The following is a 56,278-nucleotide window of genomic DNA, read 5'->3' as shown; positions in this document are numbered from 1 at the left end:
CGCCCACAGCGCGTCGTCGGTGGTGTGGTCGGCGCCGGTGCACAGGACCAGGTCGTCGGGGCGCAGGTCGCGGGCGGCGAGGAAGGCCACCGAGGTGGAGTCGAAGCCGCCGGACAGGTCGGCGCTGACCAGCCCGCCGCCCCGGGTGCGCAGCGCGACGGCGGCGGCGAGTTCGGTGCGGACCGCGCGGGCGCCGGGCGCCAGCGGCACCACCGGTTCCGGCGGCCGGTGCCAGCGCACCTGGCGGGGGCGGGGATCGCGGTGGGCGAGCGTGAGGTACCGGCCGGGCCGCACCGCGTGCACGCCGGTCCACATCGGACTGTCGGTCAGCGGGTACGGGGTGGGGAACATCAGCCGGGTCGCCAGCGCCCGGGGGTCGACGTCGGCGCCGGTCAGCCGGGCGAGGGTGGCGGCGCGGTCGGCGGCCACGACCACGCCATCGACCGTCGTGTAATAGATCCGCCGAACGCCGTAGGCGGTTCCCTGTATTCGCAGTCGCCCGTCGATCGAGGCAATGGTGTGGAAACTGCCGCGCCAGTCGGGAAGAACGTGATCCAGATGTTCGACAGACCGCAGTCGGGTCAGGGTGGATTCGAGGCCGCGGTCGGTGACGTCGGAAAGTCCGATGAGTGTCAGGGCGTTCTGACCAGCGGAAGCCGTGCGCAGATCGTCCCAGTGGCCGGCGATCCAGGGCCGGCCGGACGGATGGCGGATCGTTTTCCAGTCCGTTGTGTCCCACTGCGCGAACAGTCTTTCGGCCTCAGCCGAATCAGGGAGGACAACGAATTCCGGCGCATTCATCCGAGCCCCCTTTCGCCGATGTTCACCCACCATAGGAGTCGGGTTCGGGGGCGTTCCACACTCATTCGAGATGTTGAAGCGGCGTTGACACCTCAGGCGCGCGCGGCAGGGTGCGCGGGACCGCCCGCGCCGACGAGTCCTCGCCGGGGGCTAGGCCTCGTCCTGGAGGACCCGGTTGGCCACCGCGAAGGCGCGGTTGGCCGCCGGAACCCCGGCGTAGACCCCGGTGTGCAACAGCACCTCGGCGATCTCCGCCGGGCTCAGGCCGTTGCGCAGCGCGGCCTTCACGTGCATCGCCAGTGCCTCGGGGGCGTGCAGGGCGACCAGCGCCGCCAGCGTGATCGCGCTGCGGGTGCGCCGGTCCAGCCCCGGCCGCGTCCACACCGCACCCCAGGCCGCGTCGGTGATGTGGTCCTGGAACGGCCGGGTGAACTCGGTCGTGGCGGCCACCGCGCGGTCGACGTGCTCGTCGCCGAGGACCGCGCGCCGCACGGCCGGCCCGAGCAGCGGCCGCAGGTGGTCGATGATCAGCCCGGTGAACTCTCCGGGGGCCTGGACGTTGCCCAGGTGCGCCACACCGTCGACCACCGCCAGCCGCGCGCCGGGCACCGCCGTGGTGATCGCCAGGCCGTGCTCGGGCGGCGTCGCCTGGTCACGCGAGGCCGAGACCACCAGCGTCGGCGCGGTGATCGAGCGCAGGTCCCCGGCGAGGTCCATCGTCTCGATGGCCGCGCAGCACGACGCGTAACCGCTCGCGGACGTCGAGGTCACCATCGCCCGCAGCCGCGCGGTCAACGCCTCGTCCGCCGGCTCCACCAGCCACCGGCCGACGATCGCGTCGGCCAGCGCGTCCATCCCCGACTCGCGGGCGGTGGCCGCGCGCCGGGCCCACCTCGACGGCGGGCCGAGCGCGGCCGACGTGCAGCACAGCACCAGCCGCTCCACCCGCGCCGGCTCGTGGATCGCCAGCCACAGGCCGACCATCCCGCCCAGCGACAGCCCCACGATCGACGCGCGGTCGACCGCCAGTCGGTCCAGCAGCGCGACCAGGTCACCGCCCAGGTCGGCCAGCGAGTACGGGCCGGGCGGCGCCGGTGAGCGGCCGTGACCCCGGGTGTCGACCCGCACGACCCGAAAACCCGCCGCCACCAACGGTTCCAGCTGCGGGTCCCACATCGTCAGGTCGCTGCCCAGCGACCCGGACAGCACCACGACCGGGCCGCCCACCGGCCCGTGCACCTCGTGGTGGAGCTCAGTCGCCATACAGGTCGTACTCGTGGATGCCGGGCTTCGCGCCGACCCGGATGAACGACTCGGTGCCGAACGCCACCCGGAACACCTCGTCGGGCATGGCGAGGAAGAACGACTCCTCGCTGATCTGGCTGGCGTGCGCGCGCATCGCTGCCCGCTTCTGGTCGGTCCACTTCGTCACGTCGACCTCGGTGGTGATGATCGCCTCCGGCGAGCCGAAGCTCTCGTCGAACTCCGGCGGCTCCTGGCCGTCCTCGCCCGTGGCGAAGATCTTCCGCGAGCGGTTGGCCGCGTCCCGGTTCATCGTCGCCTGGTAGACCTTCGGCGTGCCGGCGAGTTCGGCGGCCCGCAGCCCGACGCGGTGTACCTGGATGTGGTCGGGGTGGCCGTAGCCGCCGTGGTCGTCGTACACGGTCAGGATCTCGGCGTTCTCCTCGCGCAGGATCGCCGCCAGCCGCTGCGCGGCCTCCTCGACGTCGGCGGTCCAGAAGGTGCCGGCGACGTCGTTGGTCGGCTCGCCCATCATCCCGGAGTCGGTGTAGCCCAGGAACTCCACGCGGGTCGCGCCGAGGATCTCGGCCGCGTCGTTGGTCTCCCTGACCCGCCGCTCCCACAGCTGCTCACCCTCGTCGAGGAAGCCGTCCTCGACCTCGCCCAGCTCGCCCCGGGTCGCCACCACCAGCACGACCCGGTGCCCCTCCTCGAAGGCCTTGCGCATCACGCCGCCGCAGTTGATGGCCTCGTCGTCGGGGTGGGCATGGAAGGTCACCATCGTTGCCATGAACGTAGAACCTACGCTTTCGTTTCCGTTTCCTCGGCAGGACTTCCGGTGTCGCGGGGCAGGGTTTCCGGTGCCGGCAGCCACACCAGCGCCGCCACCACACACAGCGCGCCGGTCACCGCGAAGGCCATCGTGTAGGAGATCTGGTCGGCCAGCAGGCCGGCGATGATCGGGCCGAGCACCGCGCCGATGTCCGAGGACATCTGGAACGTCGCCAGCACCGGACCGCCGCGCCCCTTGGACCCGATCACGTCGGCGACCGTCGCCTGTTGTGGCGGGGCGAGCAGCCCGGCGCCCAGCCCGGCGACCACCGTGGCGATCATGAACGTGAGCACCGAGTCGGTCCAGCCGACCCACACCGTGCCGCCGCCGGCCACCAGCAGGCCGACCATCACCACCGGTTTGCGCCCGATCGTGTCCGCCAGCCGCCCGGCGACCAGCAGCATCACCACGTTGCCTGCCGCGAACACCGCCAGCGCCGTGCCGGCGAACGCGTCGTCCTGGCGCAGCACCTCGGTCACGAACAGCGGCACCAGCGACACCCGCACGCCGAACACCGCCCACCCGTTGGCGAAGCCGGAGCCCAGCGCGGCCAGGTAGGCGCGGTGGCGCAGCGCGTCCCGCACGGTGACCGCCGCCGTCGTGTCGTCGCTGACCCGCGCCGCGAGCGTCGAGTTCCGCAGGAACCACCAGACGATGAACACCGCCACGAACAGCGAGCCGGCGTAGACCAGGAACGGGGTGCGCAGCGAGATCGTCAGCAGCCCGCCGCCCAGCAGCGGGCCGGTCACGTTGCCCAGCAGGAACCCGGTGCCCCACAGGCCCGACGCCCGGCCGCGCAGCGGCGCCGGGGTCAGCCGGATCAGCAGCGCGACGGCCGACACGGTGAACATCGTCGAGCCGATGCCGCCGACCGACCGGAACACCAGCAGCTGCCAGTACTCGGTGGCGAAGGCACAGGCCCCGGTGGTCACCGCGACGATCGAGATGCCGCTCAGGTAGACCTTCTGCTCGCCGAGCAGGGACACCAGCCGGCCGCTGGCCGGGGCGAACACCAGCCGGAACACCGCGAACGCGCTGACCACGATCGACGCGGCGGTCACGCTCACGTCGAAGCTGCGGGCGAAGGTCGGCAGTGCCGGGGCGACCAGTCCGAACCCGGCGGCGATCACGAAGTTCGCCGCGACCAGCACCCAGACCTCGCTGGGCAACCGGGCTGTCTCTGGTGCCGTCACCGTCTCTGCCGATGCGGCGCCCACGCGCGACCACCTGCCCCACCTCGTCGTCCAACCCGGTCTGCCTGGCCATAACCCCACCGGGTGGCCAGGCATTCCGGGTCAGACTCACATGGTGCGATCAGGGTTCGGTCGGGCCGTGCTGAGCTCGGCTGGTGGGCAGCTCAGCTGGTGGACAGGTCTCGCCTGCGGAAACCGGCCAGCCCGGCCACCATCAGTACGGCGGCGATCGCGGTCAGTACGACCAGCGGGGTGAGCGTCAGGTCACCGCCGGGCAGCCGCGGGGTGTGGCTGAACGGGGAGAGGTCCATCAGCCCCGCCGGCAGGTTCAGGATCTCGCCGAACTGGCCGAGCAGCAGGAACACCACCAGCGCCGCCCACCCGGCCAGCACCAGCCCCGGCGCCAGCCCGAACACCGCCACGGTGATCCCGACCAGCACCCACACCGCCGGCAGCTGCACCAGCGCGGCCACCAGCACCCGGCCGATCTGGCCGAAGTCGTCGACCGCCGCGCCGTGCGCGAACCCGGCGAACAGGCCGAGTACCGCCGCCAGCAGCGCGCTGCCGACCAGCGCGACCGTGAGGTGGCTGGCCGCCCAGCGCAGCCGGCCGACCCCGGTCGCCAGCAGCGGCTCGGCCCGCCCGCCGGTCTCCTCGGCCCGCAGCCGCAGCGTCGCCGAGATGCCGTAGGCGGCCACGATCACGCCGATGATCGCCATCTCCGCCGACAGGAACGCGTCGGTCAGGCCGCGTTGGCCGCCCAGCTTGGTGATCATGTCGCGGAACTGGTCGTTGTCGGCGATCTCCCCGATCTGCGAGGCGATACTGCCCACGATCAGCCCGCCCAGCGCCATGCCGACCAGCCAGCCGGTCAGCGAGCCCCGGTGCAGCCGCAGCGCCAGGGCCAGCGGCGAGGACAGCCTCCGCGCCGCCCGCTCCGGGCCGGGCCGCTGGGCCAGCAGCCCGGCGCCGTGGTCGCGCCGGGCGACCAGCGCGTAGGCCGCGACGGCCACCAGCACGGCGAAGACCAGCAGGTAGGTCAGCACCCACCAGCGGTCCCCGGCGAAGGGCCGCACCTGCTGGGCCCAGCCGATCGGCGAGAGCCACGACAGCCACGTCGAGGTGTCCACCCCGGACGCGTCACCGGCCGCGCGCAGCAGGTAGGCGGCGGCCAGCACCGCCGCGCCGATCCCGTTGGCCGTGCGGGCGCTCTCGGTGACCTGCGCGGCCAGCGCGCCGACGGCGGCGAACGCGATGCCAGCGCCGGCCCAGGCCAGGCCGAAGGCCAGCGCCCCGGCGGCCGGCAGCCCCGACCCGATCAGCGCCAGCGCCGTGAGCAGCGCCAGCGCCAGGCTGGTGGCCACCGACAGCAGCAGCGCGGCGCTCAGCGTCGCGTACCGGCCGACGACCGCCGAGCCGATCAGCTCCAGCCGTCCGCTCTCCTCCTCGGCGCGGGTGTGCCGCACCACCATGAAGATCGACACCAGTGCGACCAGCGCCGCGCCGAACGCGCCGAGCTTGATCAGCGACACCGCGCCAAGCGAGGTCGGGTCGAACACCCGGCCGTAGAGCGCCAGCGTCGCCGGGGCGTCGTTGATCGCCGTGGCGGCCCGCACCCGGGACTCGACCGTCGGGAACAGCTCGGCCGACGCCGAGGCCGACCCGGCGGCCATCACCACGAACAGCAGCACCCACAGGGTGGCGACGATCCGGTCGCGGCGCAGCGCCAGCCGCACCAAGGCGCCGGTGCCGGCGAAGCCGTCACGCTGGGCGGTCACGGCCGCCCTGGCCTGCGCGGGAACGGCGGTGGTGGTCATGACCGGACACCCGCCGCGTGCCGGCCGTTCCCGGCGAGGTCACCCTCGTAGTGGCGCAGGAACAGCTCCTCCAGCGTCGGCGGCTGGCTGGTCAGGCTGCGCACGCCGACCCTGGTCAGCTCGCGCAGCACCGCGTCGAGCTGCTGGGTGTCGACGTCGAACCGGGCCTGGTTGCCGTCGATCTTCAGGTCGTGCACGCCGGGGTGCTCGGCGAGCCCGGTCGGCGGCCCGGCCAGCTCGGCGGCGATGGACGTGCGGGTCAGGTGCCGCAGTTCGGCGAGCGTGCCGGTCTCCACGGTGCGGCCGAGACGGATGATGCTCACCCGCTCACACAGGGTCTCCACCTCGGCCAGGATGTGGCTGGAGAGCAGGACCGTGCGGCCGCGCTCGCGCTCCTCGGTGACGCACTCCTGGAACACCGACTCCATCAGCGGGTCCAGCCCGGAGGTCGGCTCGTCGAGCACCAGCAGTTCCACGTCCGAGGACAGCGCCGCGACCAGGGCGACCTTCTGCCGGTTGCCCTTGGAGTAGGTGCGGCCCTTCTTCGTCGGGTCGAGGTCGAAGCGCTCCAGCAGCTCGTCGCGGCGGGTCTGGTTCAGGCCGCCGCGCAGCCGGCCGAGCAGGTCGATGACCTCGCCGCCGGACAGGTTCGGCCACAGCGAGACGTCGCCGGGCACGTAGGCCAGCCGGCGGTGCAGGGAGGTGGCGTCGGCCCACGGGTCGCCGCCGAGCAGCCGGACCTCGCCGGCGTCGGCGCGCAGCAGGCCCAGCAGGACCCGGATGGTCGTCGACTTGCCGGAGCCGTTGGGGCCGAGGAAGCCGTGCACCTCCCCGGTTCGCACCGTCAGGTCGAGACCGTCGAGCGCACGTGTCTGGCCGAAGGTCTTGACCAGGCCGGACACGGAGATTGCCGTTGTCATGGGTCCGACGCTAGACCTGTTTTCACAAATTTGTGAAGTTAAGAAAGCGTATAAACTGACTGGGTTCACACCATCCAGGAAGGAGGATCACACCGTGGCCGACACCCAGAACGCCGAGAGCGAGAACGCGGAGGCCGCGGCCCGGTTCGCCGAGCGCTTCGCCCTGCTGCTCGTCGAGGCCGGGGTACCCAGGATGCCGGCGCGCGTGTTCGGCGCACTGCTGCTCGACGAGGACGGCCGGAGCACGGCCAGCGACCTCGCCACCCAACTGCGGGTCAGCCCCGCCGCCATCTCCGGCGCCGTGCGCTACCTCCAGCAGGTCGGCCTGATCCACCGCGCCCGCCAGCCCGGCGAACGCCGCGACCACTACGAGGTCACCGACGACCTCTGGTACGAGGCCTACGCCAACCGCGACAAACAACTCGAACAGTGGGCGATGCTCATGGGCGACGGCGTCGCGGTCGTCGGCGAGAACAGCCGCGCCGGCGCCCGCCTGGCCGAGAGCCGCCGGTTCTTCGAGTTCCTGCGCGGCGAGATCCACGGCATGATGGAACGGTGGCGCGGCTACCAGCGCGAGCACCGGTAGCTTGGCCAGGTGTCCGACACCCCGAACGCACTCGCCGACGAACTGCTCACCGTCACCCTCACCAGGGAACCCCTGTGGGCGACCATCCTCGGCATCCCCGGCCATGACACCGACCTCGCCGACCGCTCGGCAGCCGCCGACGACACGGTCCGCGCCCGCTGCCTCGACCTCGCCGCCAGGGCCGAGGCCATCGACCCGGCGCCCCTGACCGCCGACGAGGAGGTCACCAGGGCCGTCGTCGCCCACCAGGCGCGCTCCACCGTCGACGAACTCGACGGCCGGGGTGTCGAGTACGCCATCTCCGACCTGTTCGTCAGCCCCGTCGCCGAACTGCTGCACATCCTGCCGATGGTCGTCCTGGGCACCGGCGAGCAGGTCGAGTCCTACCTGGAACGCCTGCGCGCGGTCCCCGCCTACCTGGACACCGTCGCGCGACGCCACCGCGAGGGTGTGGCCGCCGGCCGCGTCCCGGTCGCCCGGCTGGTCCGCTCCGCCGTCGCCCACCTCGACCGCCACCTGGCCGACACCGACACCGACCCGCTGGCCCGCCAGCCGCTCACCGGCGACGCCGCCGACCGCCGCGCCGCCCTGCTCGCCGACGTCGTCCGCCCCGCCCTCGCCGGCTACCGCCACGTCCTGGACACCGAGATCGCCCCGCACGGCCGCGACGACCAGCACCCCGGCCTGTGCTGGCTGCCCGACGGCGACGCCATGTACGCCGGCCTCGCCCGCCACCACACCACCACCGACCGCGACCCCGACGAGCTGCACCGCACCGGCCTGGAACTGATCGAGGCGCTCACCGAGGAGTACGCCGAGACCGGCGCCCGGGTCTTCGGCACCCGCGACCGGGCCGAGATCTTCGCCCGGATGAGCGGCGACCCGGCCATGCGCTGGCGCGACGGCGACGAACTGCTCGACGCCGCCCGCGACGCCGTCGTCCGCGCCGAGGCGGCCCTGCCCGGCTACTTCGGCCGCCTGCCGGCCACCCGCTGCGCCATCGAACCGATCCCCGCCGCCGACGCCCCCGGCGCCCCGGCCGCCTACTACGTGATGCCCTCGCTGGACGGCAGCCGCGCCGGCACCTACTTCGCCAACACCGACCGCGCCACCGAACGCGACCGGTTCGCCGCCGAGGTCGTCGCCTTCCACGAGGCCGTCCCCGGCCACCACCTGCAGATCGCGCTCGCCCAGGAACTGACCCACCTGCCGCTGCTGCGCCGCGTGGCCACCCCCAACGCCTACGCCGAGGGCTGGGGCCTCTACACCGAACGGCTCGCCGACGAGATGGGCCTGTACTCCTCCGACGTCATGCGGCTGGGCATGCTGGCCATGGACTCGATGCGCGCCGGGCGGCTGGTCGTGGACACCGGCCTGCACGCCAAGGGCTGGTCCCGCGAACGCGCCGTGACGTTCCTGCGGGACAACACCCCGATGTCGGACCTGGAGATCGGCAACGAGACCGACCGGTACACCGTCTACGCCGGCCAGGCACTGTCCTACATGGTCGGCCGGCTGGAGCTGCAGTCGATGCGCGCCCAGGCGCAGGCCCGGCCGGACTTCGACCTGAAAGCCTTCCACGACACCGTGCTCGGCAGCGGCCCGCTGCCGCTGACCGTGCTGCGCACGGTCGTCAGCCGACCCTGACCGAACCCAGTACCTCCTGGGCGACCGTCGTCGGCAGGGACTTCGGTTCCGCCGGCCCGCCGGCGACGTCGCTCACCACCACCAGCATCGCCACCCCCGCCGGTTTGCCGTCCTCCTCCAGCAACACGCCCACGATCGCGATCTCGCCCTCGGTCGCGTCACACGCCGGCGTGGACACCCGCGGGGTGACCTTCGCGGCCAGCCGCGCCGCCCGGCGCCCGTCGATCTCGAACTCCTCCGGCTCGGGCACCGAGACCTTCGCGGTGTCGCCGAAGGCCTGCGCGGCGAACGCCTTGGCGAAGTCCGTGACCGTCTTGTCCAGGTCGAGATCCTTGCCGTCCTTGGCCTGCACGTCGCCGCTGGTGGCGTAGGTGCGGACGTAGGTGCCGCTCTCGCACTGGTAGGACCCGTAGTCGGCGGTGCCGGTGAAGTCGACGCCCAGACCGCTCGGCCGGGTCGAGGACACCACCTTCCAGTCCGGCGGCACGTCGTAGACCAGCCCGGAGTCGGCGCTGTTGTCGACGGTCTGCCACCCGTCCCGGTTGCCCGGTCGCGTCGTGGGTTGGGTCGTGGGCCGGGTCGTCGGTTCGGTCGAGGGCGTCGAGGTCGGCGCCGGGGGAGCCGACGAGGTCGGCTGGGCCACCGGCGTCCCCGACTCCCGGTTGAGCAACACGATCGTCACCACCGCGCCGACGATCACCGCGATCGCCAGCACACCGAAGATCATCGGCAGCCGTGAGGACCGCGGCGGCGGAGGAGGAGGCGGTGGGTACCCGGGCGGTTCGGGCGCCACGTGGTAAGGGTCCTGGCCGTAGGGCTCGGCGCCCCAGCCACCCTGGTTCCCGCTCTCGCCGTGCCAACCGGTCACCCCCGGGACGATAGTCCGACCCGACAGGGAGTTCACAGCGTATGCGCTAATGACCCCCGGTGACCGGAGCCGATCTCGTCGGCGGATACGCTGCGGCTCCACCAGATCTACTAGGAGAGCTCTATGGCCAGCAGGTTCAGGGCCGCCCGCGCCGGAGTCGCGGCGCTCGGTGCGGCAGTGACCTTGATGACGACCGCGGCCCTGCCGGCCGCCGCCGAGCCGGTCACCGGCTTCCCCGACGGTGCGGTCGACGGTTACCACGTCAACATGGGCAGCGGAAAGCTCAAGGAGATCCTGGCCAAGCTGATTGGTTTTAGGCTTTCCGACGGCAGCAAGCTCGACATGTACTGCGTCGAGATCCGCACCAACCTCGACCACAAGCGGGAAATGCAGGAGCAGCCGTGGGACTCCTACCCGGCCGCCGACTCGCCCTTCCACGCCAACCGTGACCGGATCAACTGGATCCTGCACAACAGCTACCCGGTCGTCGAGCGCCAGGCGCTGGCCAAGACCCTGACCGACAAGGGTGTCGACCTGCACGCCGGCCTCAACCGCGAGGAGGCCATCACCGGCACCCAGGCCGCGATCTGGCACCTGAGCGACGGTGTCGACCTCAACCGCAAGAACCCGCTGCCGGTCGTCGGCAAGGCGTTCGACGCGGACGTGCTGGCGCTCTACGACTACCTGATCGGCGAGGACAACGTCGGCATCGGTGACCAGCCGACCCCGGCGCTGGAGATCAGCCCCAAGGAGCTGACCGGCAAGGCCGGCGAGCGCATCGGCCCGTTCACGGTGACCACCACCGGCACCATCGACTCCCTGAAGTCCGAACTGCCCGAGGGCGTGCGGATCACCGACGCCGAAGGCCGTGACCTGGACGCCCGCACCCTGGAGAGCGGCAGCGAGCTGTACCTGGACGTCCCGGCGGACGCCCCCGACGGCGAGACCACGTTCGAGGTGACCGCCAAGGCCACCGTGGACACCGGTCGCCTGTTCGTCGGCCTCGGCTACGAGGAGAAGAAGACCCAGTCGCTGATCGTGGCCAAGGCGTCCAACAGCGAGATCACCGTCAAGGCCAGCGCCAACTGGACCGCCGCGCCGCCGGTCGAGACCTCCACGACCCCGCCGCCCACCACCGAGACCTCCACCAGCACCCCGCCGGAGACGACCACCAGCGAGTCCACCCCGGTCCCGCAGCCCAAGGCCAACGAGAGCGACCTGGCACAGACCGGTGCGTCCGTCTTCGCCCCGGTGATGATCGGCCTGGTGCTGGTCGGTGCCGGTGCGGGTGCGCTGCTGTTCCTGCGTCGACGCCGTCGCGCCTGAGCGGTTTCCCCGTAAGGTTGAGGATCACGCGGCCCGTCCGTGACCGTGGGAAGGGCAGGACGACACGTGACCTCGCGCAAGCCGCTCATGATGACCTGGCAGGGAGTGGCCGCGCCGTACCTGGAGTCCGTCCGCCTACTGGTCTCCGACGGCCGGCTGCGGGCGACCGGCAGGATCGTCGCGGCCACCAGCCAGGATCCGTTCCACGCGTCGTTCGAACTGACCGTCGCGCGGGGCGGGGAGGTCGGCAAGGGCCTGCTCCGCACGACCACCGCTGACGAGGAACGCCAGGTGTCGGTGGGCCGGACGCAGGACGGTGTGTGGTTGGTCGACCATGGCCACGGCACCGAACGCAACGAGTTCGACGGTGCGAAGGACGTGGACGTGACCGGGGCGGTCACGTTCACGTCCTTGCCCATTCGGCGGTTAGGGCTGCACCGGGAGGCCGGGGAGTACGAGCTTCCGGTGTTGCAGGTTTCCATGCCGGATCTGTCGGTCCGGTTGGTACGGCAGACCTACCGGACGGTGTCGGTGTCCTCGTCCGGCGCTGTGATCAACTATTCCGTTCCGGGTTTCAGCGCTGATCTCACCGTGGACCCGGACGGTCTGGTGATCGACTACCCGGGGATCGCCTCCCGCGTTCCGCGCTAGCTCCCGCGGCCGTTCCCGAGTCATCCGGAGTTGTCCACAGGCACCCCGGTCGTCACCGAGAACTGTCGGTCATCCTTGCTAGACTGGAAAACGGGGGGATCCCCGTGGGCTGACCTGCGAAAACATTGATTTCCGGTCGGCTCCCGGGTTCGCGGGGGGTCCTGTCCCGCCAACCCGGCGGGCGCGGGCTGATGGCCGAGGACCCAGCTACCCAGTCGCCCGTCGCAGTCGTCATCACCGCGCTCAGCCTTGGACAGGAAGCCGCTCGTGCGCCGGCCCCGGCTGGCTCCGGCCCGGGCGACCGGCGGGAACGTTCGCCCGCTCGTGCCCATCCGCCGTCGCGAACCGGTCGCCGCGCTGACCCGGTGCGGCGCGGTCGCGTTCAGTCGTCCGGCAGGCAGGCGACGGCCACATCGCCCTCGAGTCGGATCACTCGGCCGCCGCCGGCTCCCAGTGCCCGTAGTTCGTCCATCGCTTCCTCGCCCGTGACCCCGATCCGCAGCTCGTCGCAGCCGCGCACCCTGGCTTCCCGCAACGCCACCAGCGCGCCGCGGGCGTCGTGCCCGCCGCGCACGGTCGCCGCCAGACCTCCGGTGGAGGCCAGCGCGCCCCGGGCCGCCCCCAACCGTCCGAGCGCGTCGTCGACGGCGTCCAGCAGCGCGGTCCGGTTTCCCTCGCACATGGCCAGCACCAACTCCGGCCGGGTGCCGGCCACCCGGGTTCCGTCGGTGAACGAACCGGCTGCCAGCGACAACGCCAACGGACCCCCGTCCGCCCCGGTCGAGGCCAACACGGCGGCGAGGATGTGCGGCAGGTGCGAGATGCGGGCGACCGCCGCGTCGTGTTCCCCGGCGGAGGCCGGCACGACGTGCGCCCCGCAGTCCAACGCGAGGCTCGCCGCCGCGAGCCAGGCGTCAAGCGGGGTGTCGTCCTCGGAGGCCACCACCCAGGGCGCGCCGTCGAACAGTTCGGCGTCTCCGCCGGCCCAACCGGATTCCGACCGGCCGGACATCGGATGTCCGCCGGCGTACCGCACGCCGGGCGCGAACCGCGCGACGGCATCGACCACCGGCTCCTTCACGCTCACCACGTCCGTGAGCAGGCACGACGGCGCGACGGCCCCGACGACCCGCAGCACGTCGGGCACTGCCGGCAGCGGCACGGCCACCACGACGAGCGCGTCCTCGGCGACGGCTTTGGCGAGCGCGTCCTCGGTCGAGGCGACGGTGAACCCGTCGGCGACGGCGGCCGAGGCGTCGGTCTCGGACGTGGTGGCGCCCCAGGCCTGCCGCCCGGAGCGGGCGGCCGCCCGCAGGACCGAGCCGCCGATGAGACCGAGTCCGATCACGCATACCGCTCGCATGGGCTCCATCATGGTCCACGACTCTGGAGAGCCGCTGTTCAGCGCAGGGTGTCCAGGGCGAACGCCGCGTACATGGCGACTCCGTGCGCGAACGCGGACTCGTCGAAGTGCACGCGGTTGGAGTGGTTGGGCGGCGCGGAGTCGGGTTCGGAGCCGGGCGGGCAGGCGCCGAGGAACGCGAGCGTCGCCGGCACTTTCTGGGCGACGTAGGAGAAGTCCTCGGAGGCCATCAGCGGGTCGGGCATGACGGTGGCGTGCCGCTGGCCGAGGACGGACGCGGCGAGGTCGAGGACCCGGCCGGCGACGGCGTCGTCGTTGACGGTCGGCGGGTAGCCGGTGACGAGTTCGAAGTCGGTGGTGGCGCCGTGCGCCGCGCCGATGTGCCGGCACACGGCTGGGATCTGTTCGAGTACCTCGGCGCGTGCGGTTTCGGACAGGGTCCGCACGGTGCCTTCGAGTTCGGCGGTCTCGGGGATGACGTTGGACGTGGTGCCGGCGGTGATCCGTCCGACGGTCAGCACGGCCGGGTCGAACACGGAGAACCGCCGGGTGACCATGGTTTGCAGTGCTCCGACCATCGCCGCGGCGGCGGGGACGGGGTCGATGGCGTGGAAGGGCATGGCGCCGTGCCCGCCGCGTCCGGTGACGGTGACCGTCCAGGCGTCGGCGCTGGCCATGATGGGCCCGGGTTTGGCGGTGATCACCCCGGAGGTGGCGGTGGCGGTGATGTGCAGGGCCAGGGCGCGTTCGACCGGTCGCCCGCCGGCGTCCAGGACGCCTTCGTCGATCATGTGCCGGGCGCCGTGGTGGCCTTCCTCGCCGGGCTGGAACATGAAGATGACCCGCCCGGACAGGGCGTCGCGCCGCGAGCTGAGCAGCCGCGCGGCGGAGGCCAGCATGGCGGTGTGCGTGTCGTGGCCGCAGGCGTGCATGTGCCCTGGTTCCTCGGAGGCGAAGGCGAGGCCGCTGTCCTCGGTGAGCGGCAGCGCGTCCATGTCGCCGCGCAGCAGGACGCTGGGCCCGGGGTTGGCACCGTTGAGCACGGCGATCACCGAGTCGCAGGATTCGCCGGTGGTGACGTGCAGGTCGAGGCCGTCGAGGGCGTGCAGGACCGCCGCCTGCGAGCGGGGTAGCCGCAGGCCCACCTCCGGGTGCTTGTGCAGCTGGCGGCGCAGGGCGACCGTGCGCGGTTGCAGCGCGCGGGCGGCCTCGACCAACCCGGTGAACCGGGGGTCACGCGCCAGGGTGGGGATCTCGGCGGTAGTCATGTGTCGATGGTCTCACCGGCGGGGCGGGGGCGCGGGCCTCATTACCGCTGCCGGTGACCGTCTGGCAACCCTCTTCTTTCGGCCGGTGGACATCAGGAATACCGTGTGCACATGTCCGACAAGGATGCGGTGCCCGGTTTCGCGGTGGCGGTGGTACGCGAGGACGGCCGCTGGCGATGCACCGCCCTGCCCGAGTCGGCGCTGGCCGAGCTGGACCTGGCGATCACCGAGCTGCGCAAGGTCCGCAGCACGGGCGCGGTGTTCGGCCTGCTGGGGGTGGACGACCAGTTCTTCCTGATCCTGCGCCCCAGCCCGGCTGGCCTGTCGCTGCTGGTGTCCGACGCGGCGGCGGCCCTGGACTACGACATCGCCGCCGACGCCCTGGACCTGCTCCGCGTCGAACCCCCCACCGAGGACGACGACGAGGACGTGTGGCCGGAAGGCGCCCTGGACATCCTCGCCGACATCGGCCTGCCGGCGGCGGAACTCCAGGTCATCGTCGGCGAGGTCGACCTGTACCCCGACGAGCAGCTGCACATGATCGCCCAGCGCTGTGGGTTCGCCGACGAGTTCAGCAAGCTCCTGGACACCATCCCCCAGTGACCCCCGCGAACGAGATTCACGTCCGCCGAGCCCTGGACGTGGCCCGCGAGGCCCTGGCCACCGACGACATCCCCATCGGCGCGGTGGTCCTGTCCCCGCAGGGCCACGAGTTGGCCGCCGCCCCCAACGCCCGGGAAGCCCTCGGCGACCCGACGGCGCACGCCGAGATCCTCGCCCTCCGCCAAGCCGCCCGGACCCACGGAGACGGCTGGCGCCTCACCGACTGCACCCTGGTGGTGACGGTCGAGCCGTGCACGATGTGCGCCGGCGCCGCCGTCCTGGCCAGGGTCTCCCGCGTCGTCTTCGGCGCCTGGCAACCGAAAACCGGCGCCGCCGGCTCCCTCTGGGACGTCCTGCGCGACCGCCGCCTCCCCCACCGACCGGAGGTGGTGGGCGGCGTCCTGGCCGACGAGTGCACGGCGTTGCTGGAGCGCTTTTTCGCCAACCACCGCTGACGCCGCGCCGATCGGGTTTCCCCTGCCCCGCCTCTCCTGGCGTGGTGACGACCCGGACCGACCAGCGCGACATGTCATGGCGAGAAGCGGGCAGAGCGGCGGGCAAAGCCCTGCTGGACAGCGTGCGCGAATGGACGGCGGTCCTCGGCGGCCTGGGCGCCGGACTCCTGATCAACCGGGTCCGGCTGGCCGGCGGTGTGCCCCGCCACGTCCGCAGCCACCCCAGCGAGCAGGGCTCTGGCAGGGCGGGGTGGGCACGGTTCTCAGGATCGTGTGCGTGGTATTGGCCCTGGCCGCGTAGACCGCGGCGTTTTTGCGGCGTGCGCGACCGCGACCTCGGCGGCTGGGCGGCAGCGGTGATCGCCCTCGTGCTCGGCATCGCCACGTTCGTCGCGTTCGGCCTGGCCGCTGGAACCTGACGCCCAACGCGCACTGATCCGGACTCCTTGTACGGTGCGGCGATGGATCTGCACGACGCCGCCGACTACGGGAACGCGGAGGCGGTCGCCGCCCTCGCGGCCACCGCGCCCGACGTCGACGAGTTGGCTGAGGGCCGAACCCCGCTCTGGCGCGCGGTTTTCGCCGGCAAACCGGACAACGCGCGAGCCTTGGTGGCCGCCGGCGCCGACCCGCACCGGCCGATGATGTCCGGCTGGTCGCCCGCCCGGTTGGCCGCCGCCGGCCCCACACCTGACCTGTTCGGCCCGCCGGCCACGCTGTCCGACCACGAGTCCGCACTGCTCACCGAGTCCACACGACTCAGGTCCGTCCTGGGCGAGACGTACCTCCTCGGCCTCGGCCTGGCGTGCGTGGCCGGCATCGACGTCGCCGAAACCACCCGCCGTCTCCACGCCACCCCCTGCACCCGCGACGACAACGACCTCGCCGTCGTGGGCGCCTCCGACGTGCCGGGCGGCACGGTCCTCACCCAGCCCATGGGCTACCGCCCCCAACAACAGGACGTGCACGAACGGCTTTCGCCGGGCACCTTCTGCTACGCCCTCTACGAGAACCCCAAAAGCGGCACCCAGGGCTCCCTGTCCCGCAACGGCGTACTGGTCGCCGCGGACCTGTTCCCCGCCGGCGAGGCGATGGAGAACGAGCCGTCCGACCAGGTCCTGCTCGCCTACACCTGCCGCCACGACGCGATCGCCTACGCCTGCGCCCTCACCGGCCTGCGCCTCCCCGACGCCCGCCCCATCACCGGCCCACCAGACGTCTGGCTACGCCTGCCGAACTAGCTGACGGGACGACGTCCTCATCTCGCCCGGACCGCGTCGGCGCGGTCCGGAAACCTAGCCGGTCCCTTCCCAGTAGATCGATTCGGCCGTATCCCAGGTCATGGACACGGAAACGATGATCTCGGCCGGCTCCGCCGCCGGAAGCCCCAACGCGACTCGCCAACTCCCGGTCTTTCCCGGCAGAATGTCCGGCGGATCGGTGGGGCCGCCGCTGGTGCCGTAGTCGACGACTTCTTCACCGGTCTGTCCGTCCGCGGTCACACCGACAGTCCATTCGTAGGCGGAGAACACCTCGGACGTGGTGTTGGAAGCGGTGACCGTGACAATGATCGCCCGTTGGCTGTCGGGGCTCATCGCCGCGGTATCGCTTGGCAGGTAGGGCTCAGGCGCGGACACGGTGACGGTTCCGCGTTGGTTCTGGTACGCCTCGCCGAAGGCGAGGGAGAGGTCGGTCTCTGGCTGACCGGTCGCGTCATTGGACAAGTCCGCTGGCGATTCCTCCAAATCTACCGGCGATTCTTCCAGTTCAGTGCTCGGGGCACTACAGGCCGTGCCCAGGAGGGTCATCGCGGCAACTCCGGCCGCGAGCGTGTGAACTATGTGATTCATTTCCGAACTTCCAACCCGTGAGGCCATCGACAACCGTTGGCCAGCCATCAGCATCCCCTGGAGAACCTGTTACCAGGGGCTGCGAGGACGTCACCGGACTGTGCGGGAACGTCCTTTATGGAGCCACGTTCTCATGATGCGCCTGGTCGTCCTGCGCCGCTCGGCCAGGAAACTCGTCAGCCGAACGTGGGTCAGACACTCACTGCAGTTCACGCAGCAGAGCCAGGGCTTCGGCGCGGCACGGCTCGCTCCACCTGGCGAGCGTCCGGGCTGCCTTGGCCCGAATGTGCCATGGAACGGTTGAATCATGCGCGACGTCCCTTGCTACGACCGCCGCTCGGTCCCGGTAATCAGCCCGGGTTTGGAACATGGCCATCGCGGCCCGCAGTCTGACTCCCGCTGGTTGTGAGCGATTCTCGGCCAACTCGCCGAGTGCCCGCGCGGCCTCGGTCGGCTCGAGTGCCCCCCAGGTCTTCAGCGCTTGGACCAGAGCGAGAGGTGTCGCCACCTCCCGGAGCGCACGCAGGATGTCGAGGAGCTCTGGCCGCAGGTCAGGTCGGACGTTGGCGAGCACGTCCGCCGCATTGTTGCGGACGATCAGCGGCAACGTCTCGTCAGTAGCGATCGCCCGCAGTGCGGCCACAGCACGCTCACGGCCACGTTCACCGAACCGGGCAAGATCGCGAGCGGCTCGCCAGCGCATTGGGGGCAGACCACACGGATCGGTGGCCAGTGCCTCCAACACGGGGACGCCGGCCTCCCGGTCCGCCCGGGAATGATCACGGAGGAGAGTGGCGGCCGACCAGCGGGTTGCTGGCCGCACACTCTCGTCGTCGCGGAGCTGTCGGATCCGCCGAAGGCCATCTCGCCCACGCAGCGCGTAGTGGATGGTCAACTCGGTTTCGTCTGCCGACCGAGGGTCGGCCGCACGCTCGCGTAGCTGCTCGACCACGTCGGGTGCCGGGTCTGAACTGAGTGTCCAGATCTCCCAGGCGGCTTCCATGCGCTCGCGCTGGGAGCGCCCGTTGTCCAGGCGGTCACGTTCCAGGCCGTTCAACACCTGACGACGCCAGGTCCGCCCCAGGGCGGCCAGTGCGGTTCTGGCTTTCGGCGCGGCGCACTGGCCTCTGTTTTGTTCGTCGAGCAGCGCGGCAACGACCGGAGCGTTCGTCGGCGACAGGGTCGCGAGCGCGGCCGACGCCGCTACCTTCTCGACGGGCAAGGTGTCGGGGGCGTCGATGATGTCCTTGAGTACCGCTGCCGCCTCGCCAGCGAGCGCACCGTCCTGCCACTGGTTCAGTGCCCCGACCCGTTCCTGTGGGGTGGCGGTACGGTCGGCGAGCATTGACCGCTCAGCATCGAGTCGGGTGCGCCCGGTCAGGTGCGGGATCAGTTCGCTCCGGGCACGGGTGCTCATGGTGGGGTCGCGGATCGCGGCGAGTGCCATACGGCTCAGCTCGTCGCGGCGATGCGGGGTGGCGAGAGCGAACCATCCGATGGCGTGCTGGTGATCATCTGCGGTGAACTCCTGGCTTGTCGCGAACCGGCGTAGCGCCGCGACAGCTTCGTCTCCGGCGGACGGGTCAAGCTGGACAAGTTGGTAGGCGGCCTCGCTGCGGTCACGCGCTGGTTGGCATTCGTTGCGCAGAACGTCGCGGTGAAAGGCAACCGCCTTCCACCGTTCACCGGGGTCGAATTCCGCGAGTCGCATCACCGCATCAGTCCGCCAGTAGAATTCGAGGCATTCGTCGCTTGCTTGTACGCGCAGCTCGTCGAGTGCCTCGTCGCGTAGGTCGGGGCGCAGCACGGCCAAGATCGCTGCGGCCCCTTCGCGCACCCTCCGTTCGGCGTCATCGTCTCCCAGCAGTCGTCGCAGCTCCGGGACGACGTCGGCGCCGAGAAGGGCAGCAGCCCGTACCTGCGACTCCCATCGCCAGGGGGCCTTGTCCTCGTTTCGCAGCACCGCGTGGAGCACCTCGGGCAGTTCGTCTGGCACGGCGCGAGCCAGGACGAGCGCTGCCTCCCCTCGGTCCACGGCGCTCGCCGTCCCGTCCGCGACGATCTCGCGCAGAGCGGTGACGACTTCGGGATCTGCCCGGTGGTCCAGCCGGTCCATCGTCGTGCTGATGTGGCAGACGGTGATGTCGGTGGTGTCCGGGGCGCGTACCAGCTCGCGGAGCGTCTCGGCGAGCAGGGTGCGCGGCGCTTTGCCTAAGCGTCCGAAGGTCCACGCCCAGCCGGCCACCTTCGCCGCCGGAAACGCACGGGAACTCAGCAGGCGGATCAAGCCGTCTATGGCGACGGGGTGGTGCCGACGGCCGAGGAGCACAAGGGTGCGGACGGCGCCAAACCTGGTCTCGCCGCTTCGCGTGACGTCATCGAGCACAGCGGTGAGTATCCGCCCGGCGGACTCGTCGTCGAGGTCGCCTACTGACAGGTTCCAGCTGGTCCGGTGGGACTCCCAGGGCGCCACTCCCTCGGGGCCGGACAGGGACAGTACCGCGGCCACCGCACGTTCGCGGTAGCTGGTTCCGAGGGCGCGAAGAGTTCGCCAGGCCTTGAGGCGATCAGTCGGATCCGGTTGGTGGTGGGCGATCTGCAGTATGTGCTCGGCCACCTCGCTGTGGAACTCCGGACCCAGCCGGACCAGTTCGTTCGCCGCCTGACGCCGGACCTCCGGGCTTGCGCCGCGGTCGATGAGCGTCGCGCGGAGCGATGCGACGGCCCGTGTCCGGTGCGGCTCGTCCGCATTGGCGAGTTGCCCAAGCGCTGCCATGCGGTCGTAGTGGTCGGCCAGGGCCCAGTCGACCACCCGTTCGAACCCGGACACAGCGTCGTCCCGGTAGTCAGGTCCCAGGTCAGCCAGCGTCCGTGCGGCCCACAGGTGGTCGTTCGGTCTGGCCGCGCTGTCAGCGAAGACTGCCAGGAGCAGCGTCGCCGCTTCGTCACGTAGTCCGACACTGCCGAGGGCTTGGGCGATCCGCCATCGGTCGCCTGCGGCGAGGTCGATTTCGGTAGCCATCGACCGCAGGAGTTCGCCTGCCGTCACTCGATGGCGCGGGCCCAGCGTGGCGAGGGTCTCCGCGAGCCGGTGTCGGTCAAGGATGTGTCCGCGCCGGTCGGTGATCAACCGGGTCAGTGTGGAGACCGCGTGGGACAGGTGGTGCGGGCCAAGGGAGGCCAGGCCAGCCGCGACACGTCCCAGGTTCGCGTCAAAGTCCATACGGTTGTCAAGAATCGCCCGGAAGACTTCGGCGCAGCGGTCATGGAACTCCACGCCCATCTCAAGAAGGCCAGTCGCCAGCTCGACCCGGTCGTAGTCCGGCGTCCACGGGTCGTCGAGCTTGAGGTTCAGCGCCTCAGCGGCGTGCTGCCGCGCGCCAGCATCAAAAGTCGCGAGCACCACGGCGGCGCTGCGCTGGTCCCAGGCGCTGGCCGCGGGATCGGCGAGCACAGCGCGCAGACCGAGATCGGATGCCTTCCTCTCCCGGGCGCCGCACTCAGCCAACGCCTCCGCAGCCGCCAGCCGCTGTGCCACCGGTACCGACCGCTCTCCCATGGCGACCGCCCGTAGCAGGTCAGTCGCCTGCGCCGCGCCCGCGCCCCGCAGCCGTGTGGAGAGAGCCGATGCCGCCTCCACCCGGGAACCCCAGGGCACGTTCTCGTCGTCCATCAGCGTCGTCAGCCAGTCGACGATGCCGGGGTGATGGGCGGCCCGACTGGCCTGCCCCAGAATTTCGTGCCCGGGGTAATGCGTGGTCATCGCCCAGCCGCGAACGGTCTCCAAGAACGCATCGACGACCTCCGCGCTGGCTGGCACGTGCCACGCCAACAGGCGGGCCGCAAGCAGGTGCTGCTCGGAGCCGCCGGCATGCAGCCAGCGGACGAGCCGGTCGGCCTCTGTCGGGTGCAGTCGGTTGTGGTGGAGCAGCACCGCTCGGGCGTGCCTACCTCTCTCGTCGCTACGCGCGGTGTGCAGGAGACGGGAGAACTCAGCGCTTCCCGGCTCGAAGCACTCCGGCAGCAGACGGGCTTCCGCGGTCGCGGCAAGGTGTTCGGCGAAACTGTGGTGCAGGAATCCCAGGTCGTCGCCGCGGCGTGCGAGCGGGCCGATCTGGGTCAGAAAGGTAACCAACTCGTCGCGCCAGTCCCCGGCGAGCGCCGGGATGTGCCGCTGCGCCCACTCCCGCGCAGCGGCCACCAGCGAGGTGTCCAGATTGAGGCGGACTCCGCCCAGATGCTCGAGCAGTTGGTCGCGGACCGGGTCGAACTGGGACGAAGCAACCGCGTGCGCGGAGCGTAGGTACTTCAGGTAGGACTCGTACAGTTCGAACTGGTTGTCCGGCAGTGGACGGTCGCGGTGCTGCTCGTGAATGACCGCCGCGATCGTGGCCAGCAGCGGCACACGCACCAGCTCGTCGAGGTGGGCATCGCGGATCTGGCGGATGAATCGGTACCCATGGCTCGCGTCACCGAACCAGTTCTCAGCGAAACGCTGGAGTGCCTCCTCATCGAAAGGCTGAAGCTCGTACCGTGCTGTCCCAGCGCGTTGGAGCGGGGCCAGAGCCGCGCCCTCGATCGGCCGGGTGGTCAGCACGACGCGGCAGGGTGCGCTGTCGTCCGCGGACCATGCGGCCAACACGGTCACCAGTCGGTCCCGATCGGCGGTGTCCGCTACCTCGTCCAGGCCATCGACCAGCAGCAGCCAGCGGCAGCCGGCGACTCGTTCCCCGAGCACACGTTCATCGAGTGGGGAGCCGAGCAACGCGCCGTACTCGGCCCGGGCACCAGCCGCGACCGCCTCCGGGAACGGTACGTCCAGCCGGGACGCGAGTTCGCGTGCGGTCAGTCGGAGCGGCACGACAGGTTCGGCGACAGGTTCGGCAGCATTCGACGGAGCGAGCCACCGCTGCGCTACATCCGCGGCGAGTCGCAGTGACAGCGTCGACTTGCCCTGGCCTGGGCCTCCCGTGACCAGGACGTTGTCGTCACAATCCAACGCCTCCCGCACCGTCCGCGCGGGCGGTCGGACCGCCGCATGGAGCGCGGGTCCGCTCGGCGGATCAATCAGCTGACCCTGGTGATCCACGATCGGCGCGGGCCGCAGTTGCTCGGTCGCCAGTTCCTCCGCCCCGGTACCGAGATGCTGGCGGACGAACACCGTGGCCAGCGAAGGCCGCCGCGCGCCTGGAAGTCGATAAGGCATCTCCTGCGCTGCCTGTACCTGCGCGCGTAGCAGTTGGCGCACGGTGGCTGGCAGGGTCGGCAGCTCCGCCCACCCTGACGGCGGGCCGACTGACTCGATGTCCTTGTCGGCGTCACTGGTCAAGTGGATGTGGACGCCGCCGTGGATGTAGCCGGCTTGTACCGCAGCACCGTGAATGGTGCCGCTGATGTCGTTCCCGATGCGGTCGCGGTCCTGCTCCACGCGTGCATGGTCTCACGGCCGGGAGCGCAAAATCTGACGGACATCGGTTGAGTCTTGTTTCGTCGCCCAACAAAGGTCGCTCGACTTGCTGTATTTCTGATCGGGCCGCTCCAGGAGTCTGGTCGCTACTGGCGAGTCGGCCAAGTATCAGAGAGAACGCCGGCTCTCGGCAGGTGATCACACGAGTTCTGGTCTTGGTTGACTGGACCAGACATGAGCCGTCGGGGAAATCCGCTAGGACTTCTCCCGACGGCGCACGCCACCGAGGAAAGCGCCGAGGTCGGCGAGGAGGTCGCGCAGGTCGCGCCGGGCGAGGGTGACGGCGGTCCCGGTGTAGTCGTGGGTGATGGTGACGGTGTCGCCGTCGAGCACCAGCTCGCAGGAGTCGCCGGCGAACTCCCACTGCCGGTCGTGCCGGACGTGGTGCTCGACGATGTCGAGTACCGCCCGGTCGGCGCCGATCTCGGATTCCAGGAAATCGTCGAGCGGCTCCAGTTCGGGCGGCACCCGGATGCGCAGTTCGCCGTCGTGGATGGCGAACCGAACCTGGGCCGTCAAGCTACTCACTGTTTTCGCATCCCGCGTGGATAGGCGGTGACGATGTCACAGAGCCGAGGCACGGCTGGGCCGTGCTTGAGGTGCCCTTCGATCAGCACACCCTGATAGGTTCCCGTGAACCGTCTTCTGGCGGAGTCGTAGTTCCCGGACCGAAGGGCATCGAAGAACGCCTGCCGCACGCCGTGGAGGACTTCCGCGCGTGACCAGGAGTCCGGAAAGAACATGCTTGTCTTGGTCATTCTGGAAGGAATGTGCGGCCCGCGAACCTGGGCTTTGTAGACGCCGAGCGAATCCGGGCCGGAAACGACTCTCACGACGCGCAGGGCGCCGTTGTCGACGCCGCCTTCACGGTGGTGGTATCCGGTGCACCTGTTCTTGCTGGGCCGGTAGTGCCCGTCGAAGATGTGCTGGGCGAGCCGCGGTGACAGCCGATCCAGGCCGTCCCAACGCAGCCGCTTGCGCAGTCGCCGAATGGCGGTCTCCCAGTCCGTCAGGTCGTCGCGAAGCGCCGAGGGATCGAACCAGGGTTTCGCCGGCGGGATCACGGTGCGCGGCACCGGTCCGCCCCCCGCCGAGGCGGCCGGCTCCACCGCGACGGCCGGCGCCTGCTCGGGAGCGGGCGGGGGCATGAGTTCGGCCGCGGCGGTGATGGCGGTCGCGGAGTCGTTCCCGACGCTTTCCACCAGAGCGAGGGCGCGACGGTAGGTGCAGGCGGCCAGTTCCCGCTCGTCACCCCGAGAGGTTTCCGGCTCGTCGTGACCCGTGATCACCCCGGTGAGCCGTGCCTGCTGGGTCACGGTGAGCGCAGGGCGCACGGTGGGCGGCTCCGCCCCGCTCCGCGACGCGATCAGCGCGCCGGCCTGCCGCTGCGCCCAGGCAAGGGCGCAGGCATAGGTGTCCAGCGCGACAGCGACCTGCCCGTAGGAATCGGCCATGGCCAGCATCCGCCTGGGTTGCCGCTCGATTCGGGCACGAAACGCGTCCGCCGCCCGCCCACGCCAGCCGCCGTCGTCGACCGACCGGAGACGGACGCTCGCGTCCTCGCAGCGTCGGGCCATCCGGTTGTAGGAATCGGCGAGCTGCCAGATCGCCGCCGGATCACCGGGCACAAGGTCCTTGACGGTCCTCATGACCCGATCTCCCGGATCCGCCGGACACCGGCGTCGTCGGCCTCACCGTAGGCGTCGATCGTCTCGGCGAGCCGGCGGCGGATCGACTCCGTCTCACCGGTCGCCTGGCCCTGCCCCCGCTTCTCGCGCTCGGCGAACTCCTCGACCGCGCCAGCCAGCCCGTCGTGCCCGAAGACCGCGGCGACGGGAACGTCACGGTGCGGCAGTTGGCCCAACTCGTTGGCCAGCCGACCGACACGGTCCCGCGCAGCGCGAAGCGCCTCGAGATCGACCTGAAACCCCTCAGTCGCCACCCAGCCTCCAGCCCCCAGGTCACTCAGCGTGGGCATTCTATGACAGAGAAGCAGACGACTGTCCCGAAAACGTCCGCCAGCAACGACTCGCTCCCGGAACCGGCCGACATGCGGCAACGGCATCCACGACAACGACGAACGCCGACCCGTGCCTACAGCACGGATCGGCGTTCGATCTGCTCGGAGCGGTAGCGGTGGGATTTGAACCCACGGAGGGCGTGAACCCTCACGCGCTTTCGAGGTCTGCGACCAGTGGTTCAGCGGGGGTCGTCGCAAGGCGTTTGCCCTGGTCAGGATTGCTACGGATGACCACCTGTACGGCCCTGGCCGGGAGCGAATGAGACTAGAACTGAGACTAACTGGGCAGGCTGACGAGACGGATGAGTGCTGCTGTTCGACGCCAACTCCGAGGTATGTCTGCGGGCGATGAGGAACTAGTAGCGTGTCGCTGCTTTGTTGTGGTGTTTGTGGCTGGGAGGCTGTTGTCATGATGAAGCGGCCGGTCACGTTGTCGGTGCGGGATCGGGAGGAGTTGATTCGGTGGACGAGGACGGGGGTGCGTTCGGCGTCGTCGATCAGGCGGGCGCGGGTGTTGCTCGCGTTGGATACCTCGGTGGGTGAGCTGGATCCGAAGGAGGTGATCGCGGCTCGTCTCGGGGTTCCAGCTACTGGGCCAGGTCCGCGACCCGCTGCCCGCCCGGCCAGACCGAAACGCGTGCGAGGACAGCGAATACGTCCGGTGCGGCACCTGCTCGATCTTCGTGTTCACCGAGCCTCTGGCGGGGTGGCGTCGTGTCCACGCCCTGCCCCAACGAACCAAGATCGACTGGGCTGGGCAGGTCAAACACCTCCTGACCATGGACTATCCCGACGCCGACACCGTGGTACTGGTCATGGACAACCTCAACACCCACAGCACCGCCTCGCTCTACGAAGCCTTCTCACCCAACGAAGCCTTCACCCTGGCCCAACGACTCGAAATCCACCACACACCCAAACACGGATCCTGGCTCAACATCGCTGAAATCGAACTGTCCGCACTGTCACGACAATGCCTCGACCGCCGCATCAACGACCTCGACACCCTCAACACCGAACTCGCCGCCTGGCAACACGCCATCAACACCGAACAACGCCAGATCCACTGGCAGTTCACCACCGACGACGCACGCATCAAACTCCACCACCTATACCCCACAAATTAGCCGCGACACTCTACTAGGGTGTCACCCGACTCCGGTGGCGTAGGCGTGGTGCAGAGGTCGGAGAACAGGCCGCGTGCGGGCCGCTTGGACGCGATCCGGGATCTGTGCGGAATAACTGCAGGGTTTTCTGGTGCCATATGCTGGGGGGATGGCGTGGTGGCAAGCTGCCTTGTGGGCCCTTGCGGGTGGCTTTGTGATAGAAGGGCTCGAGTTCAGCGCGTTGTGGCAGCGACATCGCAGATGGCCATGGCAGGTCGACGCCGAGTCAACCGCGGGAGAGGGTAAGGCTGCCGGGCCGTGGGGCTATTTCCTCGCTGAGTTGGCTCGGCTCGCCGCTGGTGGTGTCCTCGGTGCCGCGCTCGCTGGTCAGGTCACCGGTCCGCTTCCCGCTCTGGCCATCGGTGCCGCCGCCCCGGTCATTGCGGGCCGGCTCGTGGCCTATGTCCCGTTGCCCGAGGTGGCACCCGACCTGGCCCCCCAACATCGGCCTACCGCCGACCCTGTGCCCCTCAATGGCAGCGCCAGCCAGGCCATGCCCCAATCGATACAGCAACCCGAGCCTGCGGTAAGCCCAAGCCCTGTGCCTGATCACAGGGAGGCGCCGTGACCCGTTTCTCCTTGTTCACCCAGGTCATAGCCGTTTTCTCGCGTCGGACAACAGCGTTCCAACCCCTGCCCGGCGAACCCCGGACCTTCGCTGCCAGTCTCCGCCGCGTCCATCAACCACGCCGCGAGTCCTCCTCTGGTCCAGCCGAAGAGGACCACCGCATAACCGGTGGTGGCGTAGCGCCCGATCCTGTCGTAGTTGGCGATCTCAACGGCGCGCCGGCACAGCCGATCGGCTACGACAGCGGGGAGCAGTCGATCAGCATGAAGGCCCGGCGCCCAACCGCCCACCACCCCACGTTGCCCAACCGGTTCACCACCTTCGCCGACTTGCTCGACTGGCTCGCCGTCACACCCAGCTTTCGACTGACCCATCGCCACCAACTACGACAACTAGCCGCCGACATCGAAATACTTCACCTCACCTCCAATCACCACCACCTCGACCTCGCCCGCGCCCGCGCCCGCGCCCGCGCCCGCGCCCGCGACCTCGTCCGCGCCCGCGACCTCGTCCGCGTCCGAGCCCGCGCCCTCGACCTCGCCCGCGACCTCGACCTCGTCCTCGCCCGCGCCCGCGCCCGCGACCTCGACCTCGCCCGCGACCTCGCCCGCGACCTCGCCCGCGACCTCGCCAGCGCCCTCGACCTCGCCCTCGACCTCGCCCGCGCCCGCGACCTCGCCCGCGCCTTCGACCTCGCCCTCGTCCTCGCCCGCGTCCTCGCCCGCGACCTCGACCGCGCCCTCGACCGCGACCTCAGCGAGCGCATTCGCGAGATCTGTGAATTGGTGTCCGGGGCGGTGGTGAAATTTGGCGTAGGTACCCTGCTTAGCATGATCAATGCTGGGGCTGTGGTGGACGCATCGTGGCTTACGCCATCGGCCATCAGTACCAAGGAACACGCCCGGCTTCGGACTATGGTCGATCGATTCGACGGTGCTGACCTACGAGATATCAACGCGAGAAGCCTCGATTTGATCGGCGTGGAATGGTCAAGGCTCACCAAGTGGTCACCCGACGACGTGACTTGGATCACGGCTGCCTCAGAGCCACTTAGCAACGGGAACTATGTCATCCGATCAGCGGATACCAATGGGGATATGATCACCGCACCTAACCCCGAACCCATCACGACGTAAACCGCCTTAACGCCCCTGCGGGCTGGCGTGGGTGTCGAGGATCGCGCTGTCAGCTCGGAACTCCTGACCGCGCCTCAAGTCGTGGTCAGTGTTATGAGGGAACTGGTTGTTTGATCCATAGCGCACGGAACTGGGTGGGTGAGCCCACCGAGTTATCCGCAGGATCGGATGGTGTAGTACTCAACCCCTCCAGTCTTAGGTCAGCACCCATCCTTATCCTTAACTACACGACCTGGCACTAGTTAGACGCGGTTGAACTGGGCAACAAGCGGAAGCTGTTGAGGGTGGCGTCGAGTTCTCGGACGGCGGTGGTGTTTTGCCAGGGGTTCATAGCCGTTCGGCTGCGTGTGATGGTTTGAGTGAGGCGGGCGGAGCGGTTGCGGGCGGCGAGTGCGATGCTATCGCTGAGGGCGGCGGCGGCCTGGTCGAGGTTGCCGGCGGCGAGGTGGGCGTTGCTGAGGTAGATGGTGGTGAAGGCTTGGTTGCGGACGAATGAGCCGTCCAAATGGGCGAGGGATTCGCGGGCGGCTTGTTCGGCTTGGGTGAGGTTGCCGAGTTGGAGGAGGCAGAGGCTGCGGGTCGCTTCGAACTGGGAGCGGCCGTAGAAGTAGGCGTACGAGGTCGCGGGGGTTTGCGGGGTGGCGTCGGTGAGGCCGGTGGCCGCGGTGTCGAGTGCGGTGAGGCAGGCGTGGGTGTTGCCGATTCCGGCATAGGCGCGAGCCGCTACGTCGGCGGTGTAGGCGCGGAGGAGTGCGTCTTCGGTGGCGTTGGCCCAGTTTTGGGCGGCTATGGCGTGGTCGATGCCGGTTCGGGGGTGGCCTTGCCAAGTGGCGAGGTGGCTCATGTTGCAGAGGACGAAGACGCTGAGGTCGGTGTCTTCGGCTTCGTGGGCGGCGTCGCGTGACTCTTCGTAGAAGCGGGTTGAGGCGTCGTAGTCGGTGAGGTCGAAGGTGAGCCAGCCGGCGAAGCGGGACATGTTGCTGTGCAGGCGCAGCAGGCGTGGGCGGAGAGTGTTGGGGCAGTCAGTGAGGAGGTTGGCGACCAGGGTGCGTTGGGCCATGACGGTGCCGAGGACGGCTTGGGGGCCGAACGCGTCGTCCTGGTGCATGGCGGTGTGGAGCATGGATTCGACGTGCTGAATGGTGAGGTCGTCGACCCGGGATGGGGTGTTCGCGGCGAGGGCTACGCGGGCCTGGTCGTCGGGGTTCAGGCTGGTGAGCATCGTGGCTTCGGCTGAGGCGACGCCGAGGAGGCGGAGGAGGTCGCGGCGGTTCACGTCGGGCACTCCGCCCAGGAAGTTAAGGGCTGAGGCGAGGGCATGGTGGTGGGACACCTCCCTGTTCTCGAACAGCTCAATCAGCTTCTCACGGGTGACACCCAGGAGCCTGGCCAACTTGGGCCACAGGTACGGCACCGGGGAGTACTGGCCGGCTTCCCAGCGAATCACGGTCGACCGGTCGACGTACAGGGCTGCGGCGAGGCTCTCTTGGGTGTAGCCCGCCGCCTTGCGGGCCGTCGCTAGGGCGGTTCGGTGTCGCGTCGGTGCCATGCGGTCCCCCTGTTGATCGAGCAAACGTCTCGAACGACTTATACGTCTTGTTCAGTATAGAACGTCTCTCACCAGCGGAAACGCAGTGGTATGTGTGGTTACGTCTCGGGTGTGCCACCGAAGTACGTGCCGACTGGTGAGGCCGCCCGGGAGATCGGGGTTGGTCGCGCGACGCTTGCGCGTTGGTGGTCGGACGGGCTGGTGAAGCCGGCTCTGGTCACGGCTGGTGGGCACGCTCGGTGGGACGTTGACGATCTGAAACGGCAGCTCGCTGAGCGCCCTCGTGCCAGCGGGGGCTGACCGTGTTGGGGAATCCGCGGCTTGAGGCGTTGATGCTCGAAGCCGGCTTCCTGCGTGAGGACGGTTCTGTCGGGCTCAAGGTGTTCGCACGGGCGGTCGGGCGGCACGCTGGGCGCGAGCTGACTCATACCTACGTGCGGCGTTGGCTCAACGGCATGGTCCCCCGCGAGGAGAAGATGCGGCGGGCGATCACGCTTGCACTCGGCGAGCGGCTCGGCCGACCGGTTCGGGCCGACGAAGTTGGTCTGGGCAAGGGCACGGACGTGTCCGCTGACCTGGGGCTGGTGTATCCCGACCGGGCGGATGACGGCATCACCGTTGTCACCGAGCTGTGGCGGGCCGACCTTGCCGGCACGGCCGCGTTGCTCCAGGCCCCGGCCGACGTCGGAGCGTGGAACGACGCGTCGCTGTCCTGGCTCGTGACGACTCGCCGGGAAGCGGCCAGCGGGGCGGGTCGCCGCAAGGTCGGCCTAGCCGACATCGCGGGAGTTCGCGGCACGGTCGAGATGTTCGACCACCTCGACGGGCAGCACGGCGGCGGGCACGCGCGCCGCGCGCTGATCGAGTTCCTGCGGACCGACCTCGCGGGGCTGTTGAACGGGAGCTACGACGACGAAGTTCGGCGGGAGCTGTTCAGGGCCGCCGCTCAGGCGACGTTGCTCGGCGCGTGGATGTCCTATGACGCCGGCCTGCACGGCCTGGCCCAGCGCTACTTCATCCAGGCCTTGCGGCTCGCCGAGTCCGCCGAGGACCGGTTGCTCGGCGCCAGCATCCTCGACGCCATGAGCCACCAGGCGACGTTTCTCGGCCGGTTCAAGGAAGCGGCCAACATGGCAAGAGCCGCGCGCATGGGCACCGCCACCGCCGGGTCGGCCAGCGCCACCGCGCACTTCGCCGCGATGGAGGCCCGTGCGTTGGCGCGGTTGGGTGACAAGGCCGGCTGCGGTGAGGCGATGGCCACGGCCGTGCGGGAGTTCGAGCGGCGCGACGTCGCCAACGACCCCGCCGACTGGTTCGCCTACTTCAACGACGCCGAGCTGGCTGCCGAACTCGGCCACTGCAACCGCGACCTCGGCCGCGCCCTCGACGCCAGCACCTACGCCACCCAGTCCCTCGGACCCACACCCAGCGGCTACGTGCGCTCCGACTTCTTCGCCACGATGGTTCTCGCCGACGCCTATCTCGACCAGGGCGAGGTCGAGCAGGCCTGTGGCGTGGCGCTCGAAGCCCTGGCGATCGGTGAGCAGCTCAAGTCGGCGCGGTGTGGTGCGTACGTCGAGGAGTTCCGCACCCGGCTCGCCAAGGTCGGCACCAGCCCGGCAGCGAAGGCGTTCGTCGAGCAGGCCGCCGCGCGCCGGTTGTGGACGCCGAACGACGCTAGAACGGTGCCCAGTCCCGGCGGCTCCCGTCGGTCCTGATCGCCTCGACGCGCTTGCGGACCTCGGCGGCGGACTTCTCGTCGTTCTCGGCCTTGCCGGCCAGCCACAGCGTCATCGAGATCTCGCGGTAGTCGGCGAGGACCGGGTAGCCGGGCCATTCCAGGATGTCGAAGCCGTAGACCTCAACGAAGGTCCGGTACTCCTCGGCGGTGTGCCAGCCGAACCGTTCGTAGAACAGCGCCGTCTGCACGAGATCCCACTCCCGAGGCCCCACGGCGAAGCTGTCGAGGTCGATCAGCACCGGCTTGCCGTCGCGGCTCACGAGGACGTTGCCGACGTTCGCGTCACCGTGGATCACTCCGGGCGGCAGCGCGAACGTCAGGTTGTCGTACCGCTCACGCAGCTGGCGCAGCCGGTTGGTCACGAACGCCTTGTCGGCCTCGGTCATGCCCACCAACCGGTCGTCGAGACCGTCGAACGGGCGGAACGGCGGGAGGGTGAAGCCGCGGGGCGGGTCGAGTTCGTGCAGGCGCCGGATCAGGTCCGCGACGTCCCGGATCGGGGCGTACTCGTCGCGATCCGACACCGACACGAGCAACGTCGCCACGTAGCCGTCGACCTCGACCGGTTGGTCGACGTCGAGCGCTCGCGTCGCGGGGTAGCCGACGTCGGCGAGCCACCGGGCGACGAGGATCTGGCGGTGGACGTCATCGAGCGTGGTTCCGTCGCCGGCGATCCGGACGACCACCGGCTCGGTGAGCCGGAAGACGGCGTTCGAGCCGAGTCGGACCAGTTTGGCGTCGGTCGGGTCGAGGTCGACACCTGCGCACACCTCGCCGAGGAGGCGTCTCGCTGACTGCTCGGTCAGACTCGTTCCGCTGCTCAATCGCCACAGTCCCTTCGGCTTCCGGTGGGTGCCCGCTCCAGTGTCTCGCGAACGGGTGCCTCGACGCCGGTCAGCCGTGTCAGGGCTGACGATCTGGGTGTAGGGGATGCCGTCGCCGTACTTTGCGGTGACGCGGCAGATGAGCCGGATCCGCCCAGGTCGCATGGGGTCGATGCTGTTGATGACGTTGCGCATCGTGCCGGCGCTGATGTGGTCCTCGCCCAGGGCGTTGCACTCCGCGGTGAGCCGGTTGACGGACCAGTTGTGGTGTTCGAGCCAGTCGCGGATTCGGTCGCGGTTCAGGTACGGCACAGCTCGTCCAACGGCACGACGCGGCAATCCCCCAGCTTGCGCAGGATCTTGACGGCCTGGGTCCAACGGGCGGCGGGGTCGTCGTAGGGGACCTGGTGGCCGCCGACGAGTCGCGGGAACCGGGTGCCGGTCGTCCGGTAGAGCAGACCGGTCACCCCGGCGATCGGGTACCGACCTGCGCGGATCGCCACCGCACCCTGGCGAAGCTCTGGACACATGCGGCTGGCTCGCCGGGCACAACCGACACAGACCGGTGGTTCGTCGACACCCATGCGGTTCGGCCAGTCCGGCCAGTCATCGCGGTAGTCGCGCACCAGCCAGAGCACGCCCTCGTCCGTGCGGTCAGCCGGCCCGGCGCAGACGCCGCACAGGAGTCGGCGCATGGCCCGGCGCTGGCGGAAGGGGTGCACCTTGCCGAAGTTCGGCTCGCCGGCTCCCTGGTTGACGGCGACACGTTGCCAGAGCACGCCGTGTCTGTCCCGGTCGTAGAGGGTCTCGTCGGCGTAACCGATGCCCGCTCCGGGACGTTCGATCACGGTGGCGGGCTGGTCGTGCTCGTCGCTCCACGCGTTGACGTACGGGGTGTAGGGCACGAGAGCGGCGTAGTTGGTCATCGCCGGTCATTCCGGCTGCGCGGAGCAGATGCGCAGGGCAGGGCCGGAGTCGTGTCGGCGTTCGGCGCGGTCCCGCAAGGTCGCGGCCACGGCGGCCACTTTGTCGGCCAACGCGAGTTCGTAGGTGACGGTCGGCGGTTCGGCGCGTCCGGCGTCGGCGTCCAGGAAGCGCACGACGTAGTGGCTCAGCTCGGTGTTCAGGTCGGTCATGTCGTGCAGAAGGCGGAAGTCGTGGTGGGCGGCCGGATCGGGCGGTGGGACGGTCCTCATGGTTTTCTCGCTTCGTCACGAGCGTCCTCGGTGCGGGACACGGGTGATGATCAGCGTCCTGTCGGGGCGGACAAATCCCCAGAGCGGCGGCGCAGAAGTCTGCCGTCGCCAACGTCGCAGTGCGCCGCGCTGACCTGGCAGAACCCTGTTTCGGCCAGTTGCGGTGATCCCCCGAGTGTTCGAGTGTGCCCCCTTGTGTGCCCTGTTTGCGCAGGTCAAAGGCCGCTTCCATAGAGCCATGGCACAGAACGCGACCACCGAACACGGGGGAGGACGCCATGGCGAAGAGGACCACCACCCAGATACCGATGCCGACCGGCGGCGGGCCGCTGCGCAAGATCGTCGGCGTGGCCGTCGTGATCGCGCTGCTCGTGATCGTGGTCAAGCACCCGGCCGACGCGGCGGACGCGGCCACCAGCGTGGGGCGCTTCGCCGGGGAGTTGATCGACGGGCTGTGGAGCTTCTTCCGTCAGCTCGGCTGACGTCAGCGGCCCAGCTTGGTCAGCGCCTCATTGACTCGCTGGGTGACCTCGTCCAGTCGTTTCCGCACGTCGGCGACGTCGTCCCGGATTTCGAGCAGTTCGCGCCGGGCGTCGGCGAGGCGGGCGTCCGGCGCCCGGTCGGAGGCTTCGGTTGCTCGGACCAAGGCGACGCTCTTGTCCTTGATCGTCACCAGGCCCTCGTCGGCGAGCAGGTGGAGCGCCGCCGAGGCCGTGGTCCGGGAGCCGCCGAAGTCGGCGACGATCTCGCGGCTGCTCGGCATCTTCGAGCCCACCTCGTAGTCGCCGGACACGATCCGGTCCCGCAGCTGCGCGGCGATCTCCTCGCGAGAAGGCATTAGTCCCCTTTCGGCGCCTCGCAGTCTAGCTGTCCTAGGCCAGAACTTGACACAAGCCAACTGGTCCACCTACTGTCCCATCATCTTCATCTGGCCTAGTCCAGATAACCGCAGAGGAGACCTATGAGTTCCCCGCAGATCTTCAACGCCTACCTCGACGACGACGCCGTGCGGGAGGAGCACGCGGCGGGGGAGCGCGCCGAGGTCGACGCCCTGATCGAGCAGGCCGAGAGCGAGTGGGCCGCCGCCGACCGGGCCGAGCAGGCGCGCGTGTCGCGGATGTTCACCGACCAGCCGCGCGCCCGTCGTGCTCACCGCCGCGCGGACCGGACGGTGCTCCGGAAGCTGCCTGACCTGCTCCGGCCGCTCGGCGCGCCGGCCAGCCTGACGCGCAGGTCGGCGGACGCCGTCGAACTGGACATCGCGAACGCCGAACGCCGGTACGTCGTGGACGCGCTGGCGCGCTGCCTCGAGGAGAACGAGCGACTTCGGGGCGAGCTGGACGCGGCGAACGACGCGGTGTGGGAGCTGCTCGCCGAGCTGGACGACGCGGGGCGTGCCTGATGTCCGCTTCGGACGTGTTGCACCGGTTCGGGACGTGGGCGTTCCTGCGGTTCGTGCTGGCGCTGCTGACGTTCCTGGTGCTGCACCTGGCTCGCCTGCCGTTCGTCCTGGTCGCCCGGTTGCTGGAAGCCGGGATGTCGCGAGTGGACAAGTCCGTCGTCTTCGCCGTGAGTCGGCATTCCCGGAAGGAGGCTTCGTGAGCAACAGCGTCGTGTCGTGGATCGGCTGGCACGTCGGCGAGTTGGCCGGGGTGATCGTGCCCGGTGTGGTCGCGCTGACCGTGACGCCGTGGGCGGCCGTGCTGTCCGTTGTGGTTGCGGTGAGCTGGACGGTCCACGAGGTGCGGTTGGCTCGCCTCGTTCCGCCCGCGTTGGCGCCGAGCCGGTCCGAAGAGGACACGCCGGTGGCCGGTTGGGGTGGTGCGTGATGAGTTGGCGGGAGGAGCGTCGCCGGGACCGGGCGGCCGAGGCCGAGCAGGAGCGGGCGAACGCTGTCACCGCCGCCGAGGTTGCCGCGATCCGTGAGCGTGTTCGTGCGGACGCTGACCAAGGTGCGCGTGCGCAGCGGGAGCGGCTGCGTCAGGCCCGCAAGGACGCTGTGCGGCAGCGGCGGGTGCGGTTGCTGGTCGCCGCGCGGTCGTGGTTGGCGGTGCACGTCGTCGACCTGCTGATCTATCCGTTGGCTGTGGTGTCCGCTGTGATGGCGGTGCCGGCCATGGCGACGTTCGGACACGAGGTGTACGGGACGGCGGCCGGCTACGCCCTACCGGTGATCACTGAGCTGGGAATGTGGGCCTTCGCCGTCGCGGTGCAGTACACGCGTCGGCGGTACCAGGACCGTCCGGTGTGGGCGCTCCAACTCGGCGTCTGGTCGTTCGCGACAGTCGCCGCCGCGCTCAACGCCCTGCACGGCCTGACGCGGGGAGTGGACGCGGCCGTGGTCATGGCGATATCGAGCGTGGCCGGCGTCGCGGCGCACCAACTGGTGACCGCCGCGCCTCGGCGGAGCCCCGTTGAGCGGCTGGCACGTCGACAAGCGCGGAAGGTCACCACAGCGCGCGGAGCCGCCGTGCGGGCGGCAGTCGCGGAGATCGACGTCGACGGCGCGGCCCGACTGGTGTTCGCACCAGGCCGGTACCGGCTGGGTTGGCGCCGCCAGCTCACGCCGGCACCCGACTCGACGTGGGACCCGCTTGACCGCGAACTCGCCGAACTACTCGCCAATTCCACCCCGTGGCCCGATCCCGGCCCGTCCGCAACCGGATCGGTCGGCACCCTCGATCGAGCGGACGACCAGCGTGGATCGACCCGCCGTTCTCGATCGATCGACGAGTTGAAAGCGGAGCTGCGGGCACGGATCAAGGCCGATCCCGGGTCGATCGACCCGACGTCCGCCGAGTCGATCCGCCGCGCGCTGCGGTGCTCACCGGCGCGTGCCCGTCGACTCCGCGACCACCTGTCCGGCGAGAAGGAGGTGTAGGCCATGAAGAAGCCGTCGAACGTGCACTACCTGCCCACCTACCGGACCGACGAGGTGATCGACGCCGAGTTGGTCAGCGACGAGGAGTACGCCCGGCTGACCAGCCAGAAGGCCAAGGCGTTCGAGCGCTACCGGGGCTACCAGCGCGACGTCGTGACCGTCGTCCGCTGGTCCCGGTGGGCCGCGACCCACGACCGGACGACAACGTTCGCGAAGGCCATCCTGCGCAACCTGCTCTACGTCCCCGCCGGGGCCGGCGTGCTGCTGCGTCGGGTCTGGGAGGCCAAGACCAACTCGCGCTACGAACGGATGATGCGCCGCGCGGAGGCGGCCGGCGACTACGAGGCCCTCGGCGAGTGGGAGGAGCGCGCCGAACACGCCAAGCAACGCCGCCACGCCCGAACGATGGACTGGCTCACCGCCCCCTGGCAGCTGCTCAAAGCCGCCTTCGCGAGCATCGTCGGGTTCATCCTCGTCCTGCTGATGCTCGGCGTGTTCCTCTCCCTGGCGACCGACGACTGGTCACGGGCACTCGCCCCGATCGAAGGCGTCCTGTCCGCGATCGAGTGGACGGTCTGGCTGATCGCCGTGGTCTGGGGTCCGCTGGTGCTGGTCGGCCCGTGGATCGGCCTGCTGTACCTGTGGCACCTGGGCCGCCGCACCGACGTCGCCGCCCTCGGCTGGCTGCGATCGTCCACACAGGACGAGGTCGGCGTCATGGTCACCGCCGACGCGATCGTCCGTGCCTTGCAGCACCTGAACATCCCCGCGATGACCAGGGCGTTCAAGGGCGGCTGGCTGCCCAGGTTCGACCTCACCCCGACCCGCGAGGGCCAGGGCGCGTTCAAGGGCTACCGCGCGATCTTCGACCTGCCGTTGGGCGTGACCCCGGACATGGTCGCCGACAAGGGCAACGTCCTGGCCACCAACCTGCACCGCAATGCCGTCGAGGTCTGGCCCAGCGACTACGGCAAGGAGAAGGGCGGCAAACCCGGCTTCGTGAATCTGTACGTCGCCGACGCCGGCGTGATGGACAAGCCGACCCCCGAGTACCCGCTGCTGCACACCGGCATCGGCGACGTGTTCACCGGCGTCCCGGTCGGCATCACCCAACGCGGCGACGTCGTGAAGTTCGTCCTGTTCGGCGGCAACTTCGTCTTCGGCGGCCAGCCGGGTCAGGGCAAGTCCAACGCCGCCCGCGTCGTCATGGCCGGCGCCGCCCTGGACCCGCTCTGCGAACTCCGAGTACACGTTTTCGCTGGTAACGGCGACTTCGACGCCTACGCCCAACGCCTCACCCGCTACCACAAGGGCGCCACCCCGGAACACGCCCTGCTCGCCACCGAACACCTCCGCGACCTGTTCGACGAGGTCGAACGCCGCGAGAACCTCCTGGCCGAACTCGGCGCGAAGAAGCTCACCCGCCCACTCGCCGACCAACACCCCGACCTCCGCCCCATCGTCGCGATGTTCTCCGAATGCCACGAACTGTTCGGCGACAAGGACTGCGGTGAGGAGGCCGCCGAACTGGCCATCCGCGTCGTGAAACGTGGCCGGAAGACCGGCGTCATCACCGGCTACGACACCCAGTCCTCAAGGACCGACGCCATCCCGTCCCAACTCGTCGAGAACGTCGGCATCAACGGCTGCTTCGCCGTCAAGACCTGGCGCAGCAACGACGGCTTCCTCGGCGACGGCTCGTTCGCCGCCGGCATCCGCGCCACCGAACTCCGCTTCAACGTCGACCGGGGAACCATGGTCGCCACCGGCGTCTCCGACGAACTGTTCGAGATCGTCCGAACCTTCTTCATCGAGGTCAACGACGACACCGGCTGGGACGCGGCGGCCGACATCATCGACCGCGCCATGGCTCAACTCGCCCCCGGCACAGCGACTTCGGGAGACCGGCCCTTACCGCAGCTCGAAGCGTCCCGGGACCTGCTCGCCGACCTCGACCAGGTGCTCGACATCGACCCCGTCCCGGCCGGCGAGGTAATCGGAGCCCTGCGCACCCTCGCCCCGACCTGGCGCCCGTACAAGGACCTGACCGTGCCCAAACTCGTCGCCGCCCTGGCCGAACACGGCATCAAGGTCCCCGCGACGAAGAACAAGTACCCCGTCGATCCCATCACCGTGCGTGAAGCGATGGCGCGACGTTCCGCTGGTCCGGACGCCGAGTGAGTTAGGTCGCCGAGACCGCCGACCACACCGCGCCAGAGGCCGGATCGGCGCCGCCAACGCCACGACTTCACTCCGCTAACCCGCTAACTCGACGCAGGTAAGCGGCCATATCGACCCTCTGCTCGGCGAAGTTAGAAATCTAACCCGAGCGACGTCTCCTAACCCTCGCGCTAACCACCGATGCGGTGTTTGCCGCGATCCTGCATGTCCTTCGACCGTCACTGAACGTGACAGACGGGGTTCACGATGCCTACCCGAGAACTACCCAACCCAGCGGACGTCGCCGCCGTCCGGCGCTGGCTCGCAGCGCACACCCCAGACGTGGACGCGGTGCGCGCATGGACGGTGCGAGTGCTCACCGGAGTGGAGTCCGTGCCCGAACTCGGTTCGCCGAGCTGGGCCACGCTCGCCGACACGGACACGCGGAAGCTGGCCGCCGCGCTGCGCCCAGCACTGGCGCAACTCGCGGACCGAACACCGGTAGCGATCGCCGCACGGTTGCGCGCCGAACTCGACGACCACGCCACAGCCTGGCGCCGCTCGCTCGCCGAGCTGCACACCGACCTCTCCCAGGGCTGGCACGCCCTCGGCTACGGCGTCGGCCCGTCCCACACCGACCTGACCCGCCGCCGGTCCACCTACCCCTGTGGACAGTGCCGCCGCCCACTGTCCTTCGCCGCCACGACCTGCGCCGCGTGCGGATGGCACGAGCCGGCCCCGGACCAGTTGAGAACCCGCGCCCGCACGTCGTGGCAGCGCACAGCACGACCCGAACAGGGAGCAGCATGACCACCCACTCGACCACGCCGGCCGAGTCCCGAACCGGCGCCGAACTGCTCGACCTCGCCCGCGACACCCTCACCCGCTACGTCTCGCTGCCCTCCGCCGAGGCCGCCGACGCCGTAGTTCTGTGGATTGCCGCCACCCACGCCCAACCCGCCTGGGCACACGCCCCACGCCTGGTCATCCGCGCCCCCGAAAAGCGCTGCGGCAAGTCGCGCCTCCTCGACGTGATCGAAGCGACCTGCCACAACCCGTTCATCACGGTGAACAGCAGCTCCGCCGCCGTTTACCGCTCCATCACCGAAGACCCACCCACCATGCTCGTCGACGAGGCAGACACCATCTTCGGCCCCAAGGCCGACGGCAACGAAGACCTCCGAGGCCTCCTCAACGCCGGCCACCAACGCAACCGCCCAGCCAAGCGCTACGACGCCGCCGCCAACCGCGTCGAGTCCATCCCCACGTTCGCCATGGCCGCCCTCGCCGGCATCGGCGCCATGCCCGACACCATCGAAGACCGCGCCGTCATCATCCGAATGCGCCGCCGCGCCCCCGGCGAAACCGTCGCCCCGTTCCGCCACCGCCGCGACCGCCCAGCGCTGCGCGCCATCGCCGCCCAACTCACCACCTGGCTCCGCGCCGACCTCACCACCCTCGAAGCCGCCCAACCAGCCATGCCCGTCGAAGACCGCGCCGCCGACACCTGGGAACCGCTGGTCATCGTCGCCGACCACGCCGGCCACCACTGGCCCGCCCGCGCCCGAACCGCCGTCCTCGCCCTCACCGCCAACGCCGACGACACCACCGAACAGTCCATCCGCCTCCGCCTCCTCACCGACTGCCACACCGCCTTCGCCCACGACACCGCCCTCCCCACCAACGAACTCCTCACCCGCCTCAAACACGACCCAGAAGCCCCCTGGCCCACCTACGGCCCCACCGGCCTCACCGCCGCCAAACTCGGCACCCTCCTCCGCGAATACGACATCCGCTCCGCCAACATCCGCTTCCCCGACGGCACCCAAGCCAAGGGCTACCACCGCACCCACTTCGAAGACCCCTGGCTCCGCTACTGCCCCAACCTCCCCGACAGCACGTCCCACCCGTCCCAACCGTCCCCGCCCAGGTCAGCCCGGGACGCCCTCACCGTCTGGGACGGCACCAGCCGTCCCAACCCACCACCGGCAACCCCGCCACGGGACGTACCAACCCGTCCCGGCAAGTCCAGCCGTCCCACCTCCACCAGCACGGGGACGCCTGGGACGACCGGGACACCCACTCCTCTGCGCCGCGTCTCCGGCGGTGCCGCATGACCACCGCACGCGCCGAGATCAGCGCCGCCCTCGCACAACTCGCACAAGCCCTGACGAGCGACACGCCACCGCCCACACCCGACCGACCGACGCCTGAACGCGTGCTGCTCACCGTCGAGGAGGCCGCGGAACAGCTCCGCATCGGCCGCACTACAGCGTGGCGCCTCGTCACCAGCGGCGAACTGGAGTCCGTCCGCATCGGCACCCTGCGCCGAGTGCCCACCTCGGCCGTCGCCGAGTTCGCCGCCCACCTGATCGCCCAGTCCCGCAAGCCCGCCTGAGGAGGCCCGTCATCGCCGCCAAGAAGACCCGCAACCCGAACGGCCGATCCAGCATCTACCTCGGCAAGGACGGCCACTGGCACGGCCGCGTCACGGTCGGCGTCAAGGACAACGGCACCCCTGACCGCCGCCACACCATGTCCAAGAACAAGCAGAAGGTCATCAACAAGGTCAAGGAGTGGGAGAAGGCCCGCGACGAGCGCCGAGTCCTCAAGGCGGGGGAGACCTGGACAGTGGCCGGCTGGCTGAACCACTGGATCGAGAACGTAGTGGCACCCCCGACCATCACCGAAAACGCCTGGATCGCCTACGACGTCGCCGTCCGAGTCCACCTCGTCCCCGGCCTCGGCGCCCACAAGCTCGACCGCCTCGAACCCGAACACCTGGAGAAGCTCTACCGCAAGATGACCAAGGCCGGCGCGAAGCCGGGCCGTGTCCACCAAGTCCACCGAACCCTCCGCGCAGCCCTGAACGAAGCCGTCCGCCGCGAGAAGCTCATCAAGAACCCGGCCCTGCTCGCGAGAGCACCAAAGGTCGAGGAAGAAGAGGTCGAGCCGTACTCGGTCGCCGAGGTGAAGCAACTGCTGGTAGCTGCACGGTTGAAGCGCAACAGCGCCCGCTGGGCGATCGCACTCGCGCTGGGTCTCCGCCAGGGCGAGGCATTAGGTCTCCAGTGGACCGACGTGACTTGGGATGACTGGGACCACAAGTGCAAGGCGCACCAGCACCCGTTCTGCGAACGCTGCATCAACCATCACTCGCCCGGCCTGTTGATCCGCCGAAGCCGACTGCGGCCAAAGTGGCAGCACGGCTGCACGAAGCCATGCAGCCACAAGTTCGGAGGTCACTGCCCCAACCGCATCCCGCTCCGCACGGAGACTGCGGGCACCAAATCACGGGCAGGCAAGCGCGGAATCGGTCTACCCAACGAGCTGGCTCTGATGCTGCGCCGCCACCAGGTGGAGCAGGCCGTCGAGCAGGAGACGGCTGCCCAGCTCTGGCGCGAGTCCGGCTACGTCTTCACGACACCGACCGGCGAACCACTGAACCCGCGAACCGACTACACCGAATGGAAACGCCTGCTCGTCCGAGCCAACGTCCCGGAACGACGCCTACACGACGCACGCCACACGGCCGCCACGGTGCTGCTGCTCCTGCAAATCCCAGATCGGACGGTAATGGGGGTCATGGGCTGGTCAAACACAGCGATGGCGGCTAGGTACCAGCACATCATCGCCGCGATCCGCCGAGACGTCGCATCCAGCGTCGGCGGCCTGCTATGGCAAGGGAGAGGCGACCGGGACTGATGATTAACACTGGCTGCCTACTACACTGCGCGGAGCGCCACCAGGTGTTCTTCAGAGCGTTGAGGTTTCTGCAGCGCTCACTGTCGAAACACAGCTACACTGTAAGTTACCGCCGGGGGCAACGGTGCGGGCCTGAATATATTGCATACTGGGGAGGATGGTAGTATGGCATACCGAAATAAGACCTATGTGGCTTTTGCGAGTGAAGACATCAATTATTACTGGATGATGACGGCGTGGAAAAAGAACCAGGGTATCGACTTCAATTTCTACGACGCTCATGACATTAATACGGCACTCGACACAAGTCAGCCCGAGACAATCCGTCGGCGCCTGAGTGAGCGACTGACCAATACCAAGCAATGTCTCGTGCTCGTCAGTGACATAACGAAGTCGAAGGCCGCTCGGTCGAATACATTCCTTTACTACGAAATAGAGGCGATCAATCGCCGCGCATTGCCTGTGGTATTCGTCAACCTTAATAAAAGTCGACTGGTTCAGACCGACAAACTTCCGGCAACCTTGATCGAGCAGTATTCTATCAGTATCTCTTTTGGCCCAAAGATCATCATGTATGCACTCGACAATTTCCCGGAGGATTTCGTTGAGAATGAACGATCTGGTTCGAAGGTGGGTCCATATCATTACCTTGACGACGTGTATAAAAACCTAGGTCTTGACTGATGAATTTCGGATAGGTGTATAAGTGGGGGAATTTATCTAAGAAAAGGTCGTAGCTTATCCGCGATTCGGTCCGTATCGGCAAGTGACGCTTCCTCGACCCAGTTCCACTCTGTCCCGCCCTCCGGTAGTGTGCCGGCGATGTGGAAGTGAACGTGCGGAATGGTCTGCTGAGCTGGAACTCCATTATTCTGCCAGACGGCTACTCCCTCGGGCTCGTAGGCATCAGTGATTGCCTGGGCGGCGGCAATAACTGACGACATAACCGCAGATGCTTCCTTGCTCCCAAGCTCGATGAGTGTCGATCGATGCGCCACTGGAACCACGAGCAGGTGGCCGCTACCGCGCTGCTCTCGCGTCACCAATGTGGCCGACAGTTCGTCTCGGGTCAGGATAGTGAACGGGCGTGTGCCGGCCAAGTAGTCGCAAAACGGGCATGGCTCAAGTTCTGGCACTTCAATAGATGTCATGATCGCCTCAATGATTTCAAAAAAGCCTGCAATTCGAGCATATCGAGCTCCCGAGCCACCTGTTGTCGGACCACAATGTTGAGTCGACTGGTGACACGCTCTTCACGAGAAGCAAACATGAACGACATCGCAGTAAGGCGAATAGCGTCTAATGGCGGCAGGTGCTGCGAAATCCGCGCTTGTCCGCCGCCGATTACGCCGATGGAGACTGGCTCACCGTTGCTTCGGGCACGCACTTCCGACCACAGATTGTTCAAGCTGCACCAGATGCCGTCGATGGTCCCTCTGGCTTCATTGCGATGATTCATCTTTGTATAAGCGACACAGAAATAGAGCTTCCTTATCGCTGGCTCCAGTACCGCTACCGTGCCTAGTTTGTAACGGACTTGCTTGCCCGGCTTTTGGTCAGTAGGTGTGAAAGGTTCAATCGTCGGATTTTCTGCTAGAGCTGCGTTCAACTCATTATCAAGACGTGCTAAGTCGCTATGATAAACACTGGTTAATAGTTGAGCTTGCACGCTATGTTCATCTATGATGTGTGGAATTGAAGTATCGAAGGTGTCAGTCATGCCGACCACGATGTGACCATCTTGCTTGAATAATCCACCTTCGATGACGCGAATTTCCGTGCTAGGTGAGTCGTAGCTTTGATTTACTTGTTTCGGCCAGGCTCGCAGCAAACCGTACGCGATCGACGCGACAGATACGACTACCAGGAGCATTCGACCGATGGGCGCGAGCGACCCAGGTATCAAAGCATCGGTTACGCCTGCGCTGGCCGAGAGTAAACCGAATGCGGCCAAGCTATGAGTTGTCAGCTTGGCCCAGAAGCGGCCCTTTCTGAGATCTCTAATGATACTCATCCGCGACTGGCTCCCGGGTTGTGCGGGTGTTGACGATACTCACTTGTTGAGTCTACCTGTGTGCTGGGGCGTAAGCGGTCTTACGGGGGCAGAATGGGTGGCTCACTGATACTGGAGCGGCACTTGTTGGGCCTTCGTGGGACGGCTGATCAGTTGGAGGTGTCCAGCCGGCGGATCTGTTGGTCGCACATCCATCTGACCGCCGAAGACCCGTCCCTAGCCTTAACACCTATGCCGGCCGTCGCCAACGTCATGACCCGCAACATCTGGTCAACGATTGCGCTGTGATGTGGCCCCATGCTCGGCGAACGCTTGGCGGGCAGGATGCTGATGACGCGTACTCGCCACCGTGTCACCCCACCGTAGACCGAGATCTGGGCTCGGTTGACGCGCTTGGGGTGTTCGGCCGAACGAGACTGGAACTGAGACTAACGAAAGACACGCCGGGCGAGTCATCATAGACTCGCCCGGCGTTCAACCTGCTCGGAGCGGTAGCGGTGGGATTTGAACCCACGGAGGGCGTGAACCCTCACGCGCTTTCGAGGCGCGCTCCTTCGGCCGCTCGGACACGCTACCGCGGAGCACTTTACCGGACGGGTGTCCTGGGGTGGACGGGTGGGCGGGCGGGGCCGGCGCGGTCGGTCAGTTGGCGTGGGTGATACTGCCTGGGTGTTCGACTGACGTGGGAGGACGAGGAGGACGTCATGCGGGCTGACCAGCAGGAGGAGTCGGCGGAGGGGCGGCATGCGGCGCCGGAGGGGGCGGAGCGGCATCCGTTGATCGATCTTGATCGGGATCCGACGCCGGGGGTCGCGAACCATGCGAAGGACGAGGATGAGTAGCGCGGTGGCGCGCTAGGGTTTGCGGGTGACGGTGCCACCTGGTCAGGACGACTCGGTGGCCCCGTTTTACCCGATGGCGCCGGTCGCCGCCGTGCCGCCGGTCGCCGAGCCCGCCGCGGTGCGGGTGGCGTTCTGGCTGACCCTGGGCGGGGCGGCGCTGTTCCTGGCTCTGGTCGGGTTGTGGATCGGGGTCGGGTGGGGCGGGCTGCGGGACAGCGCTCGCACACAACTGATGGACAACGGTGACCCGGTCGGATCCGGGGACGTCGACGTGCGTGCTCGGGCCGCGACCTTCGTGATCATCCTGTTCGCCGTGGTGGGGACGGCGCCGTACGTGACGTTCGCCGCGTTGTTGGTGCGGGGGCGGAACTGGGCGCGGGTGCTGCTGACGGTGCTCGTGTCCATCGGCGGGTTCGTCGCACTGGTGGCGGTCTTCCTGCCCTACGACCACGACCTCGGGCCCGCCACGCGCCTGGTGGCCCTCGCCCTGGCCGGTGTCTCGGCGGCGATCGTCTCACTGTTGTTCGGGCGGCGGGTCAACCGCTACTTCGCCTGAACCACCGCTGACCGGCCCCCACACGCGACGAACGCCGGGCGTGTACTCAACCCGGCGTTCGTGAGCGGAGGATGCGGGATTTGAACCCGCGAGGGCTTTAACACCCAACACGATTTCCAGTCGTGCGCACTAGGCCACTATGCGAATCCTCCGCCGAGGAGGGTACCGGATCTGGGTCTGACCACCCAAAACGGGTGGTCATCGGTGGTGTGAACGCCTGGGTGTGGCGCTGGCGGCGGGTCCGACACCTGGACGGCACGGAGGGCGTCTGGTCGTGTGCGCTCCGTAGGTGGTCGGCGCTGGAGCGGTACGGGTCGATGATCAGCCGGTGATGTTCCATTGCGGGTAGTAGTGCTCCAGGTCACCGGCATAGACGATGCGTTGGTGATTGGCCTTCAAATACTGTCCGCTGTCCAGGTTCTGGACAAGAACCGAGTCCGGCGACATTCCCCACAGTTGTCGCGGGCTGCCCGAGCAGGGGTGCATCACCACGTTGTCCCAGTCGTTGCTGGTGTCGATGTCCTCCAGGCATTCTCCGGTGATCCGGCTCCGGATCTCGCCAACATAGCCCGGCTCCACCATCCAGAGGGTGAATGGTGATTCGCCGCAGGTGCTGAGGGTGAGCTCTTCGCCGGGGGATGTATGTGAGGCATTCGCCGTAGTGCACGTTTCGGATTTCCGCGATGGACTGGCGCTCATCGGACGCGGTCGCGGTCGCGACGAACACCGTGGTGAGCATGGCGACAGCGCCGACGACGGCGCTGATCAACGAGAGGTGAAGCATTGACTGACCTTTCTGGAAGTGTCGGACGGGCACTTCCGAGATTGGCGCAGTGTCGGTTCGCCGTGGCGCCGAGTTGCCCGGATTCCATCGGAGTTTCTCCGGGGTTCACTCGCTCCGGGGGGAGAACCTACCCATGGTGGCAGGTAATCGCACCACATCGCTGGTTGATTCGCCTGGCATGGTTTGACCTGGTGTCGCAACCTCGCGTTCGGTCAAGTCAAAGATTAATCTATGGAATGCCGTCGTTGTTCCTCGCCGAGGGAGAACGCGCGGCGATCGCGCCGGGGTGTTACGAGTCAGGAGCCCGGCGGGGGCGTGTGCTGGAACAGGGCGAACAGGCGGGGCAGCCGTGCGGGTATTCGGGCGAGATCGTCGGCGCTGCCGAACCGGCCCGACCACTCGTCCTCGCCGGAGGGTTCGGCCTCGTCGGTGAGGGCGTCCAGTTCCTCCCAGAAGTCGTCCTCGTCGCCGGCTCGCTGTTCGAACGCGGTTGACGCCGCGAACTCGATCTCCTCGGACTCCAGCGCGCCGCGGTCCAGGTGGCCGGCGGCCATGGCGCACACCATGGGGTGATCGGCCAACGTGTCCGCGTCCGCCACCGCCTGGTCGAACGCCGCGCGACCCAGGCCGACCAGGCCGGCCCGGAAGCCGCTGAACGTGTCATCGGAGAGGTACCCGCCGATCACGTACGCCGCGGCGCACAGGTCCCACCGATCGGCCCGCGCGTTCTCCCGCTCGTAGCAACGGTGGAACTCCACGATGCGCTTCGCGCGCAACCGGGTCAGTCGCTGTGTCAACGCCGGTCCGACCGCCGTGCCCGCCGGCCACGGGCGACCGGCGCGGGTCGCGTCGCCCCTGGCCTTCTCGATCAACGACCAGAACGTGTCCGTCCGCACCCGCGCAGTCTGGCACAGCCGGTTCACCTTTCGGGTGAAACGAAACGACGTATGTGCCGGTGGTCGCGACTGTCCGGAAACTGGCCGAAAACTGTGCCCGGGATCGTGGGTTGTTCTGCGTGGGGATGCTGCTGGTTCTGCCTGAATTCGCTGTTGAAGGCGCCCTTCGGCTTCGTAACTTGGCCGAAAATCTTTGACAACTTACCGGATTTGGGCCGACACTGTCGGTGTCATTGTGCTGCCGTGCCAGCCCTCAGCGACACGAGGAGGACGCATGTCCAGTAACGGCGACGGTCGGCCCGTCATCAGTCGGCGGGTTTTCGGGGCCTCGGCGTTGGCGCTCACGTCGACCGTCATGCTCCCGGGGATCGCTCAGGCCCAGACGATCACCACCAACCAGACCGGGACACACAACGGGTACTTCTACTCCTTCTGGACCGACTCGCAGGGAACCATTTCCATGACCCTCGGAAATGGTGGCAACTACAGCACGAACTGGGGCAACACCGGTAACTTCGTCTGCGGCAAGGGATGGAGCAACGGTAGCCGGCGGACCGTGAACTACTCCGGCAGCTTCAACCCCTCCGGCAACGGTTACCTCTGCCTCTACGGGTGGACCTCGAACCCGCTGGTCGAGTACTACGTCGTCGACAACTACGGGACTTACCGGCCGACCGGGGAACACCGGGGGACGGTCAGCGTCGACGGCGGAACCTACGACATCTACCGGACCATGCGGTACAACGCCCCCTCGGTCGAAGGGACCAAGACGTTTCCGCAGTTCTGGAGTGTGCGGCAGTCGCGGCGCACCGGTGGCAGCATCAACTCCGGGTCGCATTTCGACGCCTGGGGGCGCGCGGGAATGGGGCTGGGGAGTTTCAACTACTACATGATCCTCGCCACCGAGGGATATCAGAGCAGCGGGAACTCCAACATCACCATGAGCTGACCGGGTGTGGTGCGGCGGGCCGGGGGGCCGTCGCACCACTCTCAGTAGAAATGGCGCAGGTCGGGCCACAGTCGCGACCACGGCGCCGTGGTGCCGGCACAGCGCAGGACGCGGGTGCCCTGTTCGTCGTTGTCCACGCCCAGCCCGTTGTCGTGTTCGGCGACCTGGACGCAGTCGCGGAACGCGTCGGTGGGTGTGACGCCGACCAGCAGCACCGGACCGGTCGCGTCGTCCGGTGGCGGGCCCCAGTCCCAGTAGGACATGTGGGCGGAGAACGGTTGGGGCAGACCGTGTTCCGGGCCGTAGTGCTCGATCGCGCCGGCCTGGCCGTAGTTGGCGGTCAGGATCACCGCCCGGTCCCCGTCGGAGCGCCACGCGTCGGCGACCGTCTCGGTGAACTCGGGCCAGCCGACCTGCTCGCCCTGCTCGGCGTTCATCGCCACCACCGGGGCGAGGGCGGCCGGCGGCAGCACCGGCAGGCTCACCACCAGGTTCATCGCCAGGCCGATCCCCGCCAGGCCCCAGCCGAACGCCGTGTTGTCGCGCAGCCAACGCAGAGCCGGCTCCGCGCCGGCCGCCGTCAGAACCAGCAGCAGCGGGATCGGGTAGTACGGCTTGCCGCCGACCACCAGCAGAACAGCACACAGCACCGGATACGCCACCGCCAGCGCGCGTGCCCACCGTAGGTCCGGCTCCCGCCACAGGCGGCGGATGCCCGCCAGCCACACGGGGACCAGCACCGCGGACAGGTACACCAGCTGCATCGGGACGAACAGGATCCGGTTCTCCGTCCCGTCGTCGGCCGCGATGCCGGAGGCGACGGTCAGCAGCGGAACGTCGTTGGCCACCTGCCAGACCAGGGTCGGCGTGGCGACCGCCAGGGCGAGCGCCACCCCCGCCGCCAGCCACCAGGTTCGCAACACCGACCTCGGGCCGACGGCCAGCAGCGCGGCCCCCAGGGCCAGGACCAGCAGCGCGATCAGCCACTTGTTGGCCAGGCCGACCCCGGCGACCGCCCCCGCCGCCAGCCACCAGCGGGGCTCACCGGTGCGCAGCAGCCGCAGCGTGACCAGGCCGAGCGACACCCACAGCAGCGTGTCCAGCGAGTTGGTCGCCAGCATGTGCGCGGTCACCAGCGGCAGCGACGACCCGGCCGCGGCCGCCGCCGCCAGCACCTGCGCGCCCCGGCCCCCACCCAGCTCGCGGGCCACCAGCGCGACCACGAACACCGTCGCCGCGCCCAGCAGCAGGGGCACCACCCGCAGGCCGGCCGGGGTCTCGCCGAACACCGCCGTGGCCAGCCTGGCCAGCAGCGGCGTGAGCGGCGGCTGGTCGACATAGCCCCAGTCCAGCCGCTTGCCGGCGGCCAGGAAGTACAGCTCGTCGCGGTGGAAGCCGTAGCGGCCGGCCAGTGCCGCGAGCACCGCGGCCTGCGCGGCGGCGACCACGGCCACCGGACCGGTCGCGAACCGTGGCAGGGTCACGGAGGACCTCCTGGTGGGGTGCGGAGGGACAGCGTATGCGTCCCGAACGGCGTCCGGGCATGATCGTGCCCATGCGCTGGGTGCTGTCGACTCTGCTGGTACTGGTGTGGCTCGGGCTCGGCGGGCTCGGTGGCTCCTACACCGGCAAACTCACCGACGTCGTCGAGAACGACAACGCAGCCTTTCTGCCGGACTCCGCCGAGGCCACCGAGGTCCTGGCGCTCCAGCGGCAGTTCAACGAGAACGAGGTCGTCCCGGCGATCGTCGTGATCGAGCGGCCCGGCGGGCTCGAACCCCAGGACGAGCGCTACCTCGACGCCCAGGCCCGCGCGCTCACCGGCGTCGACGGGGTCGTCGGCCCGCCCGTGCCGGACGTGTCCCGCGACGGCGAGGCCGCCCAGCTCGTGGTGTCGATCAGCGGCGCCGGCAACCCCGGTGACGTCGTCGAGCAGGTGCGCGCCGACCTGGAGAAGGGCCGCCCGGACGGCCTGACCGTGCTGGTCGCCGGCCCGGCCGCGCAGATCGCCGACCTGGTTGAGGCGTTCGGCGGCATCGACGGGCTGTTGCTGCTGGTCGCCGGTGGCGTGGTCGTGCTGATCCTGATCGTGGTCTACCGCAGCCCCGTGCTGCCGCTGGTGGTGGTGATCTCGGCGGTCCTCGCGCTCGGCGCCGCCAGCATGATCGTCTACTTCCTGGCCGACTCCGACACGCTCACGCTCAACGGGCAGAGCCAGGGCATCCTGTTCATCCTGGTCTTCGGCGCGGCGACGGACTACGCGCTGCTGCTGGTGTCCCGCTTCCGCGAACAGCTGCGCGAGCACGACGACCGGTTCGTCGCGATCCGCTCGGCCTGGCGCGGCACGGTCGAGCCGATCGCCGCGTCCGCCGGGACCGTGGTGCTCGGCGTGCTGTGCCTGCTGTTCTCCGACCTCAACTCCAACCAGGGCCTCGGCCCGGTCGCGGCGATCGGCATCGGCGCGGCGCTGCTGGCGTCGCTGACGTTCCTGCCGGCGGCGCTGGCCCTGCTCGGCCGGGCAGCGTTCTGGCCGTTCCGCCCGGTCCCCGGCTCGACCAGGCCCGAGCACGACGGGCTGTGGGGGCGGATCGCGGCGCTGGTCGGCCGCCGGCCGAGGCTGATCTGGATCGTCACCACGCTGGTGCTGCTGGTCGGTGTGGCGTTCCTGCCGCAGCTCAAGGCGAGTGGGACCGCGCAGTCGGACCTGTTCCTGACCGAGGTGGACTCCACCGCCGGTCAGGAGGTGCTGTCCCGGCACTTCGCCGGCGGCTCCGGCGCGCCGGCCGTTGTCGTCGCCAACGCCGGTGAGGCCCAGCGGGTGCTGGCCGCGAGCGAGGTCGAGGGTGTCGACCGGGCCGCGATCGTCGGCGAGAAGGACGGCCACGTGCTGATCCAGGCGATCCTCGCCGACCCGCCGGACTCCGAAGCCGCACTGTCCACAGTGGAACGAATGCGGGAGTCGGTCCGCGCGGTCGACGGCGCCGACGCGAAGGTCGGCGGCGCCAGCGCCATCCAGCTCGACACCCAGACCGCCGCCGCCCACGACCGGACACTGATCATCCCGATCGTGCTGGTGGTGATCTTCGCCGTGCTGGCATTGCTGCTGCGCGCCCTGCTCGCCCCGCTGCTGCTGATCGCGACCGTCGTCCTGTCCTTCGCCGCCACCATGGGCGTGTCGGCCCTGGTGTTCAACCACCTGCTCGGCTTCCCCGGCGCCGACCCGGCGATCCCGCTGTTCGGCTTCATCTTCCTGGTGGCCCTGGGCATCGACTACAACATCTTCCTGATGACCAGGGTCCGCGAGGAATCCCTCGTGACCGACACCAGAACCGGCACCCTGCGCGGCCTCACCGTGACCGGCGGCGTGATCACCTCCGCCGGTGTCGTCCTGGCCGCCACCTTCGCCGCCCTGGCCGTCATCCCGGTGCTCTTCCTCGCCCAGATCGCCTTCATCGTCGCCTTCGGCGTCCTGCTGGACACCATCATCGTGCGATCCCTGCTGGTCCCGGCGCTCACCGTGGACATCGGCCCCAAGATCTGGTGGCCAGCCAAACTCAGCCGCTCCAGGCGCTGAGCCGAGGAACTCAGGGGAAGCGGCGGCAGAGCCAGGCCAGCGCCAGCGGATAGCGGTAGCCGATGTTGCCGTGCCCCGCCGGGAACGTCTCGAAGTGGACGTTCTCGTCGTCGACGCCGGCGGCGGCCAGGGCGCGGTGGAACGCACGCGCCCCCAGGTCGAGGTAGTACTCGTCGCGGGTGCCGGCGTCGATCCAGACGGAGTGCAGGGAGCGGAGGGTGTCGGCGTTGGTCGGGTCGGCGGCCAGGCGGACGGGGTCGTTGGCCAGCCAGCGCGACCACACCTCGTCGACGACCACGCCGTTGTCGTCGAACGGGATGCTGACCGACGCGTCGGGGTTGCCGGAGTACGCCGCCGAGCAGCCGTAGATCTCGATCAGGTCGTGGTCCGAGTCGCGGGTGCCGACCTCGCGACCGGCCAGGCCTGCGCGGAACGACTCGTACGAGCCGTCGTACTCGTCGCGCAGCATCCGGGCCACGGCCGGGAAGAACGGCTGGTAGCAGACCTCGAACAGGGCGTCGCCGGCGTGCGTGGCGAGCGCGGCGAACAGGTCGGGGCGCAGGATCGGGGTGATCATCGCGCCGTAGCCGCCGCTGGACTTGCCGGTGATGGCGCGGTGGTCACGGTCGGCGATCGTCCGGTACCGGGCGTCGACCCACGCGACGACCTCGTCGCACAGGTACGAGTGGTAGCGGCCGGTGGCCGGCGAGTCCACGAACTGGCTGCCGCCCCAGGACGTCCAGGCGTCGACGAACACCACGATCGCCGGTGGGGCGCCGCCGGTGGCGAACAGCTCGTCCACCAGGTCCGGGAACGGGCGGCGGAACGGCTCGCGGTTGAGCCAGGTCCGCACGTGGCCGGTGTAGCCCTGGATGACGTAGACCACCGGGTAGCGGCGGTCGGACTCGTCGTAGCCCGGCGGCAGGTACACGTACACCGGGCGTTGGTGCGGGTCGCCGAGTGGGTTGTCGCGCAGCAGCGCGCTGTCCACGACCCCCTCATCGATCCGGCCGGCACGTTCGGGTGACCACGGCAGCATCGCGTCACCCTAGGGCCGGCCGCCCGGCGCCCGCACCCGAGATTTCAGGCCGACCGCAGGCCCGTCAGCCGTGCGGCCGAGGTGCCAAGACCCGTCGGCGTGCCCACCCGCACCGGCTCGTGGCGAAGGTCCGCGTCGGCGTAGCGGTGGCAGCCCCGGTGCCAGTTCTCGATACCGGCCATCCAGTCCCGCAGGTTCTGCACGTAGGCCGCCAGCCCCGCCCGCGCGTCCTCGTCCAGACCAAGGTGGTCGACCAGGGCCGGCAGCTGCTCGGTCAGGTGCTCGAACTGCTGCCCGCGCCGCGTCATCAGGTCGTTGACCAGCGCGATCGCCTGGTCCTGCCGCACGTCCAGGAAACTGCGGACCACCAGCACACCGTTGTGCAGCTCGCCCTCGAACTCGATCTCCTTGCGGTAGGAGAACAGGTCGTTGAGCAGCACCGCCCAGTCCATCGCCGCGTTGCCCAGCGACACCACCGGCCCCGCCCGGTACACCTCGGGCGGGACGTCGCCGGAGCTGGTCAGCCGGGCCAGGAACTTCGTCAGGTCCGAGCCGAACGTGTCGCGGCGCATCTCGATGTAGTCGATCGGGTCGGGGATGCGGTTGCGGCGCGTGTTGTCCATCTCCCACTCCCACGAGTCCAGCATCGCCTCGATCGCGGCGCGGAACTCCTGGCGCAGCGGCACCGACAGCGGGCCCACGGTGCGCAGCCACATGTCGGCCAGGCCGCGCTCCAGGCCGTTGACCGGCACGACCGGGCTCGGGCCGTCGACCGGCATCAGCTCCCTGAGCCGGGCGTTCTGGGCCTGGCCGGCGGTCAGGTCACGGCCGAACACCCTCGGGTAGTAGTCGTCGCCGTAGGTGCCCCAGGTCAGCCAGCCGGACGACACGTGCAGCTCGTCCTCGGTCGCCGACGGGTGGATGCCGGCGGCACACAACGGCAGGTCGATGTCGCGCAGCGTCTTCTCGGTCCACACACCCTCGTCGAGGATCCCCCAGGCCTTCCCCCAGCGGACCATCTCCTCGCGGGACGCGTCCAGGTGCTCGCTGAGGGTCAGCGGGAACGGCTGGTACATCTGCGGCAGCTGGATCGGGCCGACCTTCTCGAACGGCACGTGCTGGAACGCCCGCGCCCGCTGCGGCAGCGTGCGCAGCACCGACGCGGTGATCCTGGCCGCCGACGTGCCGAGACCGGTCGGGCCGCCGAGCACCCCGCCGCCCGGGGTGACGTTCTCGTTCATGTACCGGCTGGAGCGCATGTGCCACTCGTGGCCGCCGGCCTGCCAGTCCTGCAGGCCCTTGACGTAGGCGCCGACACCGAGCCGGGCCAGCGGGTCGATGCCGTGCTGGTCGAACAGCGGCGGGACCTCGGTGAGCGCGGTGTGCTCGAACTGGTGCAGCCGGGAGGTCAGCAGCTCGTTGACCTTGTCGGCGGCCTGCTGGGTGGTCAGGTCGAGGAACCGTTCCAGGACCAGCACGCCGTTGGACAGTTCGCCCTCGTCGAGGACCTCACGCTCGTAGGAGAACAGGTCGTTGCGCAGGTGCACGCCGTCGGCGAACGCGTCGCGCAGCACCCGCATCGGCCGGGACGCGGAGATCGCGGCCGGGACCTCGGCGCCGGCGACGTGCTCGATCAGGTTCGCCGACCAGGGGGCGCCGCCGACCTTGCGGCGCATCTCGATGTACTCGATCGGGTTGGAAACGCGGCCGTCGTTGATGTTGGCGAGTTCCCACAGTGACTCGTCGAGCAGGTTCTTCGTGCTTTCCACGAACCGGGCCCGCCAGTCGGCTGAATGCACCGGCACGGTGCGTCGCCACAGGTCGGCCAGGCCGCGCTCGACCGGGTTCTCCGGCTCCTCGGTGATCTCGCCGTGCGGCGGCATGAACGCGGCCAGCCGGTCCAGGTAGGCGCGGGCGGCCGGCAGGTCACCGGTGCGCTTGAACAGCTCCAGGAAGTGGTCGTCGAAGTAGAAGACCCAGACGTACCAGTCGGTGACCAGGTCGAGGTCCTCGCCCGTGGCATCCGGATGGGTGTAGGCGCACAACAGCGCGTAGTCATGGGAGTCGAAGTCGTCCTCGTCCCAGATCTTCGTACCGTGCTGCGGCACGTCGATCATGTCCATGTCGTACGCCCAGGCCTTGCTGTGCACGCGCGCGCGTTCCAAGTTGGCGTTCAACCGTGCCGGGTAGGGCATGTAGAAGTCGGGGAGTTCGAACGGCTGCATGTGTACAGGGGGCCCTTTCCGGTCGTGCCGTGCCTGCCGAGAAGGCAACACCCGGGGCCGGGCCGGAGGACAGGGCAACCGGCGCAACCACACGATCGTGGAGGGAGAATCGCTCGACCGGAGCAAAAGGGGACCCCACGCACCCGACAGAGCTCGCTTATCCTTGCTGCCTTCCGGCCCTGGGGAGGTTCACGAGATGAACGCCGCGTGGGGTCCGTGGTCGAGTGTAGCGGGGGCGGCCGGGCCGTCGGACTCGGCGGGTATGGTCCAGGCGTGGCGCTCGCCCTCTACCGCAAATACCGGCCGTCGACCTTCGCCGAGGTCGTTGGTCAGGAACACGTCACCGAGCCGCTGCGGGTCGCGCTGACCGCCAAGCGGGTCAACCACGCGTACCTGTTCTCCGGCCCGCGCGGCTGCGGCAAGACCTCCAGCGCGCGGATCATGGCCCGATCGCTGAACTGCGAGCAGGGCCCGACCGCCGACCCGTGCGGCGTGTGCGACTCGTGCATCTCGCTCGCCCCCGAGGGCCCCGGCAACGTCGACGTCGTCGAGCTCGACGCGGCCAGCCACGGAGGCGTCGACGACGCCCGTGAGCTGCGCGACCGCGCCTTCTACGCCCCGGCGTCCTCGCGTTACCGCGTGTTCATCATCGACGAGGCGCACATGGTCACCACGCAGGGCTTCAACGCCCTGCTCAAGATCGTGGAGGAGCCGCCGGAGCACCTCATCTTCGTCTTCGCCACCACCGAGCCGGACAAGGTCCTGCCGACCATCCGCTCGCGCACCCACCACTACCCGTTCCGGCTGATCCCGCCGGGCGCGATGCGCGGGCTGCTCGAACGCAACGTCGCCGCCGAGGGCGCCACGGTCGCGCCGGCGGTGTACCCGCTGGTCATCCGGGCCGGCGGCGGCTCGGCCCGGGACACCCAGTCGGTGCTCGACCAGCTGCTGGCCGGCGCCGGCCCGGAGGGCGTGACCTACGACCGGGCGGTCGCGCTGCTCGGGGTCACCGACGTCGCGCTGATCGACGAGATGGTCGACGGGCTGGCCGCCGGCGACGCGGCCACCGTCTACGGCACGGTCGACAAGCTCGTCGAGGCCGGCCACGACCCGCGCCGGTTCGCCTCCGACCTGCTCGACCGGCTGCGTGACCTGGTGCTGCTCAAGGCCGTGCCGGACGCCGGCACCCGTGGCCTGGTCACCCCGGCCGGTGACGAGCTGGACAAGATGGCCACCCAGGCCCAGCAGCTCGGCGCGGGCACGATGACCCGGTACGCGGAGATCGTGCACACCGGGCTGGTGGACATGCGCGGCGCCACGGCGCCCCGGCTGCTGCTGGAGCTGCTGTGCGCGCGGATGCTGCTGCCCGGCGCGGTCCCGCTGGACCCGGCCGCCGACTCGGCCGTTCTGCACCGGCTGGAACGCCTCGAACGGCGCGTCACCAGCGGTGTGCCGGTGGCTCAGGCGCAGGCTCCGGCCGCCGCGCCGGCTGCCCCGGGGCAGGCCGCGCCGGCCCCCGCCGCCCAGACACCGCCGGCTCCGGCTCCCGCCCCGCAGGCTCCCG

The 56,278-nt window shown here is 69.2% G+C and carries 53 protein-coding genes, 2 tRNA genes and 1 other RNA gene (1 of these 56 cut by a window edge); 27 read left to right on the top strand and 29 right to left on the bottom strand.

What is annotated here, in order from left to right:
* From BLA60_RS26685 to BLA60_RS26660, 6 genes are all read right to left on the bottom strand, one after another.
* Positions 1–435, bottom strand: the start of a protein-coding gene (locus BLA60_RS26685) for an asparagine synthase-related protein (protein WP_162293010.1). Its footprint begins 981 nt before the window's first position; only the first 435 of its 1,416 coding nucleotides appear in the window; the start codon lies at positions 433–435; its stop codon lies off the left edge, out of view.
* Positions 436–951: 516 nt separating this feature from the next.
* On the bottom strand, positions 952–2,064 hold the full coding sequence (gene pcaDC / locus BLA60_RS26680; protein WP_075135754.1) for a bifunctional 3-oxoadipate enol-lactonase/4-carboxymuconolactone decarboxylase PcaDC: 1,113 nt from the start codon (positions 2,062–2,064) through the stop codon (positions 952–954).
* Positions 2,054–2,833, bottom strand: coding sequence for a PIG-L family deacetylase (locus BLA60_RS26675; RefSeq protein ID WP_075135753.1), 780 nt, complete (start codon positions 2,831–2,833; stop codon positions 2,054–2,056). The genes pcaDC and BLA60_RS26675 overlap by 11 nt, the downstream gene beginning before the upstream one ends.
* Positions 2,834–2,844: 11 nt before the next feature.
* Positions 2,845–4,068, bottom strand: coding sequence for an MFS transporter (locus tag BLA60_RS26670; RefSeq protein WP_075135752.1), 1,224 nt, complete (start codon positions 4,066–4,068; stop codon positions 2,845–2,847).
* 164 nt (positions 4,069–4,232) lie between these two features.
* A complete protein-coding gene (locus BLA60_RS26665) occupies positions 4,233–5,885 on the bottom strand; it encodes an ABC transporter permease (RefSeq protein ID WP_075135751.1) in 1,653 nt (550 codons plus the stop codon).
* Positions 5,882–6,805 (bottom strand): ABC transporter ATP-binding protein, encoded by a 924-nt coding sequence (locus BLA60_RS26660; protein ID WP_075135750.1) that lies wholly within the window; start codon positions 6,803–6,805, stop codon positions 5,882–5,884. Before BLA60_RS26660 ends, BLA60_RS26665 begins: the two co-directional genes overlap by 4 nt.
* Before the next feature lie 94 nt (positions 6,806–6,899).
* On the opposite strand from BLA60_RS26660, the gene BLA60_RS26655 reads away from it, so the two are divergent.
* Together BLA60_RS26655 and BLA60_RS26650 are read left to right on the top strand one after the other, a co-directional pair.
* The gene (locus tag BLA60_RS26655) at positions 6,900–7,391 is read left to right on the top strand and encodes a GbsR/MarR family transcriptional regulator (protein ID WP_075135749.1); all 492 of its coding nucleotides are present in this window, start codon (positions 6,900–6,902) and stop codon (positions 7,389–7,391) included.
* A 9-nt stretch (positions 7,392–7,400) separates the two neighbouring features.
* Positions 7,401–9,038, top strand: a complete 1,638-nt coding sequence (locus BLA60_RS26650) for a DUF885 domain-containing protein (RefSeq protein ID WP_075135748.1) — start codon at positions 7,401–7,403, stop codon at positions 9,036–9,038.
* Here BLA60_RS26650 and BLA60_RS26645 read toward each other — a convergent pair.
* Complete coding sequence (locus tag BLA60_RS26645; RefSeq protein WP_154814618.1) at positions 9,025–9,906, bottom strand: DUF8017 domain-containing protein; 882 nt, start codon at positions 9,904–9,906, stop codon at positions 9,025–9,027. The two genes, BLA60_RS26650 and BLA60_RS26645, sit on opposite strands and share 14 nt — an antisense overlap.
* Before the next feature lie 123 nt (positions 9,907–10,029).
* Here BLA60_RS26645 and BLA60_RS26640 point away from each other — a divergent pair, with 123 nt between their 5' ends.
* Together BLA60_RS26640 and BLA60_RS26635 are read left to right on the top strand one after the other, a co-directional pair.
* On the top strand, positions 10,030–11,232 hold the full coding sequence (locus BLA60_RS26640) for a thioester domain-containing protein (protein WP_075135746.1): 1,203 nt from the start codon (positions 10,030–10,032) through the stop codon (positions 11,230–11,232).
* 66 nt (positions 11,233–11,298) lie between these two features.
* Positions 11,299–11,883 (top strand): putative glycolipid-binding domain-containing protein, encoded by a 585-nt coding sequence (locus BLA60_RS26635; protein WP_154814617.1) that lies wholly within the window; start codon positions 11,299–11,301, stop codon positions 11,881–11,883.
* Positions 11,884–12,265: 382 nt separating this feature from the next.
* Here the strand turns inward: BLA60_RS26635 and BLA60_RS26630 are convergent, their stop codons facing one another.
* Together BLA60_RS26630 and BLA60_RS26625 are read right to left on the bottom strand one after the other, a co-directional pair.
* Entirely contained in the window at positions 12,266–13,246 is a 981-nt protein-coding gene (locus tag BLA60_RS26630; RefSeq protein WP_075135745.1) for a prephenate dehydrogenase, read from the bottom strand.
* Between the two features lie 38 nt (positions 13,247–13,284).
* Entirely contained in the window at positions 13,285–14,514 is a 1,230-nt protein-coding gene (locus BLA60_RS26625) for a M20 metallopeptidase family protein (protein WP_075135744.1), read from the bottom strand.
* A 111-nt stretch (positions 14,515–14,625) separates the two neighbouring features.
* Between BLA60_RS26625 and BLA60_RS45725 the strand changes: the two genes are divergently transcribed.
* From BLA60_RS45725 to BLA60_RS45715, 3 genes are all read left to right on the top strand, one after another.
* Complete coding sequence (locus BLA60_RS45725; RefSeq protein WP_075135743.1) at positions 14,626–15,117, top strand: tRNA adenosine deaminase-associated protein; 492 nt, start codon at positions 14,626–14,628, stop codon at positions 15,115–15,117.
* A complete protein-coding gene (locus BLA60_RS45720; RefSeq protein ID WP_075135742.1) occupies positions 15,114–15,572 on the top strand; it encodes a nucleoside deaminase in 459 nt (152 codons plus the stop codon). The genes BLA60_RS45725 and BLA60_RS45720 overlap by 4 nt, the downstream gene beginning before the upstream one ends.
* A 461-nt stretch (positions 15,573–16,033) precedes the next feature.
* On the top strand, positions 16,034–16,813 hold the full coding sequence (locus BLA60_RS45715) for an ankyrin repeat domain-containing protein (protein ID WP_245812162.1): 780 nt from the start codon (positions 16,034–16,036) through the stop codon (positions 16,811–16,813).
* A 54-nt stretch (positions 16,814–16,867) separates the two neighbouring features.
* Here BLA60_RS45715 and BLA60_RS26605 read toward each other — a convergent pair whose 3' ends face one another.
* The 5 genes from BLA60_RS26605 to BLA60_RS26585 all read right to left on the bottom strand — a co-directional run bounded on the left by BLA60_RS26605 (position 16,868) and on the right by BLA60_RS26585 (position 24,831).
* Complete coding sequence (locus BLA60_RS26605; RefSeq protein WP_154814616.1) at positions 16,868–17,380, bottom strand: hypothetical protein; 513 nt, start codon at positions 17,378–17,380, stop codon at positions 16,868–16,870.
* 241 nt (positions 17,381–17,621) lie between these two features.
* Positions 17,622–22,850: an NACHT domain-containing protein gene (locus BLA60_RS26600; protein WP_075135740.1), complete on the bottom strand. Its 5,229-nt coding sequence runs from the start codon at positions 22,848–22,850 to the stop codon at positions 17,622–17,624.
* A gap of 234 nt (positions 22,851–23,084) precedes the next feature.
* Entirely contained in the window at positions 23,085–23,408 is a 324-nt protein-coding gene (locus BLA60_RS26595; RefSeq protein WP_075135739.1) for a hypothetical protein, read from the bottom strand.
* A 5-nt stretch (positions 23,409–23,413) separates the two neighbouring features.
* Entirely contained in the window at positions 23,414–24,538 is a 1,125-nt protein-coding gene (locus BLA60_RS26590) for an EndoU domain-containing protein (RefSeq protein ID WP_075135738.1), read from the bottom strand.
* Positions 24,535–24,831: a hypothetical protein gene (locus BLA60_RS26585; protein ID WP_075135737.1), complete on the bottom strand. Its 297-nt coding sequence runs from the start codon at positions 24,829–24,831 to the stop codon at positions 24,535–24,537. Before BLA60_RS26585 ends, BLA60_RS26590 begins: the two co-directional genes overlap by 4 nt.
* Before the next feature lie 668 nt (positions 24,832–25,499).
* Here BLA60_RS26585 and BLA60_RS26580 point away from each other — a divergent pair.
* Positions 25,500–26,036, top strand: a complete 537-nt coding sequence (locus BLA60_RS26580; RefSeq protein WP_211288859.1) for a transposase — start codon at positions 25,500–25,502, stop codon at positions 26,034–26,036.
* Between the two features lie 603 nt (positions 26,037–26,639).
* Complete coding sequence (locus tag BLA60_RS43620) at positions 26,640–27,779, top strand: hypothetical protein (protein ID WP_154814615.1); 1,140 nt, start codon at positions 26,640–26,642, stop codon at positions 27,777–27,779.
* A 238-nt stretch (positions 27,780–28,017) separates the two neighbouring features.
* On the opposite strand, the gene BLA60_RS26565 is transcribed toward BLA60_RS43620, so the two are convergent.
* The gene (locus tag BLA60_RS26565; protein ID WP_075135735.1) at positions 28,018–29,328 is read right to left on the bottom strand and encodes a helix-turn-helix transcriptional regulator; all 1,311 of its coding nucleotides are present in this window, start codon (positions 29,326–29,328) and stop codon (positions 28,018–28,020) included.
* A gap of 90 nt (positions 29,329–29,418) precedes the next feature.
* Between BLA60_RS26565 and BLA60_RS26560 the strand changes: the two genes are divergently transcribed.
* Positions 29,419–29,628, top strand: a complete 210-nt coding sequence (locus BLA60_RS26560; RefSeq protein ID WP_075135734.1) for a MerR family transcriptional regulator — start codon at positions 29,419–29,421, stop codon at positions 29,626–29,628.
* A gap of 2 nt (positions 29,629–29,630) precedes the next feature.
* Positions 29,631–31,046 carry an NsdA family TPR-like regulatory protein gene (locus tag BLA60_RS45710; protein ID WP_084735283.1) on the top strand — a complete coding sequence of 472 codons (1,416 nt, stop codon included), beginning with the start codon at positions 29,631–29,633 and terminating at the stop codon, positions 31,044–31,046.
* Here BLA60_RS45710 and BLA60_RS26550 read toward each other — a convergent pair.
* The 3 genes from BLA60_RS26550 to BLA60_RS26540 are packed head-to-tail and all read right to left on the bottom strand — an operon-like array spanning position 31,006 to position 33,089.
* Positions 31,006–32,205: an aminoglycoside phosphotransferase family protein gene (locus BLA60_RS26550; RefSeq protein ID WP_245812161.1), complete on the bottom strand. Its 1,200-nt coding sequence runs from the start codon at positions 32,203–32,205 to the stop codon at positions 31,006–31,008. The genes BLA60_RS45710 and BLA60_RS26550 overlap by 41 nt on opposite strands.
* Positions 32,193–32,819: a hypothetical protein gene (locus tag BLA60_RS26545; RefSeq protein WP_075135732.1), complete on the bottom strand. Its 627-nt coding sequence runs from the start codon at positions 32,817–32,819 to the stop codon at positions 32,193–32,195. The genes BLA60_RS26550 and BLA60_RS26545 overlap by 13 nt, the downstream gene beginning before the upstream one ends.
* Positions 32,820–32,825: 6 nt before the next feature.
* A complete protein-coding gene (locus tag BLA60_RS26540; protein WP_075135731.1) occupies positions 32,826–33,089 on the bottom strand; it encodes a hypothetical protein in 264 nt (87 codons plus the stop codon).
* A 278-nt stretch (positions 33,090–33,367) separates the two neighbouring features.
* Here BLA60_RS26540 and BLA60_RS26535 point away from each other — a divergent pair, with 278 nt between their 5' ends.
* Positions 33,368–33,571, top strand: coding sequence for a hypothetical protein (locus BLA60_RS26535; RefSeq protein WP_075135730.1), 204 nt, complete (start codon positions 33,368–33,370; stop codon positions 33,569–33,571).
* Positions 33,572–33,573: 2 nt separating this feature from the next.
* Here the strand turns inward: BLA60_RS26535 and BLA60_RS26530 are convergent, their stop codons facing one another.
* Complete coding sequence (locus BLA60_RS26530) at positions 33,574–33,927, bottom strand: winged helix-turn-helix domain-containing protein (protein WP_075135729.1); 354 nt, start codon at positions 33,925–33,927, stop codon at positions 33,574–33,576.
* A gap of 123 nt (positions 33,928–34,050) precedes the next feature.
* Here BLA60_RS26530 and BLA60_RS44905 point away from each other — a divergent pair, with 123 nt between their 5' ends.
* From BLA60_RS44905 to BLA60_RS26480, 10 genes are all read left to right on the top strand, one after another.
* Positions 34,051–34,491 (top strand): hypothetical protein, encoded by a 441-nt coding sequence (locus tag BLA60_RS44905; protein WP_075135728.1) that lies wholly within the window; start codon positions 34,051–34,053, stop codon positions 34,489–34,491.
* On the top strand, positions 34,491–34,691 hold the full coding sequence (locus BLA60_RS26520) for a hypothetical protein (RefSeq protein ID WP_075135727.1): 201 nt from the start codon (positions 34,491–34,493) through the stop codon (positions 34,689–34,691). The genes BLA60_RS44905 and BLA60_RS26520 overlap by 1 nt, the downstream gene beginning before the upstream one ends.
* Positions 34,688–34,918, top strand: a complete 231-nt coding sequence (locus tag BLA60_RS26515) for a hypothetical protein (protein WP_075135726.1) — start codon at positions 34,688–34,690, stop codon at positions 34,916–34,918. The genes BLA60_RS26520 and BLA60_RS26515 overlap by 4 nt, the downstream gene beginning before the upstream one ends.
* Positions 34,918–35,970 (top strand): hypothetical protein, encoded by a 1,053-nt coding sequence (locus tag BLA60_RS26510; protein WP_075135725.1) that lies wholly within the window; start codon positions 34,918–34,920, stop codon positions 35,968–35,970. The genes BLA60_RS26515 and BLA60_RS26510 overlap by 1 nt, the downstream gene beginning before the upstream one ends.
* 3 nt (positions 35,971–35,973) lie before the next feature.
* Positions 35,974–38,151, top strand: a complete 2,178-nt coding sequence (locus tag BLA60_RS26505; protein ID WP_075135724.1) for an FtsK/SpoIIIE domain-containing protein — start codon at positions 35,974–35,976, stop codon at positions 38,149–38,151.
* A 330-nt stretch (positions 38,152–38,481) separates the two neighbouring features.
* Positions 38,482–38,940 (top strand): hypothetical protein, encoded by a 459-nt coding sequence (locus BLA60_RS26500; protein ID WP_154814614.1) that lies wholly within the window; start codon positions 38,482–38,484, stop codon positions 38,938–38,940.
* A complete protein-coding gene (locus BLA60_RS26495; RefSeq protein ID WP_075135722.1) occupies positions 38,937–40,247 on the top strand; it encodes a DUF3631 domain-containing protein in 1,311 nt (436 codons plus the stop codon). The genes BLA60_RS26500 and BLA60_RS26495 overlap by 4 nt, the downstream gene beginning before the upstream one ends.
* Complete coding sequence (locus BLA60_RS26490) at positions 40,244–40,528, top strand: helix-turn-helix domain-containing protein (RefSeq protein WP_075135721.1); 285 nt, start codon at positions 40,244–40,246, stop codon at positions 40,526–40,528. The genes BLA60_RS26495 and BLA60_RS26490 overlap by 4 nt, the downstream gene beginning before the upstream one ends.
* Positions 40,529–40,665: 137 nt before the next feature.
* A complete protein-coding gene (locus BLA60_RS26485; protein ID WP_245812160.1) occupies positions 40,666–41,835 on the top strand; it encodes a tyrosine-type recombinase/integrase in 1,170 nt (389 codons plus the stop codon).
* A 165-nt stretch (positions 41,836–42,000) separates the two neighbouring features.
* Positions 42,001–42,519, top strand: a complete 519-nt coding sequence (locus BLA60_RS26480) for a TIR domain-containing protein (RefSeq protein WP_075135720.1) — start codon at positions 42,001–42,003, stop codon at positions 42,517–42,519.
* Between the two features lie 32 nt (positions 42,520–42,551).
* Here the strand turns inward: BLA60_RS26480 and BLA60_RS46580 are convergent, their stop codons facing one another.
* The 3 genes from BLA60_RS46580 to BLA60_RS26465 all read right to left on the bottom strand — a co-directional run bounded on the left by BLA60_RS46580 (position 42,552) and on the right by BLA60_RS26465 (position 44,425).
* Entirely contained in the window at positions 42,552–42,986 is a 435-nt protein-coding gene (locus BLA60_RS46580; RefSeq protein ID WP_075135719.1) for an HIT family protein, read from the bottom strand.
* Complete coding sequence (locus BLA60_RS43615) at positions 42,983–43,849, bottom strand: macro domain-containing protein (RefSeq protein WP_154814612.1); 867 nt, start codon at positions 43,847–43,849, stop codon at positions 42,983–42,985. Before BLA60_RS43615 ends, BLA60_RS46580 begins: the two co-directional genes overlap by 4 nt.
* 489 nt (positions 43,850–44,338) lie before the next feature.
* Positions 44,339–44,425: transfer RNA gene (locus BLA60_RS26465), tRNA-Ser, on the bottom strand.
* A 128-nt stretch (positions 44,426–44,553) separates the two neighbouring features.
* Between BLA60_RS26465 and BLA60_RS44610 the strand changes: the two genes are divergently transcribed.
* Positions 44,554–44,691, top strand: a complete 138-nt coding sequence (locus BLA60_RS44610; protein ID WP_154814611.1) for a hypothetical protein — start codon at positions 44,554–44,556, stop codon at positions 44,689–44,691.
* A gap of 55 nt (positions 44,692–44,746) precedes the next feature.
* The gene (locus tag BLA60_RS26460) at positions 44,747–45,247 is read left to right on the top strand and encodes a hypothetical protein (RefSeq protein ID WP_154814610.1); all 501 of its coding nucleotides are present in this window, start codon (positions 44,747–44,749) and stop codon (positions 45,245–45,247) included.
* Positions 45,248–45,312: 65 nt separating this feature from the next.
* Here BLA60_RS26460 and BLA60_RS26455 read toward each other — a convergent pair.
* The 3 genes from BLA60_RS26455 to BLA60_RS26445 form a co-directional block, all read right to left on the bottom strand.
* Positions 45,313–45,399, bottom strand: a tRNA-Ser gene (locus BLA60_RS26455).
* 169 nt (positions 45,400–45,568) lie between these two features.
* Positions 45,569–45,946: a ricin-type beta-trefoil lectin domain protein gene (locus BLA60_RS26450; RefSeq protein ID WP_075135716.1), complete on the bottom strand. Its 378-nt coding sequence runs from the start codon at positions 45,944–45,946 to the stop codon at positions 45,569–45,571.
* Positions 45,947–46,327: 381 nt separating this feature from the next.
* Positions 46,328–46,927: a DUF4240 domain-containing protein gene (locus BLA60_RS26445; protein ID WP_075135715.1), complete on the bottom strand. Its 600-nt coding sequence runs from the start codon at positions 46,925–46,927 to the stop codon at positions 46,328–46,330.
* A 274-nt stretch (positions 46,928–47,201) separates the two neighbouring features.
* Between BLA60_RS26445 and BLA60_RS26440 the strand changes: the two genes are divergently transcribed.
* Positions 47,202–47,876 carry a glycoside hydrolase family 11 protein gene (locus BLA60_RS26440; protein ID WP_075135714.1) on the top strand — a complete coding sequence of 225 codons (675 nt, stop codon included), beginning with the start codon at positions 47,202–47,204 and terminating at the stop codon, positions 47,874–47,876.
* A gap of 41 nt (positions 47,877–47,917) precedes the next feature.
* On the opposite strand, the gene BLA60_RS26435 is transcribed toward BLA60_RS26440, so the two are convergent.
* A complete protein-coding gene (locus BLA60_RS26435) occupies positions 47,918–49,360 on the bottom strand; it encodes a glycosyltransferase family 39 protein (RefSeq protein ID WP_075135713.1) in 1,443 nt (480 codons plus the stop codon).
* Between the two features lie 35 nt (positions 49,361–49,395).
* Here BLA60_RS26435 and BLA60_RS26430 point away from each other — a divergent pair, with 35 nt between their 5' ends.
* Positions 49,396–51,450, top strand: coding sequence for an MMPL family transporter (locus tag BLA60_RS26430; protein ID WP_245812159.1), 2,055 nt, complete (start codon positions 49,396–49,398; stop codon positions 51,448–51,450).
* 10 nt (positions 51,451–51,460) lie between these two features.
* On the opposite strand, the gene BLA60_RS26425 is transcribed toward BLA60_RS26430, so the two are convergent.
* The 3 genes from BLA60_RS26425 to ffs all read right to left on the bottom strand — a co-directional run bounded on the left by BLA60_RS26425 (position 51,461) and on the right by ffs (position 54,933).
* Positions 51,461–52,489, bottom strand: a complete 1,029-nt coding sequence (locus BLA60_RS26425; protein ID WP_075135711.1) for an alpha/beta hydrolase — start codon at positions 52,487–52,489, stop codon at positions 51,461–51,463.
* A 44-nt stretch (positions 52,490–52,533) separates the two neighbouring features.
* Positions 52,534–54,714 carry a terpene synthase family protein gene (locus BLA60_RS26420; protein ID WP_075135710.1) on the bottom strand — a complete coding sequence of 727 codons (2,181 nt, stop codon included), beginning with the start codon at positions 54,712–54,714 and terminating at the stop codon, positions 52,534–52,536.
* 124 nt (positions 54,715–54,838) lie between these two features.
* Positions 54,839–54,933, bottom strand: an RNA gene (gene ffs, locus BLA60_RS26415) — signal recognition particle sRNA small type.
* A gap of 54 nt (positions 54,934–54,987) precedes the next feature.
* On the opposite strand from ffs, the gene BLA60_RS26410 reads away from it, so the two are divergent.
* A partial coding sequence (locus BLA60_RS26410; protein WP_154814608.1) for a DNA polymerase III subunit gamma and tau occupies positions 54,988–56,278 on the top strand: 1,291 nt, incomplete at its 3' end.

This window comes from Actinophytocola xinjiangensis (assembly GCF_001921215.1).
Taxonomy (GTDB): Bacteria; Actinomycetota; Actinomycetes; order Mycobacteriales; family Pseudonocardiaceae; genus Actinophytocola; species Actinophytocola xinjiangensis.
The sequence above is the reverse complement of the archived record's forward strand: the minus strand, read 5'-3'. Positions and strand labels throughout refer to the sequence as shown.

Excerpts from the sequence above, each read along its gene's own strand:
- BLA60_RS26425 (WP_075135711.1), bottom strand. The coding sequence starts at position 52,489 with ATGCTGCCGTGGTCACCCGAACGTGCCGGCCGGATCGATGAGGGGGTC.
- BLA60_RS26545 (WP_075135732.1), bottom strand. The coding sequence starts at position 32,819 with ATGACCAACTACGCCGCTCTCGTGCCCTACACCCCGTACGTCAACGCG.
- BLA60_RS26520 (WP_075135727.1), top strand. The coding sequence starts at position 34,491 with ATGTCCGCTTCGGACGTGTTGCACCGGTTCGGGACGTGGGCGTTCCTG.
- BLA60_RS44905 (WP_075135728.1), top strand. The coding sequence starts at position 34,051 with ATGAGTTCCCCGCAGATCTTCAACGCCTACCTCGACGACGACGCCGTG.
- BLA60_RS26640 (WP_075135746.1), top strand. The coding sequence starts at position 10,030 with ATGGCCAGCAGGTTCAGGGCCGCCCGCGCCGGAGTCGCGGCGCTCGGT.
- BLA60_RS43615 (WP_154814612.1), bottom strand. The coding sequence starts at position 43,849 with ATGAGTATCATTAGAGATCTCAGAAAGGGCCGCTTCTGGGCCAAGCTG.
- BLA60_RS26490 (WP_075135721.1), top strand. The coding sequence starts at position 40,244 with ATGACCACCGCACGCGCCGAGATCAGCGCCGCCCTCGCACAACTCGCA.
- BLA60_RS26505 (WP_075135724.1), top strand. The coding sequence starts at position 35,974 with ATGAAGAAGCCGTCGAACGTGCACTACCTGCCCACCTACCGGACCGAC.
- BLA60_RS44610 (WP_154814611.1), top strand. The coding sequence starts at position 44,554 with ATGCGGGCTGACCAGCAGGAGGAGTCGGCGGAGGGGCGGCATGCGGCG.
- BLA60_RS26485 (WP_245812160.1), top strand. The coding sequence starts at position 40,666 with ATGTCCAAGAACAAGCAGAAGGTCATCAACAAGGTCAAGGAGTGGGAG.
- BLA60_RS26665 (WP_075135751.1), bottom strand. The coding sequence starts at position 5,885 with ATGACCACCACCGCCGTTCCCGCGCAGGCCAGGGCGGCCGTGACCGCC.
- BLA60_RS26440 (WP_075135714.1), top strand. The coding sequence starts at position 47,202 with ATGTCCAGTAACGGCGACGGTCGGCCCGTCATCAGTCGGCGGGTTTTC.
- BLA60_RS26625 (WP_075135744.1), bottom strand. The coding sequence starts at position 14,514 with ATGACTACCGCCGAGATCCCCACCCTGGCGCGTGACCCCCGGTTCACC.
- BLA60_RS26560 (WP_075135734.1), top strand. The coding sequence starts at position 29,419 with ATGTGTGGTTACGTCTCGGGTGTGCCACCGAAGTACGTGCCGACTGGT.
- BLA60_RS26420 (WP_075135710.1), bottom strand. The coding sequence starts at position 54,714 with ATGCAGCCGTTCGAACTCCCCGACTTCTACATGCCCTACCCGGCACGG.
- BLA60_RS26480 (WP_075135720.1), top strand. The coding sequence starts at position 42,001 with ATGGCATACCGAAATAAGACCTATGTGGCTTTTGCGAGTGAAGACATC.
- BLA60_RS26630 (WP_075135745.1), bottom strand. The coding sequence starts at position 13,246 with ATGCGAGCGGTATGCGTGATCGGACTCGGTCTCATCGGCGGCTCGGTC.
- BLA60_RS45725 (WP_075135743.1), top strand. The coding sequence starts at position 14,626 with ATGTCCGACAAGGATGCGGTGCCCGGTTTCGCGGTGGCGGTGGTACGC.
- BLA60_RS26535 (WP_075135730.1), top strand. The coding sequence starts at position 33,368 with ATGGCGAAGAGGACCACCACCCAGATACCGATGCCGACCGGCGGCGGG.
- BLA60_RS26660 (WP_075135750.1), bottom strand. The coding sequence starts at position 6,805 with ATGACAACGGCAATCTCCGTGTCCGGCCTGGTCAAGACCTTCGGCCAG.
- BLA60_RS26450 (WP_075135716.1), bottom strand. The coding sequence starts at position 45,946 with ATGAGCGCCAGTCCATCGCGGAAATCCGAAACGTGCACTACGGCGAAT.
- BLA60_RS46580 (WP_075135719.1), bottom strand. The coding sequence starts at position 42,986 with ATGACATCTATTGAAGTGCCAGAACTTGAGCCATGCCCGTTTTGCGAC.
- pcaDC (WP_075135754.1), bottom strand. The coding sequence starts at position 2,064 with ATGGCGACTGAGCTCCACCACGAGGTGCACGGGCCGGTGGGCGGCCCG.
- BLA60_RS26590 (WP_075135738.1), bottom strand. The coding sequence starts at position 24,538 with ATGAGGACCGTCAAGGACCTTGTGCCCGGTGATCCGGCGGCGATCTGG.
- BLA60_RS26430 (WP_245812159.1), top strand. The coding sequence starts at position 49,396 with ATGCGTCCCGAACGGCGTCCGGGCATGATCGTGCCCATGCGCTGGGTG.
- BLA60_RS26565 (WP_075135735.1), bottom strand. The coding sequence starts at position 29,328 with ATGGCACCGACGCGACACCGAACCGCCCTAGCGACGGCCCGCAAGGCG.
- BLA60_RS26605 (WP_154814616.1), bottom strand. The coding sequence starts at position 17,380 with ATGACCCTCCTGGGCACGGCCTGTAGTGCCCCGAGCACTGAACTGGAA.
- BLA60_RS26540 (WP_075135731.1), bottom strand. The coding sequence starts at position 33,089 with ATGAGGACCGTCCCACCGCCCGATCCGGCCGCCCACCACGACTTCCGC.
- BLA60_RS26675 (WP_075135753.1), bottom strand. The coding sequence starts at position 2,833 with ATGGCAACGATGGTGACCTTCCATGCCCACCCCGACGACGAGGCCATC.
- BLA60_RS26530 (WP_075135729.1), bottom strand. The coding sequence starts at position 33,927 with ATGCCTTCTCGCGAGGAGATCGCCGCGCAGCTGCGGGACCGGATCGTG.
- BLA60_RS45715 (WP_245812162.1), top strand. The coding sequence starts at position 16,034 with ATGGATCTGCACGACGCCGCCGACTACGGGAACGCGGAGGCGGTCGCC.
- BLA60_RS26510 (WP_075135725.1), top strand. The coding sequence starts at position 34,918 with ATGAGTTGGCGGGAGGAGCGTCGCCGGGACCGGGCGGCCGAGGCCGAG.
- BLA60_RS26495 (WP_075135722.1), top strand. The coding sequence starts at position 38,937 with ATGACCACCCACTCGACCACGCCGGCCGAGTCCCGAACCGGCGCCGAA.